Annotated in this window: 54 protein-coding genes (2 of these 54 only partly in view); 34 read left to right on the forward strand and 20 right to left on the reverse strand. The window is 71.3% G+C overall.

The window, feature by feature from the left end:
- The 5 genes in view from allB to FHS08_RS07135 are tightly spaced (at most 55 nt apart) and all read left to right on the forward strand, a layout consistent with a single transcriptional unit that may run on beyond the window.
- Positions 1–920: the 3' portion of an allantoinase AllB gene (gene allB / locus FHS08_RS07115; protein ID WP_167037194.1), read on the forward strand. 496 nt of this gene lie to the left of the window's left edge; only the last 920 of its 1,416 coding nucleotides appear in the window; the start codon falls outside the window, past its left edge; it ends in the stop codon at positions 918–920.
- Positions 917–2,014, forward strand: a complete 1,098-nt coding sequence (locus FHS08_RS07120; protein WP_167037197.1) for an acetamidase/formamidase family protein — start codon at positions 917–919, stop codon at positions 2,012–2,014. The genes allB and FHS08_RS07120 overlap by 4 nt, the downstream gene beginning before the upstream one ends.
- Positions 2,011–3,621 carry an AtzH-like domain-containing protein gene (locus tag FHS08_RS07125; RefSeq protein ID WP_167037200.1) on the forward strand — a complete coding sequence of 537 codons (1,611 nt, stop codon included), beginning with the start codon at positions 2,011–2,013 and terminating at the stop codon, positions 3,619–3,621. The genes FHS08_RS07120 and FHS08_RS07125 overlap by 4 nt, the downstream gene beginning before the upstream one ends.
- On the forward strand, positions 3,618–4,880 hold the full coding sequence (locus FHS08_RS07130) for a pyridoxal-phosphate-dependent aminotransferase family protein (protein WP_167037201.1): 1,263 nt from the start codon (positions 3,618–3,620) through the stop codon (positions 4,878–4,880). Before FHS08_RS07125 ends, FHS08_RS07130 begins: the two co-directional genes overlap by 4 nt.
- Before the next feature lie 55 nt (positions 4,881–4,935).
- Positions 4,936–6,171 (forward strand): M20 family metallo-hydrolase, encoded by a 1,236-nt coding sequence (locus FHS08_RS07135; RefSeq protein ID WP_167039724.1) that lies wholly within the window; start codon positions 4,936–4,938, stop codon positions 6,169–6,171.
- Here the strand turns inward: FHS08_RS07135 and FHS08_RS07140 are convergent.
- The 7 genes from FHS08_RS07140 to FHS08_RS07170 form a co-directional block, all read right to left on the reverse strand.
- A complete protein-coding gene (locus FHS08_RS07140) occupies positions 6,168–7,073 on the reverse strand; it encodes an ABC transporter permease (RefSeq protein WP_167037204.1) in 906 nt (301 codons plus the stop codon). The genes FHS08_RS07135 and FHS08_RS07140 overlap by 4 nt on opposite strands.
- A complete protein-coding gene (locus tag FHS08_RS07145; RefSeq protein WP_167037207.1) occupies positions 7,070–7,876 on the reverse strand; it encodes an ABC transporter permease in 807 nt (268 codons plus the stop codon). Before FHS08_RS07145 ends, FHS08_RS07140 begins: the two co-directional genes overlap by 4 nt.
- A complete protein-coding gene (locus tag FHS08_RS07150; protein WP_170283202.1) occupies positions 7,877–8,698 on the reverse strand; it encodes an ABC transporter ATP-binding protein in 822 nt (273 codons plus the stop codon).
- Positions 8,699–8,703: 5 nt separating this feature from the next.
- Positions 8,704–9,819, reverse strand: coding sequence for an ABC transporter substrate-binding protein (locus FHS08_RS07155; protein WP_167037210.1), 1,116 nt, complete (start codon positions 9,817–9,819; stop codon positions 8,704–8,706).
- A 102-nt stretch (positions 9,820–9,921) separates the two neighbouring features.
- Positions 9,922–12,681 (reverse strand): molybdopterin cofactor-binding domain-containing protein, encoded by a 2,760-nt coding sequence (locus FHS08_RS07160; protein ID WP_167037213.1) that lies wholly within the window; start codon positions 12,679–12,681, stop codon positions 9,922–9,924.
- Positions 12,678–13,511, reverse strand: a complete 834-nt coding sequence (locus tag FHS08_RS07165) for an FAD binding domain-containing protein (RefSeq protein WP_167037216.1) — start codon at positions 13,509–13,511, stop codon at positions 12,678–12,680. Before FHS08_RS07165 ends, FHS08_RS07160 begins: the two co-directional genes overlap by 4 nt.
- A gap of 58 nt (positions 13,512–13,569) precedes the next feature.
- Complete coding sequence (locus tag FHS08_RS07170) at positions 13,570–14,658, reverse strand: XdhC family protein (RefSeq protein WP_167037218.1); 1,089 nt, start codon at positions 14,656–14,658, stop codon at positions 13,570–13,572.
- 50 nt (positions 14,659–14,708) lie between these two features.
- Here FHS08_RS07170 and FHS08_RS07175 point away from each other — a divergent pair, with 50 nt between their 5' ends.
- The gene (locus tag FHS08_RS07175; RefSeq protein WP_167037221.1) at positions 14,709–15,278 is read left to right on the forward strand and encodes a nucleotidyltransferase family protein; all 570 of its coding nucleotides are present in this window, start codon (positions 14,709–14,711) and stop codon (positions 15,276–15,278) included.
- A gap of 15 nt (positions 15,279–15,293) precedes the next feature.
- Here FHS08_RS07175 and FHS08_RS07180 read toward each other — a convergent pair whose 3' ends face one another.
- Positions 15,294–16,784: a DUF222 domain-containing protein gene (locus FHS08_RS07180; protein WP_167037224.1), complete on the reverse strand. Its 1,491-nt coding sequence runs from the start codon at positions 16,782–16,784 to the stop codon at positions 15,294–15,296.
- A 308-nt stretch (positions 16,785–17,092) separates the two neighbouring features.
- Positions 17,093–18,016 carry a 2-hydroxyacid dehydrogenase gene (locus tag FHS08_RS07185; protein WP_167037227.1) on the reverse strand — a complete coding sequence of 308 codons (924 nt, stop codon included), beginning with the start codon at positions 18,014–18,016 and terminating at the stop codon, positions 17,093–17,095.
- An 81-nt stretch (positions 18,017–18,097) separates the two neighbouring features.
- Between FHS08_RS07185 and FHS08_RS07190 the strand changes: the two genes are divergently transcribed.
- Complete coding sequence (locus FHS08_RS07190; protein WP_167037230.1) at positions 18,098–18,529, forward strand: DUF1761 family protein; 432 nt, start codon at positions 18,098–18,100, stop codon at positions 18,527–18,529.
- A gap of 15 nt (positions 18,530–18,544) precedes the next feature.
- On the opposite strand, the gene purQ is transcribed toward FHS08_RS07190, so the two are convergent.
- Together purQ and purS are read right to left on the reverse strand one after the other, a co-directional pair.
- Positions 18,545–19,252, reverse strand: coding sequence for a phosphoribosylformylglycinamidine synthase subunit PurQ (gene purQ / locus FHS08_RS07195; RefSeq protein WP_167037233.1), 708 nt, complete (start codon positions 19,250–19,252; stop codon positions 18,545–18,547).
- A complete protein-coding gene (purS, locus tag FHS08_RS07200) occupies positions 19,249–19,497 on the reverse strand; it encodes a phosphoribosylformylglycinamidine synthase subunit PurS (protein ID WP_167037236.1) in 249 nt (82 codons plus the stop codon). Before purS ends, purQ begins: the two co-directional genes overlap by 4 nt.
- Before the next feature lie 214 nt (positions 19,498–19,711).
- Between purS and FHS08_RS07205 the strand changes: the two genes are divergently transcribed.
- The 7 genes from FHS08_RS07205 to FHS08_RS17100 all read left to right on the forward strand — a co-directional run bounded on the left by FHS08_RS07205 (position 19,712) and on the right by FHS08_RS17100 (position 27,943).
- Positions 19,712–20,974 carry an extracellular solute-binding protein gene (locus tag FHS08_RS07205; RefSeq protein WP_167037239.1) on the forward strand — a complete coding sequence of 421 codons (1,263 nt, stop codon included), beginning with the start codon at positions 19,712–19,714 and terminating at the stop codon, positions 20,972–20,974.
- 87 nt (positions 20,975–21,061) lie between these two features.
- Positions 21,062–22,114, forward strand: coding sequence for a carbohydrate ABC transporter permease (locus tag FHS08_RS07210; protein ID WP_341800346.1), 1,053 nt, complete (start codon positions 21,062–21,064; stop codon positions 22,112–22,114).
- Complete coding sequence (locus tag FHS08_RS07215; protein WP_167037245.1) at positions 22,111–23,028, forward strand: carbohydrate ABC transporter permease; 918 nt, start codon at positions 22,111–22,113, stop codon at positions 23,026–23,028. Before FHS08_RS07210 ends, FHS08_RS07215 begins: the two co-directional genes overlap by 4 nt.
- 40 nt (positions 23,029–23,068) lie before the next feature.
- Positions 23,069–24,538 (forward strand): glycoside hydrolase family 1 protein, encoded by a 1,470-nt coding sequence (locus tag FHS08_RS07220; RefSeq protein WP_167037248.1) that lies wholly within the window; start codon positions 23,069–23,071, stop codon positions 24,536–24,538.
- A 20-nt stretch (positions 24,539–24,558) separates the two neighbouring features.
- Positions 24,559–25,572, forward strand: a complete 1,014-nt coding sequence (locus FHS08_RS07225) for a LacI family DNA-binding transcriptional regulator (RefSeq protein WP_167037251.1) — start codon at positions 24,559–24,561, stop codon at positions 25,570–25,572.
- A gap of 67 nt (positions 25,573–25,639) precedes the next feature.
- Positions 25,640–26,335, forward strand: coding sequence for an SDR family oxidoreductase (locus FHS08_RS07230; RefSeq protein WP_167037254.1), 696 nt, complete (start codon positions 25,640–25,642; stop codon positions 26,333–26,335).
- 222 nt (positions 26,336–26,557) lie between these two features.
- Positions 26,558–27,943, forward strand: coding sequence for a glycoside hydrolase family 11 protein (locus FHS08_RS17100; RefSeq protein ID WP_167037257.1), 1,386 nt, complete (start codon positions 26,558–26,560; stop codon positions 27,941–27,943).
- A 62-nt stretch (positions 27,944–28,005) separates the two neighbouring features.
- On the opposite strand, the gene FHS08_RS07240 is transcribed toward FHS08_RS17100, so the two are convergent.
- A complete protein-coding gene (locus FHS08_RS07240; RefSeq protein WP_167037259.1) occupies positions 28,006–28,887 on the reverse strand; it encodes a VOC family protein in 882 nt (293 codons plus the stop codon).
- Positions 28,888–29,003: 116 nt separating this feature from the next.
- Entirely contained in the window at positions 29,004–30,344 is a 1,341-nt protein-coding gene (locus FHS08_RS07245; RefSeq protein WP_167037262.1) for a uracil-xanthine permease family protein, read from the reverse strand.
- Positions 30,345–30,515: 171 nt separating this feature from the next.
- On the opposite strand from FHS08_RS07245, the gene FHS08_RS07250 reads away from it, so the two are divergent.
- From FHS08_RS07250 to FHS08_RS07260, 3 genes are all read left to right on the forward strand, one after another.
- Complete coding sequence (locus tag FHS08_RS07250; RefSeq protein WP_170283201.1) at positions 30,516–31,403, forward strand: TIGR03560 family F420-dependent LLM class oxidoreductase; 888 nt, start codon at positions 30,516–30,518, stop codon at positions 31,401–31,403.
- Positions 31,404–31,504: 101 nt separating this feature from the next.
- Complete coding sequence (locus FHS08_RS07255) at positions 31,505–32,371, forward strand: ABC transporter ATP-binding protein (protein WP_167037267.1); 867 nt, start codon at positions 31,505–31,507, stop codon at positions 32,369–32,371.
- Entirely contained in the window at positions 32,353–33,930 is a 1,578-nt protein-coding gene (locus tag FHS08_RS07260; protein ID WP_167037270.1) for a hypothetical protein, read from the forward strand. The genes FHS08_RS07255 and FHS08_RS07260 overlap by 19 nt, the downstream gene beginning before the upstream one ends.
- Before the next feature lie 16 nt (positions 33,931–33,946).
- On the opposite strand, the gene FHS08_RS07265 is transcribed toward FHS08_RS07260, so the two are convergent.
- Positions 33,947–34,888, reverse strand: coding sequence for a phosphoribosylaminoimidazolesuccinocarboxamide synthase (locus FHS08_RS07265; RefSeq protein WP_424960790.1), 942 nt, complete (start codon positions 34,886–34,888; stop codon positions 33,947–33,949).
- A 126-nt stretch (positions 34,889–35,014) separates the two neighbouring features.
- Here FHS08_RS07265 and FHS08_RS07270 point away from each other — a divergent pair, with 126 nt between their 5' ends.
- Together FHS08_RS07270 and FHS08_RS07275 are read left to right on the forward strand one after the other, a co-directional pair.
- Positions 35,015–35,644, forward strand: a complete 630-nt coding sequence (locus FHS08_RS07270) for a PadR family transcriptional regulator (protein ID WP_167037276.1) — start codon at positions 35,015–35,017, stop codon at positions 35,642–35,644.
- Entirely contained in the window at positions 35,641–37,206 is a 1,566-nt protein-coding gene (locus FHS08_RS07275) for a DHA2 family efflux MFS transporter permease subunit (protein WP_167037279.1), read from the forward strand. The genes FHS08_RS07270 and FHS08_RS07275 overlap by 4 nt, the downstream gene beginning before the upstream one ends.
- 54 nt (positions 37,207–37,260) lie before the next feature.
- Here FHS08_RS07275 and purD read toward each other — a convergent pair whose 3' ends face one another.
- Positions 37,261–38,532 (reverse strand): phosphoribosylamine--glycine ligase, encoded by a 1,272-nt coding sequence (gene purD / locus FHS08_RS07280; protein WP_167037282.1) that lies wholly within the window; start codon positions 38,530–38,532, stop codon positions 37,261–37,263.
- A 56-nt stretch (positions 38,533–38,588) separates the two neighbouring features.
- On the opposite strand from purD, the gene FHS08_RS07285 reads away from it, so the two are divergent.
- Positions 38,589–38,948, forward strand: a complete 360-nt coding sequence (locus FHS08_RS07285; RefSeq protein ID WP_167037285.1) for a sterol carrier family protein — start codon at positions 38,589–38,591, stop codon at positions 38,946–38,948.
- On the opposite strand, the gene FHS08_RS07290 is transcribed toward FHS08_RS07285, so the two are convergent.
- Positions 38,949–39,959, reverse strand: a complete 1,011-nt coding sequence (locus tag FHS08_RS07290) for a WxL protein peptidoglycan domain-containing protein (RefSeq protein WP_167037288.1) — start codon at positions 39,957–39,959, stop codon at positions 38,949–38,951. It lies immediately after the preceding gene.
- Between the two features lie 65 nt (positions 39,960–40,024).
- On the reverse strand, positions 40,025–41,407 hold the full coding sequence (locus tag FHS08_RS07295; RefSeq protein ID WP_167037291.1) for a hypothetical protein: 1,383 nt from the start codon (positions 41,405–41,407) through the stop codon (positions 40,025–40,027).
- A 199-nt stretch (positions 41,408–41,606) separates the two neighbouring features.
- On the opposite strand from FHS08_RS07295, the gene FHS08_RS07300 reads away from it, so the two are divergent.
- The 6 genes from FHS08_RS07300 to FHS08_RS07325 are packed head-to-tail and all read left to right on the forward strand — an operon-like array spanning position 41,607 to position 47,478.
- Positions 41,607–42,704, forward strand: a complete 1,098-nt coding sequence (locus FHS08_RS07300; RefSeq protein ID WP_341800349.1) for a heme/hemin ABC transporter substrate-binding protein — start codon at positions 41,607–41,609, stop codon at positions 42,702–42,704.
- Positions 42,705–42,742: 38 nt separating this feature from the next.
- Positions 42,743–43,837 carry a FecCD family ABC transporter permease gene (locus FHS08_RS07305; protein WP_424960806.1) on the forward strand — a complete coding sequence of 365 codons (1,095 nt, stop codon included), beginning with the start codon at positions 42,743–42,745 and terminating at the stop codon, positions 43,835–43,837.
- Entirely contained in the window at positions 43,834–44,637 is an 804-nt protein-coding gene (locus FHS08_RS07310) for a heme ABC transporter ATP-binding protein (RefSeq protein ID WP_167037299.1), read from the forward strand. Before FHS08_RS07305 ends, FHS08_RS07310 begins: the two co-directional genes overlap by 4 nt.
- Positions 44,634–45,833, forward strand: coding sequence for a hypothetical protein (locus tag FHS08_RS07315; RefSeq protein ID WP_167037302.1), 1,200 nt, complete (start codon positions 44,634–44,636; stop codon positions 45,831–45,833). Before FHS08_RS07310 ends, FHS08_RS07315 begins: the two co-directional genes overlap by 4 nt.
- Positions 45,830–47,059: a hypothetical protein gene (locus FHS08_RS07320; RefSeq protein ID WP_167037306.1), complete on the forward strand. Its 1,230-nt coding sequence runs from the start codon at positions 45,830–45,832 to the stop codon at positions 47,057–47,059. Before FHS08_RS07315 ends, FHS08_RS07320 begins: the two co-directional genes overlap by 4 nt.
- Before the next feature lie 53 nt (positions 47,060–47,112).
- Positions 47,113–47,478: a potassium transporter Trk gene (locus FHS08_RS07325; protein WP_167037309.1), complete on the forward strand. Its 366-nt coding sequence runs from the start codon at positions 47,113–47,115 to the stop codon at positions 47,476–47,478.
- Between the two features lie 23 nt (positions 47,479–47,501).
- Here the strand turns inward: FHS08_RS07325 and FHS08_RS07330 are convergent, their stop codons facing one another.
- On the reverse strand, positions 47,502–48,113 hold the full coding sequence (locus tag FHS08_RS07330; protein ID WP_167037312.1) for a zinc-binding alcohol dehydrogenase: 612 nt from the start codon (positions 48,111–48,113) through the stop codon (positions 47,502–47,504).
- 101 nt (positions 48,114–48,214) lie between these two features.
- Here FHS08_RS07330 and FHS08_RS07335 point away from each other — a divergent pair, with 101 nt between their 5' ends.
- The 4 genes from FHS08_RS07335 (at position 48,215) to purF (ending at position 52,657) form a co-directional block, all read left to right on the forward strand.
- On the forward strand, positions 48,215–49,054 hold the full coding sequence (locus tag FHS08_RS07335; protein WP_167037315.1) for an alpha/beta hydrolase: 840 nt from the start codon (positions 48,215–48,217) through the stop codon (positions 49,052–49,054).
- Positions 49,051–49,917 carry an RNA polymerase subunit sigma-70 gene (locus FHS08_RS07340; RefSeq protein ID WP_208382230.1) on the forward strand — a complete coding sequence of 289 codons (867 nt, stop codon included), beginning with the start codon at positions 49,051–49,053 and terminating at the stop codon, positions 49,915–49,917. The genes FHS08_RS07335 and FHS08_RS07340 overlap by 4 nt, the downstream gene beginning before the upstream one ends.
- Positions 49,918–50,020: 103 nt before the next feature.
- Positions 50,021–51,187: a phosphoribosylformylglycinamidine cyclo-ligase gene (purM, locus tag FHS08_RS07345; RefSeq protein ID WP_341800351.1), complete on the forward strand. Its 1,167-nt coding sequence runs from the start codon at positions 50,021–50,023 to the stop codon at positions 51,185–51,187.
- A 6-nt stretch (positions 51,188–51,193) separates the two neighbouring features.
- Positions 51,194–52,657, forward strand: coding sequence for an amidophosphoribosyltransferase (purF, locus tag FHS08_RS07350; RefSeq protein ID WP_167037321.1), 1,464 nt, complete (start codon positions 51,194–51,196; stop codon positions 52,655–52,657).
- 31 nt (positions 52,658–52,688) lie between these two features.
- Here the strand turns inward: purF and FHS08_RS07355 are convergent, their stop codons facing one another.
- Positions 52,689–53,255, reverse strand: a complete 567-nt coding sequence (locus FHS08_RS07355) for a DJ-1/PfpI family protein (protein ID WP_167037324.1) — start codon at positions 53,253–53,255, stop codon at positions 52,689–52,691.
- Positions 53,256–53,391: 136 nt separating this feature from the next.
- Between FHS08_RS07355 and FHS08_RS07360 the strand changes: the two genes are divergently transcribed.
- From FHS08_RS07360 to FHS08_RS07370, 3 genes are all read left to right on the forward strand, one after another.
- The gene (locus FHS08_RS07360) at positions 53,392–54,162 is read left to right on the forward strand and encodes an IclR family transcriptional regulator (RefSeq protein ID WP_167037327.1); all 771 of its coding nucleotides are present in this window, start codon (positions 53,392–53,394) and stop codon (positions 54,160–54,162) included.
- Between the two features lie 52 nt (positions 54,163–54,214).
- Positions 54,215–55,447, forward strand: a complete 1,233-nt coding sequence (locus FHS08_RS07365) for an MFS transporter (RefSeq protein ID WP_167037330.1) — start codon at positions 54,215–54,217, stop codon at positions 55,445–55,447.
- Between the two features lie 113 nt (positions 55,448–55,560).
- Positions 55,561–55,971 (forward strand): TIGR02611 family protein, encoded by a 411-nt coding sequence (locus tag FHS08_RS07370; protein ID WP_167037334.1) that lies wholly within the window; start codon positions 55,561–55,563, stop codon positions 55,969–55,971.
- Here the strand turns inward: FHS08_RS07370 and FHS08_RS07375 are convergent.
- The gene (locus FHS08_RS07375) at positions 55,911–56,111 is read right to left on the reverse strand and encodes a DUF3073 family protein (protein WP_167037337.1); all 201 of its coding nucleotides are present in this window, start codon (positions 56,109–56,111) and stop codon (positions 55,911–55,913) included. The genes FHS08_RS07370 and FHS08_RS07375 overlap by 61 nt on opposite strands.
- A gap of 161 nt (positions 56,112–56,272) precedes the next feature.
- On the opposite strand from FHS08_RS07375, the gene FHS08_RS07380 reads away from it, so the two are divergent.
- Positions 56,273–56,315: the beginning of a universal stress protein gene (locus FHS08_RS07380; RefSeq protein ID WP_167037339.1), read on the forward strand. It continues 494 nt past the right edge of the window; 43 of the gene's 537 nt are visible here — the first part of the coding sequence; it begins with the start codon at positions 56,273–56,275; the stop codon falls past the right edge of the window.

A 56,315-nucleotide genomic window follows, 5' to 3' on the forward strand; every position in this document is an offset into this window, starting at 1 on the left:
TCGATCCGGCGCAGCTGGAGGCCGCGCTCGCGGAGCTCGCCGCGTTCGACGGACTGCTCATCGTCCACGCGGAAGATCCCGCGCACCTGCATGCCGACGGGCCGCTCGGCCGGAGCTACGGCGACTTCCTCGCCTCGCGACCTCCGGTGAGCGAGGAGTCGGCGATCCGGCAGGTGATCGAGGCATCCCGTCGCACGGGCGCCCGCGCGCACATCGTGCACGTCTCCGACGGCGCGGCGCTCGACTCGGTGCGCGAGGCGAAGGCGGACGGCGTTCGCCTGACGGTCGAGACGTGCCCGCACTACCTCACCCTCCGCGCCGAGGACGTGCCCGACGGCGCCGCGGCGTTCAAGTGCTGCCCGCCCATCCGCGACGCCTCGAATCAGGATCTCCTGTGGGCCGGCCTGCTCGACGGGACGATCGACGCGATCGTGAGCGACCACTCTCCCTCGACGCGCGAGCTCAAGGAGCAGGGCGACGGCGATTTCGGGCTTGCGTGGGGCGGAATCTCGGGGCTCCAGACGGGCCTCTCGGCCGTGTGGACCGAGGCGCGGGGCCGCGGCATCCCGCTCGAGGCGATCCTGCCGCTGTTCACGACGGGACCCGCGCGCATCGCGGGGCTCACGCGCCTCGGGCGCATCGAGGAGCGCGCGCCGGCGCACTTCGCCGTCTTCGCGCCCGACCGCACGTGGACCGTCGACGCGCGCACCCTCGCCTATCGCAACAAGCTGTCGCCGTGGGACGGACGCACCCTGACGGGCGTCATCGAGGCGACGTACCTGCGCGGCGAACGTGTGTTCGGGCGCGACAACGGCGTGCTGTCACGGCAGGGAGGCGACATCCTGGTCAGACGAGTGTCGGCGCAGGCGTCGACGGCACCTGCGCACGCGACGATCGGACGGAGGGACGCGGCGTCATGACGATCGACATCCTCCAGCCCGCCGACGGCGACGTGCTGGGCGACCACTACCTGCCCGCGACGCCGTCGACCGTGCTGTGGGGGCGCCTGCCGTGCGCCGCCGACGCTCCCGTGCTCACGGTCGCGTCGGGCGACACCGTGACGTTCGACACCGTCAGCCACGAAGGCGTCCTGGAAGACCAGGGCAAGGATCCGCTCGCCTACTTCGGCGCGCACGGCGTCGCGCCCGAGGCCGTGCTGACCGACGCCGTCGAGATCGCCGCGAACCTGTCGCGCGACCCAGCGAACGACGGCCCGCACGTCATCACGGGTCCCGTCTTCGTGACGGATGCCGCCCCCGGCGACCTCCTGAAGATCACCGTCGTGCGCCTCGAGCCGCGCGTGCCGTACGGCGTCATCTCGAACCGTCACGGCAAGGGCGCCCTCGCCGGCGAGCTGCCGCGCGGTCCCGGGAGCGTCAGCGTCTTCGCGCCCGTCGAGGAGCGCGACGGCGCCCTCGTCGGCCTCCTGCCGCTCGTCGAGGGCGGAGAGCGTGTCGTCGAGTTCCCCCTCGCGCCCTTCCTCGGCACGATGGGCGTCGCCGTCGCGGGCGACGAGAGGCCGCACTCCGTTCCCCCGGGGGCGCACGGCGGCAACATCGACATCAACCTCCTCGTCGAGGGCGCTTCGCTGTACCTGCCCGTCCAGGTTCCTGGAGCGCTCGCGTACGTCGGCGACCCGCACTTCGCACAGGGCGACGGCGAGGTCGCGCTGACGGCGCTGGAGGCATCCCTCCGCGCGACCGTGCGGTTCGACGTCGTGCCGCGCGCCGAGGCGCTCGCCGAGTTCGGCGAGGTGCAGGGGCCCCTCGTGCGCACCGACGAGTACCTCGTGCCGACGGGCCTCGACCCCGACCTCGACGAGGCGATGCGCAAGGCCGTCCGCGCGTCTCTTTCCCTGTTGCGCGCGCGGTACGGCATGGACGAGCACCTCGCCTACGCGTACCTGTCGGCCGCGACCGACTTCGACATCTCTCAGGTCGTCGACATCGTCTGCGGCGTTCACGCGCGCATCCGCGAGGCCGACTTCGCCGGCGTCGGGCGGTCGCGCTCATGACCGGCGAGAGCATCCCCGACGAGCTCCCCGCCGACCTGCTGACGGCGTTCGACGACTACGAGCGCGCGATCCTCTCCAACGACCTCGAGGCGCTGGATGCCGCGTTCGCACCGGGCCCCGACACGCTGCGCGGCGACGCGGCCGGCCTGCTCGTCGGGCACGACGTCATCAGCGCCTTCCGCGGTGTGCGAGGAGGCGTTCCGCCCCGCACGATCGAGCGCGTCGAGTACCGTCCGCTCGGCGACGGCGTCGCGCTGCTCGTGTCGATCTCGCGCTACGTGGGCGGTGGGACCGGGCTGCAGACCCAGGTCTGGCAGCGCATCGGCGGCCGCTGGCTCATCACGGCGGCCCATGTCACCCCGAGGGCCGCGGCCATCGACCGCTCGGTCTGGCGGACGGTCGGCGACCCGCTGTGGCAGGGCGCGTGGGACGGGCCGCTCGCGGGCCTCACGGTCGCGGTCAAGGACCTGTTCGCGATCAAGGGCTATCGCATCGGCGCGGGGAACCCGGCATACCTCGACTCCGCACGCCCCGAGACCACGACGGCGGCCGCCGTCTCCGATCTCCTCCGCGGGGGAGCGTCGCTGCGCGGCATCGCCCGCACCGACGAGTTCGCGTACTCGATCGCGGGCGACAACGCGCACTACGGCACTCCGCCCAACGGGGCGCTGCCGGGCGCCCTGCCCGGGGGCTCGTCGAGCGGTCCGGCATCCGCCGTGGCGACGGGACAGGCAGACATCGGGCTGGCGACCGACACGGCCGGGTCCGTGCGCGTGCCCGCGTCGTACCAGGGGCTGTGGGGTCTGCGCACGACCCACGGGCTCGTTCCACGGCAGGGTCTTCTGCCCCTCGCGCAGTCGTTCGACAGCGTGGGGTGGCTCACGCGCGACGGCGCGACGCTGCAGCGCGTCGTCGACTGGTGCCTGAGCTACGACGGGTCGGAGTCGACCGAGCACGTGCTCGGCGAGTCGGGCGACGACCTGCCGTGGCGCCTCTTCGTCCCGGACGAGATCGTCGCGGCCGTCGAGCCCGACACGCGGGTCGCGTTCGACGCGTTCCTCGCACGGCTCGCGGCATCCGACGACGCGCCGCGCCTCGCGCGCATGCCGATCGGGCCGCTCGACGACTACTTCGAGCCCTTCCGCACGGTGCAGGGGGCCGAGGCGTGGCGCAACGACGGCGAGTGGCTCCGCGCGCATCCCGGCGCGGTCGGCGCGGCCGTCGCCGAGCGGTTCCGCATCGCGTCCCAGATCACGCCCGGCGCAGAGGCATCCGCTCGCGCAGCCCTCGCGCCTCTGCGCGAGCGTCTCGATCACCTCGTGCGCGACGCCGTGCTCGTCTTCCCGACCGTGCCGGGGCCCGCGCCCATGCGCACGTCGCAGGGGGAGAGAGTGGATGCCGTGCGCCAGGCCACGCTGCGGATGACGACGCCCGCCGCGATCGGGGGACTGCCCGCCGTCTCGGTGCCGCTGCTGACCGTCGAGTCGCAGCTCGGACCCGCGCCGGTCGGCGTGTGCCTCGTGTCGCGCGCGGGCACCGACATCGCCCTCGTGCGCCTCGCACGCCGCCTCGCAGCCCTCACCGCCGACGACCCGGAGGACACATGACGCCCGACCCGCGCGCAGACCCCGCTTCTCCCGGCCCGGCGCTCCCCGGCCCCATCGACCCGCCCGCCCGGCTGCTCATGGGCCCCGGTCCCATCTCCGCGTACCCTTCGGTGCTGCGCGCGATGTCGGCGCCGCTCGTGGGCCAGTACGACCCGTTCATGACCGCGACGATGACCGAGACGCAGGCGCTGTACCGAGGCGTCTGGGCGACGCGCAACGAGGCAACCCTGCTCGTCGACGGCACGAGCCGCGCAGGCATCGAGGCCGCCATGGTGTCGCTCATCCGCCCGGGCGATCGCGTGCTCGTCCCCGTGTTCGGCAGGTTCGGGCACCTGCTCGCCGAGATCGCAGAGCGCGCCATGGCGCAGGTGCACACGATCGAGACGGCGTGGGGCCAGGTGTTCCCCGTCTCGGCGATCGAAGAGGCGATCGTGCGCGTGCGCCCCGCGCTCCTCGCGCTCGTGCAGGGCGACACGTCGACGACGATGAACCAGCCGCTCGATGAGATCGGGGCCGTCTGCGAGAAGCACGGGGTGCTCTTCTACACCGACGCGACGGCATCCCTCGGCGGCAACGACTTCGAGGCCGACGCATGGGGAGTGGATGCCGCGACCGCCGGACTGCAGAAGTGCCTCGGCGGTCCGTCGGGGTCGTCCCCGCTCACGCTGAGCGACCGCGCCGTCGAGGTCGTGCAGGCGCGCAAGAAGGTCGAGGCCGGCATCCGCGAGCCGGACGACCCGTCGGCGCCCGACTTCGTGCGCTCGAACTACTTCGATCTCGGCATGATCCTCGACTACTGGGGTCCTCGCAGGCTCAACCACCACACCGAGGCGACGTCGATGCTCTACGCGGCGCGGGAGTGCGCGCGCCTGATCCTCCTCGAGGGGCGACAGGCGGTCATCGCGCGGCACCGGCTCGCGGGCGACGCCATGCTCGCGGGCGTGCGCGGGCTGGGGCTGGCCGTGTTCGGAGACCTCGCTCACAGGATGAGCAACGTCGTCGCCGTCGAGATCCCGGACGGCGTCCCGGGGGATGCCGCCCGTGCCGCGTTGCTGAACGACTTCGGCATCGAGATCGGCACGTCGTTCGGACCACTCCACGGACGCGTGTGGCGCATCGGGACGATGGGCTACAACGCGCGCAAAGACGCGGTGCTCACGACCCTCGCGGCCCTCGAGGCCGTGCTGCGCCGCTTCGGCGTCTCGGTCGCAGCCGGCGGCGGCGTCGAAGCGGCGGCAGACGTGTACGCGGGGGCCTGACGTGCCCCTCCTCGACGCGACCCCCGAGGCCATCGCCGCGGCGGCGCGGCGCGTCATGGCCCGCTGCGACGAGCTCGCTCGCGTCAGTGCGACGCCGGGCGCGATCCAGCGCGTGTACCTCTCGCCCGAGCACGCCCGCGTCAACCGTCTCGCGGCGGAGTGGATGCGCGAGGTCGGCCTCACGACGAGACAGGATGCCGCGGGCAACCAGCTCGGCCGGCTCGACGTCGCGCGTGCCCCCGACTCCCGCTCCCTCCTGCTCGGCTCGCACCTGGACACCGTTCCCGACGCGGGTCGCTTCGACGGGATCGTCGGCGTGCTCATGGCCCTCGAGGTCGTGCGGCTGCTGCGCGTGCCGGTCGGCGACGGGTTCGCGTCGCCCTTTCCGTTCGCGCTCGAGGTGCTGGCCTTCTCCGACGAGGAGGGGACGCGGTTCGGCAAGGCCCTGCTCGGCTCGTCGGCCGTCGCCGGCACGTGGAACGACGAGTGGTGGGCGCTGGCCGATGCCGACGGCACGACGCTGCGCGAGGCGTTCCTCGACTTCGGCCTCGACCCGTCGCGCATCGGCGAGGCCGCGCGCCGGCCCGACGAGCTCGTCGGCTATCTCGAAGCGCACATCGAGCAAGGGCCCGAGCTCGACCGCGGCGGCGAGCCCCTCGCCGTCGTGTCGTCGATCGCGAGCGCGCGCCGATTCCAGCTCGTCGTCGAGGGCGAGGCGCGCCACGCGGGCGGCACGCCCTACGACATGCGCCGCGATGCGCTCCTCGGCGCGGCCGAGGCCGCCCTCGCGGTCGAGCGGATCAGCCGCGCCGAGCACCACATCGTCGGCACGGTCGGTCAGCTGGAGGCGTTCCCCGGCGCCGTCAACATCGTGCCGGGCGAGGCACGGTTCAGCCTCGACCTCCGGGGCGAGTTCGACGGCGAGCGCGACCGCGTGTGGGATGCCATCTCGCTGGAGCTCGATGCCGTCATGGGCCGCCGGGGCCTGCGCTGGAGCGCGCGCGAGGTGCACAGCGCCCCCGCCGTCATGTGCGCGCCGCTCCTGCGCGACGTCGTCGGAGAGGGCATCCGGTCGACCGCTCCCGGATCCGACGATCCGCCCGTCATCTTCAGCCGCGCGGGGCACGACGGCATGGCGATCGGGTCGATCACCGGCATCGGGATGCTGTTCCTGCGCAATCCCGACGGCATCAGCCATCACCCCGACGAGTTGGTGTCGACGGAAGACGTCGGCCTCGGCATCCGGGCCCTCGCGGAAGCCGTGCTGCAGCTCGCAGCCGACCGCGGTTAGCGCTGCGCCGTCGACATCCCCATCCGCACGAGCACGGCGTTCTCGACGACCTGCACGATGTTGTACAGCAGCAGCGTGATGAGGGTGATGAGGGCGATCGACGTCCACAGCTGCGCGAACTGCGCCTGCGCGTTGAACTTCAGGATCGATCCGCCGATGCCCTGACCCGTCGAGAGCCACTCCGCCAGCAGGGCGCCCGTGACGGCGCCGGGCACAGAGACGCGCGCCGCGGCGAACAGCGACGGACCGGCGCCGGGGATGCTGACCTTCCGCAGCGCCGTGAACCGGCCGCCGCCGAAGACGTGGACGACGTCGATGCTCTGCCTGCTCGCACGGCTCAGGCCGAACAGGATGCTCGCCAGCGCCGGGAACAGCACGACGATCGTTCCGATGACGGCGACCGAGGCGAGCGTGCCGCGACCCGTGATGAGGATGATGACGGGTGCGATCGAGACGAGCGGGATCGTGCGCAACAGGAGCACGAGGGGCATGACGCCGGCCTCGACCGCCTTGGAGAGGCTGAACAGCACAGCCAGGATCATCGCCGTGATCATGCCGAACACGAAGCCGATCGACGAGTCGAGCAGCGTCTGGGCGACGAGCGGCGCCATCTGCGCGCGGTGGGATGCGGCATCCGCTCCGGCGAACAGGTGGTTCCAGACGTCGACGGGCCCCTTCGCGACGTACGGCGAGATCCCGGTGAAGCTGACGATCGCCTGCCACAGCAGCAGCACGATCGCGAACGTGATGGCGGCGTTCCCGAGCGATCGTCGGAGGCTGCGGCCGAGCGCTCGACGGCGATCGGCCGTGAGCCGGGCCTGTGCGGCGGGATCGGCGGAGAGCGCGAGCCTGCCCGTGGCGGGCGCCGGGGGATTGGCGGTGTCGACGAGCTTCGCGGTCATGAGGCGCTCCCCGACACCCACGGGGTCACGAACCGCACGACGAGGCCGACGAGGCCGTACGCGACGAGCGCGAAGACGGCGCACAGCAGGAACACCGACCAGACGCCCGCGGCGTCGAGCTGGCCCTGGAGACGGATGAGGGTGGGACCGATGCCGGCCGTGATGGCCCCCAGGTACTCGCCGAGCACAGCGCCGAGGAAGGCCGTCGGCACGGCGATCTGCAGGGCGTTGAGGATGGCCGGCAGGGCCGCGATGAGACGCACCTTGCGCAGCTGCGTCCACGAGCTGCCGCCGAAGACCGTCACGACGTCCAGCGACGAGGCGTCGGCCGACTTGAGACCGAGGATCGCCCCGACGACGGTCGTGAAGACGCAGACGAGCGCCGCGAGGAAGATAGCGGTCGCCGACGGGTCTCCCGGGCTCTTGGCGCCTCCGAGCACGACGACCGAGATGCCTCCGACCGCCACGATCGGCAGGCAGTAGCTGACGACGGCGATCTGCGTCACGACGGTCTCGGTCTTCGGGAACACGAGCACGAAGGCGGCGAGCAGCAGCGCGATGCCGTTGCCCCAGAGGTAGCCGATGCCTGCCGCGGTGACGGTGGGCTGGAAGACGCCCCACGCGCCGGCGATGTTGCCGTCGACGAACAGCCACTGGAAGACGGCCCACGGGGAGGGCACGGGGGTGAAGGTCGTCCCGGCCTGCACCTGGAACGCGGTGAGGGAGAAGATCCACCACGCGAGGACGAGGGCGATGGCTCCGATGAACCCCGCCGCCCACGTGGGGATCCGCACGCGGCGCATCTACGCCTCCGCCTCTGCGCGGCCGTCCGACCCGAACAGCAGCTCGGACGCGCGGTCGACGTAGGCGTGGAACTCGGGGGTGCGCATGAGGTCGGGGGTGCGGGGACGTGGGAGGTCGATCTCGATGATCTCCTTGACGCGACCGGGTCTGGGCGACATGACCGCGACGCGATCGGCGAGGAAGATCGCCTCGCTGATGCCGTGCGTGACCAGCAGCGTCGTCGCGGGCTTCTCGGTCCAGATGCGCAGGAGCTCGAGGTTGAGGTTCTGCCGCGTCATGTCGTCGAGTGCGCCGAAGGGCTCGTCCAGGAGCAGGACGGAGGGCTTGAGCACGAGCGCGCGGGCGATCGAGGCACGCTGTCGCATGCCTCCCGACAGCTGCGAGGGCTTGGCGCCCGCGAAGTCCTTGAGCCCGACGAGCGCGATCAGCTCGTCGACGTAGTCCTTGTCGACGGGTCTGCGCGCCACCTCGAACGGCAGCTCGATGTTCTTGCGGACGCTCCGCCACGGCAGGAGCGCGTGGTCCTGGAAGGCGATGCCGAGCTCGCTGGCCGCGCGCAGCTGATCGGGCGACTCGCCGTCGACGAGGGCCGTCCCGGTGGTCGGGTGGTCGAGGGCGGCCAGGATGCGCAGGATCGTGGACTTGCCGCACCCCGACGGTCCGAGGAGTGCGAGGAACGAGCCCTTCTCGGTGTGCAGGTCGGTGTCCTCGAGGGCGAGCAGCGACTTGCCGCCGCGCAGCGCGAACGACTTCGATACTCCGGTGATCTGGATGCCGGTGCCCGTGCGGGCACCGGCATCCACGTTCGTCGAGGTGGTCATGATCCCTACGGGAGGTACGCCTTGAGCTCGGGGAACTCGTCGTAGATCTCGTCGATGATCGTCGTGTCGAACAGCTCGTCGGCCGTCAGATCCCAGCCCGACGCCTTGAGCGACGCGAGCGTCTGCTTCTTGAGGTCGTCCGAGATCGTGAACAGGCCGTCCGACTCCGTCTCCTCGGTCGAGATGAGCAGCGCCTGCGCCGAGATCCCGGCAGCGACCTTGGCCGGATCGAGCTCGCCGAAGGTGAGGTCGCCCGCAGCGGCCGAGTCGTTGTAGTGCTTCGTCACGAGCGAGACGGTGTCGTCGATCGGCTTCGTGAAGGTGTCGGTCCACCCCTTGATCTCGGCGATCAGGAACGCCTTGACGAGCTCGGGGTTCTCGGCGAGGAACTGGTCGGTCACGGTGTACGTCTCGGCGACGTACGGCAGGCCGTTCTCCGCGTAGGCGAGGTTCGTGACGTCGAAGCCCGACATCTCGACCGTGATGGCCTCGTTCGTGAGGTAGGCCATGAAGCCGTCGACCTCGCCGTTGATGAGGGGGGTCGGGTCGAAGTCGACCGGCACGATCTCGAGCGAGCTCGGGTCGATGTCGTTGGCGGCCAGCAGCGCCGCGAACACCGACGCGTTCGAGTCCTGCACGCCGATGCGCTTGCCGATCAGGTCTTGCGGCGTCTTGATGTCGGCACCGTCGGCGAGCGAGAGGATCGTGAAGGGGTTCTTCTGGAACGTCGCGCCGATGATCTTGAGGGGCGCGTCCTGCTCGGCGACCGCGGCGCCGACGGATGCCGCGTCGCTCAGCGCGACCTGCACGCTCCCCGAGAGGAGCTTGGCGACTCCCGTGTCGGGGCCGGCGACGCCGACGACGTTGCTGAACCCGGCCTCGTCGTAGTAGCCGTTCTCGTAGGCGTAGAACTCGCCCGCGAACTCCTCGTTCTTGATCCAGGAGTACTGCACGCTGATCTCGCCGAACGATGCCGCATCGCCGTCGGAAGCCCCGTCCGAAGCGGCGTCACCGCCTGACGAGCAGGCCGAGAGCGCGAGAGCGGCGGCGACGGCCAGGCCGGCGACTGCGAGAGATCGGGTGCGGCGCCGCGTGCGCGCCGGAGTGCTGTGTGATGCCATCGGGTCCCCTTCAGATGGTTGTGATCGCACCGACGCTAGTCCGCACGCATTTCGCCGACGCGGTCGGCGTGTTTCGAGGACGTGACAGGCCGGCGCAAGGCGTCAGCCGAGGCCTCGCGCGAGGCGCCACACACGCTCACGGGTGAAGGGCTGCTCGTAGGGACGAACCCCCAGGGCGCGCGCGATCGCGTTGCCGATCGCGGGTGCGACGGGATTGTAGGGCGACTCGCTCATCGACTTCGCTCCGAACGGTCCGAGCGAGTCGGATGTCTCGGCGAAGAGCACCTCGGTGTCGGGCACGTCCGCGAACTGCGGCACGCGGTACTGCCGGAAGACGGGGTTCGCGATGCTCCCGTCCTCTGCGGCGAGCACTTCTTCGTACAGCGCACTGCCGATGCCCTGCGCCGCCCCTCCCTCGACCTGCCCGCGGCACTGCGCGGGGTTGAGCACGACGCCCGCGTCGGCCGCCTGGACCGACTGGAGGATCCGCACGGTCCCCGTCTCGGGATCGACCGCGACTCGCACGGCGTGGACGTTGAAGGCGAGCGAGCGCTGATCTCCGAACTCGCTGCCGTCGGTCGTGAGTCCCTCGGGCGAGAGCTCGTCCGGATCTGCGGCCGCCACGATCTCCCGCCACGACACCGTGCGCACAGGCGTCTGGACTCCGCCGCCGGCGAGCTCACCGGCATCCGGATCCGTCTGCGTCACGGCGGCCGCGATCTGCCGCATGCGGCGATGCAGGGCCAGGCAGGCCGCGTGCAGCGCCTTGCCCGCGACCGTGATGCCCGCCGAGGCGAAGGCGCCCGTGTCGTGCGACACGGCGTCCGTGTCGCCGTGTCGCAGCTCGAGCCGATCGAACCCCGCATCGAAGACGGATGCCGCGATCTGACGCAGCACCGTCGTCGTCCCGTTGCCGAACTCGGCCGTGCCCGCGTGCAGGAGGAAGGTCCCGTCGGGGCGCAGCGTCGCCGTCGTGTGGGCGATGTGGCCGAAGGGCGCCATCGTCGCGATCATGGCCGCGGCCATCCCCTCGCCGACGAGCCAGCCCTCCGGCGCGGTCGCCCCGTTCCCGCGACGCAGAGCGCCCTCGGCGAGATCGAGGCACTGATCGAACCCGTAGCTGCCCCACACCAGGTCGTGGTGGCCGGGGTCGTCGCCCACCACGACGGCGTTGCGGCGTCGCAGCTCGAACGGGTCCATGCCGAGCCGCTCGGCGAGGAGGTCCATCGCAGACTCGACACCGAGGATCACCTGCCCGAGCCCGTAGCCGCGGAACGCGCCGGAGGGCACGTTGTTCGTGTAGACCGCCTCCGCGTCGATCCGCTTCGCGGGGAAGCGGTAGATCGCGGTCGACTCGGCGAGGGAGTGGAACAGGACGCCGCGCGAGTGGTTGCCGTACGCGCCCGCGTCGCTCAGCAGATCGATCTCCAGCGCCGTGAGGATGCCATCGTCCGTCGCGCCGAGCGTGACCGAGACCCGCATGGGATGCCTCACGGCCGCGCGCTGGAACTCGTCCGTGCGCGAGAACTCGTACGCGACGGGTCTGCCCGTTCGCAGCACGGCGAGGGCGACGAGATCCTCCGTGAACATCTCCTGCTTGCCCCCGAAGCCCCCTCCGAGCCGCGCCGCGTGCACGCGGACACGATCGCGGGGGAGGTCGAACAGCCGTGCGAGCTCGTCGCGCGTGAGGAACGGGACCTGCGTCGACGAGCGGATGACGAGCCGTCCGTCGTCGTCGAGCCAGCCGATCGAGCCGTGCGTCTCGAGCTGGGCGTGCGTCACGCGCTGCGTCTGCCACGTGCCGTGCACCCTGACGGGGCTCGCCGCGAGGGCGGCGTCGACGTCGCCCGTCTCGGTGTGCACCGCCGCGACGACGTTGCGATGCGCCTCGTGGACCCGGTCGGCGGGGGTGCGCTCGGCGTGCAGCAGCGGCGCCCCGGGGCGCCGCGCCGCCTCGGGGTCGAAGACGGCGGGGAGCGGCTCGTAGTCGACCCGCACGAGTCGCCGAGCCGCGTCGGCGGCCTCCGTCGACTCGGCGACGACGGCGGCGACGCGCTGGCCGACGTGGCGGACGACGTCGTCGAGCAGGCGCGTGTCGTCCGGATCGTCCTCACGGTGCTCGTGCCGGCCGGTCGAGTACCGGCCGCGCGGCGCGTCGAGGTGCGTGTAGACCGCGACGACGCCCGGCACGGCCTCCGCCTCGGCCGTGTCGATGCCGACAATCCGAGCGTGCGCGTGCGGGCTCGTGACGACGCGCAGCACGAGAGCGCGGGCGGCGGGGTGGTCCGGCGGGAGGTCGAACGTGAAGGGCTCGCGTCCCTGCACGATCCGGCTCGCGGCCTCCGGTGCGACCGACCGGCCCACGCCGTGCGCGTTTCCGGTCGTCGGCTCCTGAGCGGGCCGCAGGGTCGGCCCCGTCTCCCGCACGGGGCCGAGCACCGACGCCGTGATCGCCTCGCGGATGGGGCGGTAGCCCGTGCAGCGGCACAGGTTGCCCTTCATCCGCCTGTCGAGGTCGGGCAGATCGCTCTCGCACAGCGTCGAGGCCGTCACGCTCATGCCGGGTGTGCAGAAGCCGCACTGGAAGCCGAAGCCCCCGGCGAGCGCCTCCTGCACGGGGTGGAGCTCGTCGCCGGGAGCGAGGCCCGCCGCCGTCGTGACGGATCGCCCGTCCGCGCGCACGGCCGGAACGATGCACGAGTGCACGGGGGTGCCGTCGAGCAGGACGCTGCACGCTCCGCAGTCGCCGGCGTCGCAGCCCTTCTTGACCGCCGTGTGCCCCGTCTCGCGCAGAAGCGTCCGCAGGCACTGGCCGGGACGCGGCTGCGCGTGCACGTCCGAGCCGTCGACGACGAACCTCACGGCCCCTCCCCCTCGAGGTCTGCGCGGATCCGCTCCGCGAGCACGATGCTGACCCCGCGACGCCAGTCGGACGAGCCGAGCGGGTCGGTGTAGTAGCCGGATGCCGCGCCCACCGCGCCGGAGAGGGTCGCGGCGTCGGGCAGCGCGGGGAAGCGCAGCACGGTCGGGGTGAGGGTCGCCGCCGTCACGGTGAACACCGCCGCGCCGTCGTCGTCGACGCGTCCCGTCACGACAGACCCCGACCGACCGTGCTCTGCGAGGGCGATCCTGGCCAGGCGCGCCCGCGAGCGGAGGGCGTGCGCGGGCAGCTCGACGGCCCGCAGCACGTCTCCCGCGGCGAGACTGTTCGTGCCGTTGCCCGTGATGAGGTCGGCGACGGGCACGCGGCACGCGCCTCCGCCTGCGAACCACACGTCCGCGACACCATCGAGCGCGGCGCACAGCGACACCATGGCGGCGGCAGCGAACGAGCGGCAGACGTTGCCGCCCACGGTGGCGGTGTTCCAGATCTTGAACGAGGCGAGCAGTGCGTTCGCAGCCTGCGGGATGAGCGTCGTCGCCGTCCAGCGACGCGGGACCGCGGCATCCCCTCGCCCCTGTGCCCATGCCACGAGCTCGGCGATCGTGCACGTCGCGGCGATGCGCACTCCCGCGGCGCTCACCTCGATCGGGGGCCAGCCGAGGCCTGTCAGGTCGACGAATCCCGTCGTGTGCGGCTGCGGCTCGCTCATGAGCCACGTGCCGCCCGCGAGGAGCGCCTCGCCCGGTGCGAGGGCGAGGTCGTCGCGCGTGCGCGCGACCCGATACGACGTGATGGTGGTGATGTCCACGGCGCTGCCTAGAGCTGGACCGCCGGGCACGCCCGGAGGCGCCTGATGCGGTTCGCGCTCACGGCGTCCTCGCAAGCACGCATGCTGCGTCGGTGCGCGCGGGGTGGATGCGACCGGAGAGGTCGCGCAGCGCGAGCCCCGTGCCGCCGTGACGGGCCCCGACGATCTCCGCGAGCACCGACAGGGCGGTCTCCTCGGGGGACGAGCCGCCGAGGTCGAGGCCGACCGGAGAGTGCAGTCGCGCGAGGGCCTCATCCGTCACACCGGACTGGCGGAGCAGGGCCGCGCGGCGCGCGACGGTGGAGCGGGCGCCCATCGCTCCGACGAAGCCGACAGGAAGGCCGAGCGCGACGCGCAGCGCCGGGACGTCGAGCCGTTCGTCGTGAGTCAGGACGCAGACGGCGGTGCGCGCGTCGAGCTCGTCGACGGGGATGCCGCCGAGCCAGCGGTCGGGGTAGTCCTCGACGAGCTCGGCGGCAGCGGGGAAGCGCTCGGGCGTCACGAGACGGGCCCACGGATCGCACACCGTGACGCGGAAGCCCACCGCCGAGCCGACCCGGCAGAGTGCGGCCGCATGCTCCCCCGCACCGATCACGATGAGCCACGGCGCGGGCGCGCTCGAGACGACGAGGAGATCCTCCCCGGCATATGCCGCGGGGAGCATGAGAGCTCCTTCGGGGCTTTCCTGTCGCTCCTGTCGCTCCTGTCGTTCCTGCCGTTCCTGTCTTTCGGGGACCGGAACGATCCGCCCGGCCTCGGTGCCCGTCGCGACGATCGCGATGCGCGCGCGCCCTCGCACGGCCGCGTGCGCGAGCGTCGCGTGCGCGAGGGAGCGGGGGGAGACGACCGAGACGACGACCTCGACCGACCCGCCGCACGCGAGCCCGGCGGCATGCGCCTGCGCATCGGTGAAGCCGAACGCCGCGGTCGCGCCGACGCCCGTCGCGAGAGCGTGGGTCGCGAGCAGCACGGCATCGCCCTCGACGCAGCCGCCCGAGATCGATCCGATGACGCGACCGGATGCCGTGACCGCCATCGCCGCCCCTGCACCGCGCGGTGCGCTGCGGGCGACGCGGGAGACCGTCACGACCGCGACGGTCTCTCCGCGATCGAGCAGCGGGAGCAGGTCGCGGGCGAGCTCGAGCATCTTCACACGCTAGGAGGCGGGTGTTTCGTCGTTGCTACGCTGTCGTGACCATGAGTGACCGGTTCTGCGGCTTCGTGCTCGCGGCGGGCGCGGGCACGCGGTTCGGCGGCCCCAAGGCTCTCGTCCGCACGGCCGACGGCACCCCCTGGATCCACCGCGCCGTCGCCGCGCTCCGTGACGGCGGGTGCGACGACGTGCTCGTCGGGGTCGGAGCAGACGCGGACCGCGCCGAGGTGCTCGTGCCGGCCGACGCCCTGCCGGTGCGGGTTTCCGAGTGGCGCGAGGGGGTGGCGGCGACCTTGCGCGCAGGCCTGACGGCAGCAGCCCACACGGGGGCGGATGCCGTCGTCGTCGTCACGGTCGACACGCCCGACCTTCCGAGCGCCGCCGTCGGTCGCCTCATCGCGTCCTCGGGGGCGGAGGCTTCACGCGTGCTCCTGCAGGCGACGTACGACGGGGTCCCGGGGCATCCCGTCGTCATCGGCCGCGACCATTGGTCAGCCGTAGCCGCCACCGTCGCGGGCGATGCAGGGGCCCGGACATACCTGCGCGCGCACGGCGCGGGCGTCGTCGAGTGCGGCGACCTGTGGTCGGGCGACGACATCGACGTGCCCGAGTGACATGCTCGCCGGGGGTCAGGTGGGAGCGGACTCGCCGAATGCCACGGCCGGCCTGAGTCGAGGTCTCTCTCGACGTCTCTCCCGACGGTCGACGTGGCGCATGGTGGACGGTGCGCGGTCGTCGTAGATGCGGCCCGTCGGGCTCGTCCAGCGGAAGACCCCGGCTCCGACCTGTTCCACCGTCCAGGGCGAGGCGTGCTTGAGGGTATGGTGCCTCCGGCAGAACTGCCCGAGATTGCATGCGCTCGTCGCGCCGCCGAACGCGGCGTCTACGGTGTGGTCGACATCGCAGCTCGCGGCGGGGCGACGGCATCCCGGGAATCGGCAGCGCTCGTCGCGCGCGGCGAGGAACCGCCTCAACTCCGCCGATGGGCGGTAGCGGTCGACCGCGACCGGGAGACCCGTCGCCGCGTCCGTGAAGACGCGATCCCACCCCGGTGCCGCCGCTGCCAGCGCGCGCACGAGATCAGGATCGACGGGGCCCGACCCGGCGAGAAGCACCGGGTCATCGGACACCCCCGCCAGTGTCGCGAGGGGGATCGTGACCTGGATGGCGCCGCGGATGGCGCCGACCCCCGCGACGTCGCCTCCCGCGTGGGCCGAGGACCCCGCAGTCAGGAGAGTGTCTGCGAGCACGTCCGCCCGGACCTGATCGAGCGTCCGGCCGTCGGCGGTCCGGCAGGCGCTCGTGTCAGCGCCTCTAGCGGTGTGCCCGCTGCCGAGCCCGTCCGCGCCTCCGCGGGCGTTCGGATGGGCGGCCGTGTCGGCACACGAGCCGCTGTCTGCATCGGGATCCGCCGAGGTCTGCCGATGCGAGGCAGCCTTCGAGACGCCCTGCGAGGGGTCGCGCACGAGGCGCGCCTGCTGCGTCAGACGATCTGCGATCGCGTGGGCGAGCGGCGCGGGCAGGTCGGCGAGGAGACGTGCCAGACCGTCGCCCAGGTCGTACACGCGCACGCGTCGCTCGCTTGCGGCGATCGCGCGCTGCTCACGAACGGAGTCGGGGTCGATGCGCGCGGCGATCGCACGGGCGATCTCGCGCAGCCTCGCCGCGGACTCGACCTTCGCCACCGCGAGGACCAGCTGCTCGTACTCGGCCCGTGCGCCGTCGTCGACGACGACGACACCCTCCTCCGCGATGATCGCGGCGTGCGCCCGCTCGATCTCGCCGCGGCGCCACGACTCGTGCGTCGAGACGAAGCGCGTCACGATCGTGTGGGCGTCGTTGATGCGCCGCTGCACCGTGCGATCGCCGACGCGCATCGCGGCGCCGAGCTCGGCCGACACCTCGCGCAGCGGCAGGTCGTCGGCGGTCTGCAGGCCTCGCGCGGTGCGTTCGGCCGTGCGGGCCGCGACGAGGTCGACGGCGCGCGCGAGCAAGGAAGCCTCGAGCGCCTGCGCCTCGGCAATGCGAGCCCTGGCCGCCTCGACCTCGGAGACGAGCGCGTCGAGCTCGCACCACATTCCCGGCCGTGTCGGCTCGCTGTCGTCGTGCACGTACCCCACGGCATCCCTCGATCGGAATCGATGCGCTCCGTCGATGCGGGCGACTTCAGGTGCTGCGCGCTAAGTGGGTACGTTGCGCGACTTCTTCACGCCAGACTAGCACATAACTTCGACGCAGGAGTGGTATGCCATAGAACATTAGTAGCCACCAGCCACCGGCCACCGGGCATCCTCGGCCCCATCGCACACGCTCGGCGCGGGCACGTGCTGCTCGCCGCACATCGCCCGCATGCCCAGCTCCCCGGCTGCGGCGACGATCCCCAAGGGCATGAGCGCGTCGCCCCTCGCATCGAGGCGACGAGCCATGCTCAGCGCTTGTCGAGCACGACGTTGAGAGGCTCCTCGCCCGCGAGCATGCGCTCGACCTGCGTGCGCACGAGCGTCGCGATGCGCGGACGCATGGCGCTCGACGCGCCTCCGACGTGGGGCACGATGAGCACGCCGGGCACCGACCAGAGCGGATGATGGGCGGGCAGCGGCTCGGGGTCGGTGACGTCGAGCGCCGCGCGGATGCGACCCGCCGAGGCGTGCCGCACGAGGGCGTCGGTGTCGATGAGCCCGCCGCGCCCGACGTTGACGACGAGCGCGCCATCGGGCAGGGCGGCCAGGAACGCGTCGTCGACGATGTGCCACGTGGCGTCCCCGCCGGGCAGCGACGCCACGACGATGTCGGTCTCGGGCAGCAGCGCGGGAAGTTCGTCGAGCGCGTGCACCGGCATCCCCTCTTCTTCGCGAGCCCGCGACGCGACGGCGGCGAGCGAGACCTCGAAGGGCCGCAGGCGCGCCGCGATCGCCTTGCCGACGCCGCCGTAGCCGAGGAGCAGCACGCGACGGTCGGCGAGGCTCTCGGAGAGGACGGGCTCCCATGCACCGCGGTCCTGCGAGTGCACGAACTCCGGCAGATGCCGCTGCGATGCCAGCGTGAGAGCCACTGCGAGCTCGGCCGTCGACGTCTCGTGCACACTCGAGGCATTGGCGAAGACGTGCCCGTCCGGCAACAGGTCGGCGACGCCCTCGTATCCGATCGACTGGCTCTGGATGAGCCCTGCGTCCACTCCCTCCAGCTGCGCGAGCACCTCGGACTTCGACGAGTAGGGGGGCACGACGATGTCGATGCGCTTGCGGGGCGCTGGAACGGTCATGTCCCACACGGTGACCTCGACGTCGCCTGGGAGGTCGGAGAGGTCGTCGGCGAGCTGGCGAGTCGGCACTGACAGCACATAGGTCACCATTCGACACTACTCCCGGCCCGGCTCCTCGCGGCCCGGCGCGGGCGGGAGTAGCCTCACGCTGAAGACGGTCGGGAGGCCATCGTGATTCCTGAGATCAACTACTGGGCTGTGCTGCTGGCGACCGTCGCGTCGATGGTCATCGGGTCTGTCTGGTACACGCCGAAGGTCTTCGGCAACAGGTGGATGAAGCTCGCGAAGGTCACGCCGGCAGACACGAACGTCGGCGCGTGGCTGCCGATCATCGTGTCGATCGTGCTGTCGTTCCTGCTCGCGTGGGTGCTCGCCGGCGCCGTCACGATCGCATGGCACTTCTACGAGGGCTCCTATTTCTCGGCGGCGCTCGTGACGGGTCTCACGCTGTGGGCCGGCTTCACGGCGAGCCGCATCATCGTGCACGACATCTTCGAGGGCCGGCCCTCGAGCCTCACGGTGCTCACCATCGCGCACGAGCTCGCGACGGTGCTCGCGATGTCGATCATCATCGGCGTCTGGCCGCCCGAAGGCACCGTCTGACGCGATCGCGTCCCGTCAGGCCGCGGCGGCGACGACGGCGGAGACCGCCGACGTGAAGAAGCCGAGGCCGTCGACGCCCGAGCGCATCGCGGCCGGCGTGTTCGGGCCGAAGCCCTCCTCGACGGCGTGCTCGGGGTGCGGCATGAGCCCCACGACGTTGCCGCGCTCGTTCGTGAGCCCCGCGATGTCGTCGATCGAGCCGTTGGGGTTCACGCCGACGTAGCGGAACGCGACGAGCCCGTCTCCCTCGATCTGCTCGAGCGTCTCGGCGCTGCAGATGTAGCCGCCGTCGGCGTTCTTGAGCGGGATGACGATCTCCTGCCCCTGCTCGAACTCCGACGTCCACGCGGTCGAGGCGTTCTCGACGCGCAGGCGCTGGTCGCGGCGGATGAACTGCTGGTGCGCGTTGCGGATGAGCCCGCCGGGCAGGAGGTGGGCCTCGACGAGCATCTGGAAGCCGTTGCAGATGCCGAGGACGGGCATGCCCTTGGCCGCGGCATCCTTCACTTCCGACATGATCGGCGCGAGGGCTGCGATGGCGCCCGCCCGCAGGTAGTCGCCGTAGCTGAAGCCGCCGGGGAGGATGAGCGCGTCGACGCCCCCGAGGTCGTGCGAGCCGTGCCACAGGGGGACGGCCTCGGCGCCCGCGACGCGCACGGCGCGCTGCGCGTCGACGTCGTCGAGCGAGCCGGGGAAGGTGATGACGCCGATGCGGACGGTCACTCGACGACCTCGATGCCCACGACGTCCTCGATCACCGCGTTCGAGAGGATCTCGTCCGCGAGGGTGCGCGCCTGCGCGAGCAGGGCGTCGTCGACGGGACCGTCGACGGTGAGCTCGAAGCGCTTGCCGATGCGCACGCCCGTGAAGGAGTCGACGCCGAGGCGGGAGAGTGCGCCCGAGACGGCCTTCCCCTGCGGGTCCAGCAGCTCGGCCTTGGGCATGACGTCGACGACGATGGTGGGCATTCGAGGCTCCGGATGTCGCGGGAAGGGATGCGTCAAGTCTAGACGCCGGATGCCGTGACCCAACCGTGACCACGCTCGTGGGAGCGCTCCCTTGACATCGTGGGAGCGATCCCATAGGTTCGGGGAGCGTCCGGTGAGAGCGCTCCCATCCAACCCAGGCAAGGGAAAGCGGCCCACCCACCTGCACGACCCCACCACCACAAAGGAGTGACACGTGAAATCACGCGCACTGCGGCGCATCGGCCTCGTGGCCGGCGTCGCGACCACCTCCGCGATCGTCCTCGCCGGCTGTTCCGGCGGCGGCGGAGCGGCCCCCACAGACGGAGACGAGGTCACCCTCACCCTCGCCACGTTCAACGACTTCGGCTACACCGACGAGCTCCTCGCCGAGTTCACGGCCGAGACCGGCATCAAGGTCGTCCACAACAAGGCGGCGACGTCGAACGACGCCCGCGCGAACTTCTTCCAGAAGCTCGGCAAGGAGGGTCTCGCGGATGTCGAGGCCGTCGAGGTCGACTGGTTCCAGGAGGCGATGCAGTACTCCGACCTGCTCGCCCCCGTCGACGACAGCCTCAAGGGCCGCTGGCTCGACTGGAAGGAAGCCGCGGCGACGGATGCGGACGGCAACCTCGTCGGCTACGGCACCGACATCGGCCCGCAGGCCGTCTGCTACCGCTCCGACCTGTTCGCCGCGGCGGGCCTGCCGACCGATCGCGAAGAGGTCGCGGGTCTCTTCCCGACGTGGGACGCCTTCTTCGACGTCGCAGACCAGTACAAGGCCGCGACGGGCCAGCCGTTCATCGATTCCGCGAACTCCGTCCTGCAGGGTCTCGTGAACCAGCTCGAGGTCGCCTACGAGGAGCCGGACGGCACCATCGTCGCGACGGAGAACCCCGACATCAAGGCGGCGTACGAGACCGTCGTCGACCGCGCCATCCCCGTCTCGGCCTACGCCGGTCAGTGGAGCGACGACTGGAACGCCTCGATGGCCAGCGGCGAGTTCGCCGCGATGCTGTGCCCGCCGTGGATGCTCGGCATCATCTCGGGCAACGCGCCCGACGTGACCGGCTGGGATGTCGCGGACGCCTTCCCCGAGGGCGGCGGCAACTGGGGCGGCTCGTACCTCGTCGTCCCGGCGAACGGCAAGAACGTCGAGGCGGCGTCGACGCTCGCCGACTGGCTGACCGCTCCCGAGCAGCAGGTGAAGACGTTCGGCAACGCCGGCCAGTTCCCCAGCGCGATCGAGGCGCAGAAGAGCTCCGACATCCTCGACTCGACGAACGAGTACTTCAACAACGCCCCGACCGGCCAGATCGGCGCGAACCGCGCCGCCGCGATCACGGTCTCGACGTTCAAGGGTCCGGACTTCTTCAAGTACCACGACGCTCTGCAGAACGCCGTGACCCGTGTCTTCGACGGCCTCGAAGACAAGGACACGAGCTGGAACACCTGGGTCACCGAGGTCTCGGCCTTCTAGCCCGACCTCGACCGGAGTGCGGGCGGGCGAGCCCCGCCCGCACTCCGGCATCCTCCTCACTCCCGAAGGCATCCCCGAAGGACGATCGTGACCGCCACAGACTCGCGCCCCGCAACGCGCTCCGAGGCCCCTCGGCCCGAGCGTCCTGCCCGCGTGATCTCGTTCTCCCACCGCATGAGCAAGTGGGACCTCAAGATCTCGCCCTACCTCTACATCTCGCCGTTCTTCATCATGTTCATCGTGGTGGGGCTCTTCCCCATCGCGTACACGGCGGTCATCTCGTTCATGGACTGGGACCTCGTGCGCAACCGGGGCGAGTTCATCGGCTTCGACCAGTACATCTGGATCCTCACGCAACCCCACTTCTGGACGGCGCTGCGCAACACCTTCAGCATCTTCCTGCTCTCGAGCATCCCGCAGCTGATCCTCGCGCTCTTCATCGCGGCGGTGCTCGACCGCAACATCCGCTCCAAGACGTTCTGGCGCATGAGCGTCCTGGTCCCCTTCGTCGTCGCGCCCGTCGCCGTCGGCCTCATCTTCACGGCGATCTTCGCCGACAACTTCGGTCTCGTGAACACGTGGCTCGGCAACCTGGGGCTCCCCGGCATCCCGTGGCACAAGGACGTGTTCTGGAGTCACGTCGCCATCGCGACGATGGTCAACTACCGCTGGACCGGCTACAACGCGCTGATCCTGCTCGCGGCGATGCAGGCGGTCAACCGCGAGTACTACGAGGCGGCGACCGTCGACGGCGCCGGCCCCGTCCGCCAGTTCTTCAGCATCACGATGCCGTCGCTGCGGCCGACTCTCATCTTCGTCATCATCACCTCGACGATCGGGGGCCTGCAGATCTTCGACGAACCCCGGGTCTTCGACCAGTTCGGCCGCGGAGGCGCGGGCCAGCAGTGGCTCACGATCACCCTCTACCTGTACGACATCGGCTGGGGCCAGTGGAACTTCGGACGCGCGGCGGCGATGGCGTGGATCCTGTTCGTCATCATCCTCGGCATCGGGCTCATCAATCTGCTCATCACGCGCACCCTCGTCCGCGACGAGGGCATGCGCAGGGAGATCACGAAACGGCAGGCGCGCGAGCTCGCGAAACAGGCCAGGCAAGGGATCAAGGAGGGCTCGCGATGAGCACGCTCGGCACACCCGTCTCCCTCGCGATCGTCGAGGAGGAGATCCCGAACGCCAGGAAGCGCCGTCGCGGTGAGAGGACGACGAGGATCCGCGGGTCCCGCCCCGGCTGGGTCGTCTACGGCATCCTGACCGTCGTCTTCCTCACGGGCGTCTTCCCGCTGTACTGGTCGTTCATCATCGGATCGGGGGATGCCTCGTCCCTGCGTCGTCCGTTCTCCTGGATCCCCGGCGGCAACTTCTGGGCCAACGCGGCATCCGTCGTCAACAACGAGGCCGTCAACTTCTGGCCCGCGCTGTGGAACTCGATCTACAGCTCGTTCCTCATCGCGGCCGCCGTCGTCATCACCTCGACGCTCGCGGGCTGGGCCTTCGCGAAGCTGCGGTTCCATGGCGGACCGGCCCTGCTCGTGTTCGTCGTCGCGACGCTCGCGGTGCCGCAGCAGCTCGGGGTCGTGCCGCTCTACATCCTGTTCTCCGAGCTCGGCTGGACGGGACAGATCGGAGCGATCATCATCCCGGCGCTCACGAGCGCGTTCGGAGTGTTCTGGATGACGCAGTACCTGCGTCAGGCCGTGCCCGACGAGCTCATCGAGGCGGCCAGGGTGGACGGCGCATCCATGATCCGCACGTTCTGGACCATCGGCGTGACCGCCGCACGCCCTGCGGCCGCGATGCTGTTCCTGTTCACCTTCGTGGGGGCGTGGAACAACTTCTTCTGGCCGTTCATCGTCCTCGACCGCCAGAACCCGACCCTGCCCGTCGCGCTGTCGCTCCTGCAGTCGAACTACTTCGTCGACTACTCGATCGTCCTGGCGGGCGTCGTCCTCGCGACCATCCCGCTGCTGCTCCTGTTCATCTTCGCGGGCAAGCAGCTCGTGAGCGGCATCATGGCCGGCGCCGTCAAGGGCTGAGCCGCACGTGACCATCCTTCACAGACAGGAGTCTGCCCGCATGTCGGAGAGCACCACACGAGCCTTCCCCGAGAGCTTCCTGTTCGGGGCGGCCACGGCGGCCTTCCAGATCGAGGGGGCCGCGCACGAGGACGGCAGGGGGCCGTCCATCTGGGACGCGTTCTGCCGCGTGCCCGGCGCCGTCATCAACGCCGACAACGGCGACGTCGCATGCGACCACTACCACCGCTACCGCGACGACGTCGCGCTCATGAAGGCGATGGGGCTGCAGACGTACCGCTTCTCGACGTCGTGGGCGCGTGTGCGGCCCGACGGCGGACCCGTCAACCCGAAGGGCGTCGACTTCTACAGCCGTCTCGTCGACGAGCTGCTCGAGGCCGGCATCCTGCCCTGGCTCACGCTGTATCACTGGGACCTCCCGCAGGCACTGCAGGACAAGGGCGGCTGGACCGACCGGGCGACGGCGGATCTGTTCACGGAGTACGCCCTCGACATGCACGACGCGCTCGGCGACCGGGTCGACGTGTGGACGACCCTCAACGAGCCGTGGTGCTCGTCGTTCCTCAGCTACACCGCCGGGCTGCACGCTCCAGGTCACTACAGCACGGCGGAGGGGCTGCTCGCGGCCCACCACCTGCTCCTCGGGCACGGCCAGGCCGTTCGCGAGCTCCGCGCCCGCGATGCCGCGCTCGACCTCGGCATCACGCTGAACCTCACGGTGGCGGATGCCGCAGACCCGGCGAAGCCGGAGGACGTGAACGCCGCCAGGCTCGTCGACGGGCAGTTCAACCGCTGGTTCCTCGACCCGGTCTTCCGCGGCTCCTACCCCGCGGACATCGTCGAGGACATCCGCCGCGCAGACCCTGCGGCGGTCGCGACGCTCGAGCAGGCGATCCGGCCCGGCGACCTCGAGACCATCTCCACGCACATCGACGCGCTGGGGGTGAACTACTACCACGGCGAGTTCGTGGGCGGCTCGGCCTCCCCGAACCCGCCCGACGGCGGAGACGCCCCGACCGACCGACCGGGGGCGTCGCCCTTCCCCGTGTCGGAGGGCATCCACTGGTACGAGCGCGGGCTGCCCCGCACGTCGATGCAGTGGGAGGTGCAGCCGGAGGGCCTCACACGACTGCTCGCGCGCGTCTCGGACGAGTACGCGGCCCCCGCGGGCACCGTGCTCTACGTCACCGAGAACGGCGCCGCCTACGACGACGAGCCCGTCCGCGAGGAGGGCGTCGTGCGCGTGCACGACGCGGAGCGGGCAGACTTCCTGCGCGGGCACCTCGCGGCGACCCTCGACGCGGCCGAGCAGGGCGTGGACGTGCGCGGCTACTTCTACTGGTCGCTGCTCGACAACTTCGAGTGGGCGTGGGGGTACGAGAAGCGCTTCGGCATCGTGCGCGTGGACTACGACACGCAGGAGCGCACGATCAAGGACAGCGGCCGCGAATACGGGCGCATCATCGCGCAGCGCTCGCTCGACCTCGCGCCGGTCGGCGCGGCATCCTGAACACGGGGAGAATCGTCGCCATGACCACTGACACGGTGCGCGGCACCGTCACGATCGAGGAGGTCGCCGCGGCCGCGGGGGTCTCGCGGTCCACCGTGTCGCGCGTCGTGAACGGGTCGACGGCCGTCAGCCCCGCAGCGCTCGAGGCCGTGCAGCGCGCGATCGCCGACCTCAACTACGTGCCCAACCGCGCTGCGCGCTCTCTCGCGAGCCGGCAGACGCACGCGCTCGCGCTCATCGTGCCCGAGGACACGACGCGCTTCTTCGGCGACCCGTTCTTCGCGTCGATCGTGTCCGGCATCAACGCGCGGCTGAGCCGGTCGGACTACGTGCTCAACCTCTTCATCGCGAGCGACGACCCGGGCGACAAGACCACGAGCTATGTGCGCAGCGGAGCGGTCGACGGCGCGATCATCGTGTCGCACCACACGAGCGACTCGTTCATCGATCGCATCGCGGCGGCCGTCCCCGTCGTCTACGGAGGTCGTCCCGTGCGCGAGCGCGAGCGCGACTACTACGTCGACGTCGACAACGTGCGGGGCGGGCGGGATGCCACGACCTACCTGATCGAGCGCGGGCACCACCGCATCGCGACGATCTCCGGTCCCCTCACGATGCCCGCAGGGGTAGACCGCCTGCAGGGGTATCGCGACGCGCTCGCGACGTACGGGCTGCCCGAGGGCGTCATCGAGGACGGCGACTTCACGGCGAACGGCGGTGCGGCCGCGATGAGGCGAATCCTGGAGCGCGTCGACCGCCCCGACGCCATCTTCGTCGCGAGCGACCTCATGGCCCGCGGCGCGCTGACGGTGCTCGCGCGGGAGGGCATCCGCGTTCCCCACGACATCGCGATCATCGGCTTCGACGACTCTCCCGTCGCGACGACCGTGACACCGCAGCTGACGACGATGCGTCAGCCCTCGTTCGCGCAGGGCGAGCGCATGGCGAGCGTCCTGCTCGACCTGCTCGCAGGGCGGCATCCGCGCCACGTGACGATCCTGGAGACGGAGCTGGTCGTGCGCGACTCGGTCTGACCGGGCCGGAGCCGACTCACGCCGGCACCGGCCCAGGGCCGGCTCACGCCGGTGACAGGATGGCAGGATGACGCAGACGCACGTCCTGACCGGCGCAGGCTCGGGCATCGGCCTCGCCGTCGCCCACCGGCTCAGCGAGCGCGGCGACCGGCTCGTCCTCGTCGCCCGCGACGCCGCCCGGGCGCGCGAGCTCACGACGGCCCGCCCCGGCTCGAGCGCGATCGTCGCAGACCTCCGGCATCCCGAGTCGCTCGCAGCGGCCGTGCGTGACGCAGGGGTTCCCGACGCGATCGACTCGATCGTCCATGCCGCCGGCGTCGTCGACCTCGGTCCCGTCGCCGAACTGCCGATCGAGGCCTGGGTCTCGCAGCTGACGGTCAACCTCATCGCCGCTGCCGAGCTGACGCGGCTGCTGCTTCCGGCTGTCCGGGCAGCGCGCGGGCATGTGCTGTTCGTGAACTCGGGCGCGGGGCTGTCGGCGCATCCCGACTGGTCGGCGTACGCGGCATCCAAGCACGGGCTCAAAGCGCTCGCCGACGCGCTGCGCGGCGAGGAGGCGCCCCACGGCGTCCGCGTCACGACGGTGTACCCCGGTCGCACGGCGACGCCGATGCAGGAGCGCGTGCACGAGCAGGAGGGTCGGGGCTACGACGCCGGTGCGTTCATCGACCCGGAGTCGGCCGCGACCGCGATCGTGACGGCCCTCGATCTGCCCCGCGACGCCGTCATGAGCGATGTCACGGTGCGGCCCGGCCCGCGCTGAAGCGACGGCTCCGGGCTTCCGGCGCTGACCGTGCGAGATTCCTGCACGGAGTCCATCAATTGTGTCGTCACATGATGAATACGTTTGCTGAAATCGTTGACATGCTCTGGCGCCGAGGTGCAGACTCGGCACCGCCGTCAGATGGAGGCGGCACCGGAGCGTCGTCGCTCCCGCGGAGGCGCGGCCGGTTCATCCACCGCTATCAGCACGAAGGAGTGCAGAATGCCTTACCGTACAGTTCTCGAATCGCGACCCTCGGGCGGCAGGAGCAGGCGAATACGTTCGCTGCTGGGCCTCGCCGCCGCCGGCGTGCTGGTGATGGCCGGGGCTCTGCCCGCAAGCGCGGCAGTGACCTCGAACCAGACAGGCAACAACGGAGGCTACTTCTACTCGTTCTGGACGGATTCCCCCGGGACCGTCTCGATGGAGCTCGGCGCCGACGGGAACTACTCCACGTCGTGGAGCAACACGGGCAACTTCGTCGCAGGCAAGGGATGGTCGACGGGCGCTCGCCGCACCGTGACCTACTCCGGCACGTTCAACCCGTCGGGCAACGCGTATCTGACTCTGTACGGCTGGACCACGAGCCCGCTCATCGAGTACTACATCGTCGACAACTGGGGCACGTACCGCCCCACGGGCACCTTCAAGGGCACCGTGACGAGCGACGGCGGCACGTACGACATCTACGAGACGACGAGGACCAACCAGCCCTCGATCCAGGGGACCGCGACGTTCAAGCAGTTCTGGAGCGTTCGGCAGTCCAAGCGCACGGGTGGCACGATCACGACGGGCAACCACTTCGACGCATGGGCCAGCAAGGGGATGAACCTCGGATCGCACGACTACCAGATCCTCGCGACGGAGGGCTACCAGAGCAGCGGCAACTCGAACATCACGATCGGGTCGTCGTCGACGGGCGGCGGCTCGACGGGCGGCGGGTCGACGGGCGGCGGCTCGACGGGCGGCGGGTCCACCGGCGGTGGATCGACGGGCGGCGGGACCAGCAGCGGCTGCACCGTGACGGTCACGAAGGGCGACGACTGGAGCGACCGCTTCAACGCGAACTTCACCGTGTCGGGGTCGAGCAGCTGGACGGTCACCGTCAACCTGCAGGGGGGCCAGACCGTGCAGAACAGCTGGAACGCGAACGTGACCGGCAGCGGAGCGACGCGCACCGTGACGCCGAACGGGTCGGGCAACAGCTTCGGGCTGACGCTGTACAAGAACGGCAACAGCAACCTCCCGACGGCCACGTGCAACGCGTCCGGCGGGACGGGCGGCGGGACCGGCGGTGGCGGAACGGGCGGCGGGACGGGCGGCGGGACCGGCGGCGGCACGACCGGCAGCTGCAGCGTCACCGTCACGAAGGGTCAGGACTGGAGCGACCGGTTCAACACGACCTTCGCCGTGTCGGGGTCGAGCAGCTGGACCGTGACGATCACTCTGCAGGGCGGCCAGACCGTGCAGAGCAGCTGGAACGCGACGATCAGCGGGAGCGGGTCGACGCGGACCGCGACCCCGAACGGGTCGGGCAACAGCTTCGGGCTGACGCTGTACAAGAACGGCAACAGCAACACGCCGACAGCCACCTGCCGGGCCGGCTGACGGATTCCGGCTGACTGAGCGGGGGGGGCGGGATGCTGCGGCATCCCGCCCCCCTCGTCCGATCAGGATGCCGCGGTCGCCAGGATCGCGTTGTTCCAGGGGTCGTCGAAGCTCAGCGTGCGGCCGTCGTCGCGCACCTCGAACCCGTGGTGGCGAAGGCGCTCGCCGAGCTCTCCGAGGGCGTCGCCGTCGGGCAGGGCCAGGTCGACGCGGCCGAGTCCGAGCGCCGGCATGCGGGGCCCCGCTCCGCGCGAGTTCCACACGTTCATCGCCATGTGGTGGTGGTATCCGCCGACGCTCACGAACAGCGCCGAGCTGCCGAGCGCGTGCGTCGCGTCGAAGCCGAGAGCGTCGACGTAGAAGGCCCGGGCGGTCGCGACATCCCCCACGGAGAGGTGCACGTGTCCGACCGCCGCGGCCTCGGCCGCCGTCGCGCCGAGGGTCGCCTCTTCTGTGAGGTGCTGGCCGAGGAAGGCGTTGGGGTCGAGGTAGAGCGTGTCCATCTCGACCTGGCCGTGCGTCCACGACCACTCGGAGCGGGCGCGGTCCCAGTACAGCTCGACGCCGTTGCCCTCGGGATCGGTGAAGTAGAACGCCTGGCTCACGAGGTGGTCGGCGCTGCCGGTGAACGTGCCCGGCGCGCGGCGCGCGACCGAGTACAGCGCGGCGGCGAGGGCCGTCTGCGTCTCGAACAGGATCGCGGTGTGGAACAGCCCGGCCGAGCCGGGGGCCGCGTGCCTCAGAGCGGGCTCCTGCCGCAGGATCACGATGGGCCGTCCGGCGCGACCGAGGGTCACGGCGTCGCCGTCCGCCGACAGCACCTCGAGCGTCACGGCGTCGCGGTAGTACGCGGTCATGCCGTCGAGATCGCCGACGAGCAGCGTCACGGCGCCCATCGCGGTGTCGGCGGCGAGGCGGTCGGATGCCGAGAGCTTCTCATCCATGTGAATGCACAACCCCCGGCATCCGTCGCTTCATTCCCCCATGGTGCTCCGCCTCGGTGCCCCGCACCGTCGTGGACGGACGGGCCCGTGCGCGGGCGGCCGGGCTGAGCGGTGGGCTACTGCGGGTCGCCCCCGAGCTGACCGATCGGAACGATGGGCCCGCCGTCGTCGGCGCCGGTCCGGCGCCAGCGGGCGATCGCGTTGCCGCCGTGGTAGATCGTGAGCGCCGCGAACGTGCCGAGCACGATCCCGCCGAACTGCAGTTGGCCCCACGTCAGCGAGAAGCCTGCGATCGCGATGACGAAGGCGACGGCGGCCGTGTACTGATTCACAGGGCGGGAGAAGTCGACCTGGTTGTCGACCCAGATCTTGATGCCGATGACGCCGATGAGACCGTAGAGCGCCGTCGTCACGCCGCCGAGCACGCCCGGCGGGATGGAGAAGAAGAGCTGTCCGATCTTGGGGGAGAACGAGAGCAGGATCGCGATCGTTCCTGCGACCCAGTATGCGGCCGTGGAGTAGACGCGCGTCGCGGCCATGACGCCGATGTTCTCGCCGTACGTCGTGGTGCCCGAGCCGCCGAACAGACCGGCGAGCGTCGTCGCGACGCCGTCGGCGAGAAGGGCGCGGCCCGTGCGCCGGTTGATCGTCGGGTCGCCCGTCATGGTCGCGACCCCGCGGACGTGCCCGACGTTCTCGGCGATGAGCACGAGGACGACGGGGATGAACATCGGCAGCAGACCCCACGCCGTGGCGTCGGCGAACGACGGCAGGTGGAAGTCGGGCAGCCCGAACCACGCCGCCTGCTCGACCGAGGCGAAGTCGATCTGGTTCGTGACCGCCGCGACGAGATAGCCGACGATGACGCCGAGGAAGATCGAGACGCGCCCCAGGAATCCGCGGAAGAGGACCGCGAACAGGATGCTGGCGACGAGCGTGACGGTGCCGAGCACGGGCTGCACCTGGAAGTTCTGCCACGCGACGGGGGCGAGGTTGAGCCCGATGAGAGCGACGATGGCGCCCGAGACGACGGGAGGCATGAGCTTCTCGATCCAGCCCGTGCCCACCGCCTGGACGAGGAAGCCGACCCCCGCGAGCAGGACGCCCGCGACGAACACGCCGACGAGCGCCTGCCCGATCTGCTCGGACGTCTCGAGCGTCTTGCCGCCGTTGAACGCCTGGATCGGTGCGATGAAGGCGAACGACGACCCCAGGTAGCTGGGCAGGCGGTTGCGGGTGAGCAGCAGGAAGAGCAGCGTGCCGACGCCCGAGAAGAGGAGGGTCGTCGTGACGGGGAACCCGGTCAGGATCGGCACGAGGAAGGTCGCACCGAACATCGCGACGACGTGCTGTGCGCCGATCGCGATGGTCGCGGGCCAGGCGAGCCGCTCGTCGGGCTTGACGACCTCCCCCGGACCGACGTTGCGACCGTTTCCGTGAAGGGACCAGACAGGCATGCGAGCTCCTCGGGTGGGGGGGTGTTGACGTCACCCTATCTGGGAGTTCGCTGTGAGCGGGAGAAGTGGACGCGGGATCTTGCGGACGTCACCTGCCGGTGGGTGAGGGCACCGCCCTCGACATCGACGGTCTGCTCCGGACGGCATCCCCGCGGGAGTAGCGTGGCCGTCGTGCGCTTCGGACTGCATTTCATGGACTTCACCCTCCCCGGCGAGCCCGCGAGCATCGCCCCGACGATCGCCGCGACGGCGAAGGCGACCGAGGATGCCGGCGGCTCGTGGTTCACCGCGATGGACCACTACTTCCAGATGGAGCGGTTCCGCACCGCCTACGACCCCATGCTCGAGGGCTACACGCTGCTCGGCTTCGCGGCTGCCCACACGTCGCGGGTGAGGCTGGGCACTCTCGTGACGGGCGTCACCTACCGGCATCCGGGCCTGCTCTCGAAGATCGTGACGACCCTCGACGTCCTCTCGTCGGGGCGCGGGATGCTGGGGCTCGGCGCCGCATGGTACGAGCGCGAGCACGACGCCCTCGGTGTGCCCTACCCGCCGCTCGCCGAGCGGTTCGAGCGGCTCGAGGAGACGCTCCGGATCGCACTGCAGATGTGGGACCCCGCTCAGGAAGGACCGTACGTGGGGAGGCACTATCACCTGGCGGAGACGATCTCGCACCCCGCTCCCGTGTCGACCCCGCGCCCCCCGATCATGATCGGCGGCAACGGCGAGCAGAAGACGCTTCGGCTCGTCGCGCAATACGCCGACATCACGAACCTGACGGTCAACGACCCCGCAGAGGTCGCGCACAAGCTCGATGTCCTGCGCCGGCACTGCGACCGGCTCGGCCGTGACTACGACGCGATCGAGAAGACCGTTCAGGGCGGCACGCTCGACCCGCTCGTCGACACCGACGCGTTCCTCTCGCGCATGGCCGAGCTCGCGGCGCTCGGCATCGAGCACGTGCAGCTGCGCAACGTCGCGCCCGACCCGGCGGGCTGGATCACGGAGTTCGGCGAGAAGGTCGCGCCGCGCCTGGCCGAGATCGAGCCTGCGGCCTAGCCCGCCGCCGGCCGCGATCGCGACCGCAGCGGCCCGCGATCGCGACTTGCATCCCGCCCCTCCGTTCGAGAGGCTGTGCGGGTGTCCGCAATGCCGTGCGGATGCCGTGCAGCCCTGCGCGAGCAGGTGACGGAGTGTCAGTGACCGATCGAGTCCCCCCATCCCTGTCCGCCGATGCCCCCGAGTCGGCCGTAGCCCCCGTCCCGCCGAGCGCCGGCTTCGCACTCGTGCTCGACGGCCTCTACAAGCGCTTCGGCGACAAGGTCGCAGTCGACGGGATCAGCCTCACGGTGCCGACCGGCTCGTTCTACGGCCTCGTGGGCCCCAACGGGGCCGGCAAGACGACGACGCTCTCGATGGCGACGGGACTGCTCCTGCCCGACGCGGGCCGGGCGTTCGTCCACGGCGTCGACGTGTGGAAGGACCCCGTCGCCGCCAAGGCGATGCTCGGCAACCTCGCCGACGGCGTGAAGCTGTTCGACCGGCTCACCGGCGAGCAGCTCGTGACCTACCACGGCCTGCTGTTCGGCCTGTCGCACGCAGAGATCGCCTCGCGCGTGCGCGACCTCCTCGCCCTCCTCGACATGACGGATGCCGCGGGCACCCTCGTCGTGGACTACTCGGCCGGCATGACGAAGAAGATCGCGCTCGCCTGCGCGCTCGTGCACGCGCCGCGGCTGCTCGTGCTCGACGAGCCGTTCGAGTCCGTCGATCCCGTCTCGGCGGCGAACATCCAGGACATCCTCGCGGGCTACGTCCGAAGCGGCGGCACCGTCATCGTCTCGAGCCACTCGATGGACCTCGTGCAGCGGATGTGCGACCACGTCGCGATCATCGCCGCGGGGCGCGTTCTCGTCGCCGGGACGGTCGACGCCGTGCGCGCCGGCGAGTCGCTGCAGGACCGATTCGTCGAGCTCGTCGGAGGTCGTCGGCACACGGAGGGACCCGAGTGGTTGCGACACTCCTGAGGCTGCGCTATCGCGTCCTCGGCAACCAGCTCGCGCGCAGCCCATGGCAGCTCGTCGGGTTCCTCTTCGGCGCCCTCTACGGGCTGGGCGTGCTGTTCTCGGCTCTCGCCGGGCTCGTGTTCCTCGGGTTCGGCGACGCGGCGACGGCAGGATCGGTCATCGTCGGCGTCGGCTCGCTCGTGACGCTGGGGTGGGTGCTCGGCCCTCTCATCGCGTTCGGCGTCGACACGACGCTCGACCCCGCACGGCTCGTCGTCTTCCCGATCCCGCTGAACCGGCTCCTCATCGCGCTCGCGCTCGCCGGCGTGTGCGGAGTGCCCGGGCTCGTGACGACAGTGGCCGCTCTCGGCACCCTCGCGACCTGGGTGCACTGGCCCGCCGCGGCCGTCGCCGCACTTCTCGGCATCCCGCTCGCCGTTCTGACGGCGGTCGTCGCCTCGCGCGCCGTCGCATCGCTCGCGTCGGGTCTCGGCGGCGGGCGGCGCCTGCGCGAGGCGTCCGGCGTGCTGATCTTCATTCCGCTCATCCTCGCGGGCCCGATCGTCGCAGGTGTCGCGACGGGCTTCGCCGTCAACCTCGACACGATCCTCGTGGTCGTGCGCATCCTCGCGTGGACACCGGTCGGCGCGGCATGGGCCTTCCCCGCCGATCTCGCGACGGGAGCGTGGCCCGCTGCCGCCGCGAAGCTCGCGATCGCCGTCGCGACGCTCGCGATCGTGTGGATGCTGTGGCGCCGGTCGCTCGCCGACTCGCTCGTGCGCCCACGGCAGACCGCGGCGGCTCGCGTCGAGTCCGGCAGGATCGGATGGTTCGGGCGCGTGCCCTCCGCGCCCGCAGGCGCGGTCTTCGCACGCTCGCTCACGTACTGGGTGCGTGACCCGCGGTACCTCCGCCAGCTGATCGTCGTGCCCTTGCTCCCCGCGGTGCTCTGGTTCTACGCGCGCGACGGCGACGTCGGCTCGGCGCTCGGCTGGGCGGCTCCGCTCGTCGCCTTCGTCATCGGCATCTCGCTCTACGCGGACATCTCGTACGACGGCACGGCGTTCGCGGCTCAGCTCGCGACGGGTGTGCGCGGCTGGGCGGACCGCGTCGGACGCACGCTCGCCGCAGCGGCGATCGCCGCGCCGATCGTGCTGATCGTCGCGATCGCGCCGTTCGCGATCTGGGGAGGGTGGAGTCGTCTCCCCGGCATCCTCGGGATCTCGTTCGGCGTCCTGCTCGCCTCGTACGGAGTGTGCGCCGTCACGTCGGCATCGTTCGTGATCCCTGTGCCGGATGCGGGCGCGAACCCGTTCGCGCGGGTTCCGGGGACGACGTTCCTGCAGGGGCTCGCGTTCTTCGGCATCTGGCTCGTCGCCCTCGTGCTGTCGTCGCCGGCGATCGTCGTCGGCGCGATCGCCTACTTCACCGACGACGCCGTGCTGAGCTGGATCGCCCTCGCCGTCGGGCTCGTCGTGGGCGGCGCGGTGCTCGTCGGGGGCATCCTCGTCGGCGGACGCAGACTCGATCGCACGGGCCCCGCGCTGCTGTCGCGCCTCAAGGCGATGAAGAGCGCCTGACCGGCCGCTCGGGCGGTCAGTCGCCCGTGAGCCTCTCCAGGAGCTCGCGGTAGCGGGCCGCAGTGCGCTCGACGATCTCGACGGGCAGCTCGGGCGGCGTCCCGCGCCTGTCCCAGTTCGCGGCGAGCCAGTCGCGCACGATCTGCTTGTCGAAGCTCGCCATGCGCTCGTCGGGGGTCGTGCCCGCCTGCCAGGCCGCGGCATCCCAGTACCGCGACGAGTCGCTCGTGAGCACTTCGTCCGCGAGCGTCATGACGCCGTTCTCGTCCACGCCGAACTCGAACTTCGTGTCGGCGAGGATGAGCCCTCGCGTCTCCGCCGTGCGGGCGGCCCGCCCGTAGATCTCGAGCGAGAGAGCGCGCAGCTCCTCCGCGCGCGCGGCCCCGACGAGCTCGACGGTCTGCTCGAACGAGATGTTCTCGTCGTGCTCGCCCAGGGGCGCCTTGTACGCGGGCGTGAAGATCGGCTCGGGGAGCCGGTCGCCGTTCGACAGGCCTTCGGGCAGCGGGATGCCGCACACCGTCGCGCTCTCGCGGTACTCGGCCCACCCCGACCCCGTGAGGTAGCCGCGCACGACGCACTCGATCGGCTGCATGTCGAGGCTTCTCACGACCATCGCGCGGCCGGCCACGGCATCCGGAATCAGGCTCTGCAGGTCGTCGCGCGTGTTCGCGACGCCGTCGGCTCCGTTTGTCAGCACCTTCGCGGGTGCGAGATGGCTCGGGATGCCGCGCCCGCCGTCCGCGCCTGCGAGGCGGTCGAACCACCACAGGCTCAGGGTCGTCAGCAGCGTCCCCTTTCCCGGGATGCCGGGCGAGAGCACGTGGTCGAACGCGCTCACGCGGTCGCTCGCGACGACGAGCATGCGTCCCTCGGCTCCGTCGGCGGGCACATACAGGTCGCGCACCTTGCCGGAGTAGACGTGGCGCCAGCCGGCGAGGTCGAGGGGGGAGGTCACGCAGACCATTATCCGCGGACCGGGCGTGCGATTGCGGCGAGGACGACGCGATCCTTCGCAGGGCGGTTGCGCCGGAGCATCCGAGGAGCGTATAGTCCACATGGACTAATCGGAATGGAGCACCGGATGTCGGATGCCGCGGCCTCGCTGACCCCCCTCGGGGTCATCGTGCTCGGCCTCCTCGCCGAGATGGACCTGCATCCGTACGAGATGATGCGGCTCATCCGCCAGCGCGGCGAGGATCAGGTCGTCAAGGTCACCAACGGCACCTTCTACCACACGGTGTCGCGGCTCGAACGGGACGGGCTGATCGCCGAGGTCGGCGTCGACCGCGCGGGCAACCGCCCCGAGCGCACGACGTACGCGCTGACACCGGCGGGCCGCGCCGCCGCCCAGGAATGGGTGCGCCGCGAGCTGCCGCGCTTCGATCGCCCCGAGCCGTTCCGCGTCGCGCTCGCCGAGGCGCACACGCTCGCGCGCGCAGAGGTCGTCGAGCTGCTGTCGCAGCGTCGCGTCGCGCTCGCGGCCTCCGTCGACGAGCATCGCGAGCGTCTCGCGAACGTCGTCGGACGCGGCGTCCCCCTCCAGTTCCTCGTCGAGCTCGACCGCCGCACGGCGATCCTCGGCGCCGACCTGACCTGGCTCGACGGCCTGCTCACACGCCTTGCCGACACCACGCTCGCGTGGGGCGTGGACGAGCTGCCCGACGAGGTCCTCTCCCGTCTCGCCGCCTACCGAAAGGCCCACCTCTCATGACCGAACAGACCGCTCGCGCCGCGGCATCCGCCCCCGAGGGCACCGCGCGCAGCCCGTGGCCCGCCCTGTGGGCGCTCGTCATCGGGTTCTTCATGATCCTCGTCGACACGACGATCGTCTCGGTCGCGAACCCCGCCATCAAGGCGGCGCTCGACCCCGACACCAGCAACCTCGACAACGTCGTGTGGGTCACATCGGCCTATCTGCTCGCCTACGCGGTGCCGCTTCTGATCACGGGACGTCTCGGCGACCGGTTCGGTCCGAAGCGGATCTACCTCATCGGTCTCGCGGTGTTCACCGTCGCATCGCTCGCGTGCGGCTTCTCCACGACACTCGTCGCCCTCATCGCCTGGCGCGCGGTCCAGGGCCTCGGCGCGGCCCTCATGACGCCGCAGACGATGGCCGTCATCACGCGCACGTTCCCCGCGAACAAGCGCGGCGCGGCGATGGGCCTGTGGGGCGCGACGGCCGGCGTCGCGACGCTCGTCGGCCCCCTCGCGGGCGGCCTGCTCGTCGACGGCTTCGGGTGGGAGTGGATCTTCTTCGTCAACATCCCCGTCGGCGTCATCGGCTTCGTCCTGGCATGGATCCTCGTCCCGGACCTCGAGACCCACCACCACAAGTTCGACATCCTCGGGGTGCTGCTCAGCGCGCTCGCGCTGTTCCTGATCGTCTTCGGTCTGCAGGAGGGCGAGAAGTACGACTGGGGCGCGATCTGGGGGCCGATCACGGTGTGGGGGCTCATCGCGGCGGGGGTCGTCGTGCTCGGGCTGTTCATCTGGCAGCAGGCCCGCACGAAGAGCGAGCCGCTCGTGCCGATGCAGCTGTTCCGCGACCGCAACTTCTCCATCGCGAACATCGGCATCGCGACGGTCGGGTTCACCGTGACGAGCATGTCGCTGCCGATCGCGTTCTTCATCCAGATCGCGCGCGGACTCACCCCGACGCAGTCGGCGCTGCTGCTGATCCCGCTCGCCGTGTTCTCCGGCGTGCTCGCGCCGCTCGCCGGCAAGCTCCTCGACCGGGTGGATCCGCGCGTCCTCCTCGTGCCCGGCCTCCTGCTGACCTCGCTCGCGCTGTTCTGGTACGCCGCGCTCACGAACATGGACACCCCGATCTGGATGTTCCTGCTGCCGGCCGCTCTCATCGGCATCGGCAACGCGGGGATGTGGGGTCCGCTCGCGACCACCGCGACCCGCAACCTTCCGCCGCGCCAGGCGGGTGCGGGATCGGGCATCTACAACACGACGCGCACGATCGGCTCCGTCATCGGCTCCGCGGCGATCGCGGCGTTCATGCAGGCCCGGCTAGAGGCGAACCTCCCGGGGGCGTCCGAGCACGCGGGCGGGTTCGGCGGCGGCACGCTCCCCGACTTCGTCGCCGACGGCTTCGCGACCGCGATGTCGCAGGCGCTCCTCCTTCCCGCGTCGGTGCTGCTGCTCGGCGTCGTCGCCGTGCTGTTCATGCAGCGCCCGGCCCACCTCGGCGTGCGCGGGGCCGCAGAGACCGTGGACGTGCCCGCGGCGGAGGTGCGTCCGGCGCAGGCGCCTGCCGCGGAGTGACTCGCGCGTGACGACCGGCGCGGCATCCGTCCTCGCGTCGCGGGTGCGAGCGGGTCAGCGCTCGACGACGCCCGCCGCGATGTCGGTGCGGTACTGGCCCCCCTCGAGGCCGATCTCGCCGAGTGCCGCATACGTCCGAGAGCGCGCCTGCGCGAACGTCGTACCCAGGCCGACGACGTTGAGCACGCGGCCGCCCGTCGCGACGAGCCCGCCCTCGGACGAGGCGGTGGCCGCGTGCACGAGGTGGACGCCCTCGACGGCGGAGGCGGCATCCAGCCCCGTCAGCGCACGTCCGGTGACGGGCGACGCAGGGTAGCCCTCGCTCGCGAGCACGACGGTGACGGCGACCGCATCGGCGAAGGCGGGACGGGGCTGGTCCTCGAGATGACCGGATGCCGCGGCCAGCAGCAGCTCGGACAGGGGGTCGACGAGCCGCGGGAGCACGACCTGCGTCTCGGGGTCGCCGAAGCGCGCGTTGAACTCGATGACCTTGACGCCCTGGTCGGTGAGGATGAGGCCGGCGTAGAGGAGTCCGATGAACGGGGTGCCCTCGGCATCCAGCTGACGGATGACCGGCTCGGCCACGTCCTTCGTCACGAGGTCGACGAACGCGTCCTCGCCGCCGAAGTGCTCGAGCAGCCACGGCAGCGGCGAGTAGGCGCCCATGCCGCCCGTGTTGGGGCCGGCGTCGCCGTCGCCGAGACGCTTGAAGTCCTGCGCGGGGCTGAGCGGCAGCACGTGGTCGCCGTCGCTCAGGAAGAAGAGCGACACCTCCGGCCCTGAGAGGAACTCCTCGACCAGCACCGATCCGCTCGGAAGGTACGTGTCGGCGTGCGCGAGCGCCTCCGCGCGGTCGGCCGTGACGACGACCCCCTTGCCCGCGGCGAGTCCGTCGGCCTTGACGACGTGCGGCGCACCGAGCTCGTCGAGCGCCGCCTCGACCTCGGCCCGCGTGAACGCCCGCACGGCGCGGCCCGTCGGGACGCCCGCGGCGTCCATGATCCGCTTCGCGAACGCCTTCGACCCCTCGAGCTGCGCGGCCGCCCTCCCGGGGCCGAAGACGGGGATGCCGCGCTCGCGCAGCGCGTCGGCGACACCCGCGACGAGGGGCGCCTCGGGGCCGATCACGACGAGGTCGATGTGCTGTGCGTTCGCGAAGACCGTGACGGCGCCTGGATCGTTCGGGTCGAGGGCGACGATGGTCGCATCCTGCGCGATCCCCGCGTTGCCGGGGGCCGCGAAGACCTCGTGGCCGGCCTCTTCCGAGAGCAGCGACAGGATGATGGCGTGCTCGCGCGCGCCCGAGCCGAGGACGAGGATTCTCACCCGCTCAGCCTAGCCGCGAGGCCCTCCCGGCCGCGGGCAGCGCCTACCGTGGAGCCATGCCGAAGAAGATAGGGACCGGCGAGGGCCGCGCGGCCCTGGCCGCAGTGGCCGCGGCATCCGGCGCACCGGCCCGCGCCGAGCTCGCGACGGCCGTGCGGTATCTGCTTCAGCTGCTGGCCGAGAAGGCGCCCGGCAGCTCCGTCGAGGTGCGGGTCCCCCCGTTCGGGGCGGTGCAGGTCGTCGAGGGCCCTCGGCACACGCGCGGCACGCCGCCCAATGTCGTCGAGACCGACCCGCTCACGTGGATCGCGGTCGCGACGGGCGCCGAGCGGTGGACGGATGCCGCGGCCGCAGGCCGCATCCTCGCCTCCGGCGTGCGATCCGACCTGTCGGACCTGCTGCCGCTGCGGCCCTGACTACGCGGCGCCCGCAGGCGACTCGTGCGTCGCCGCGACGGCGTCGACGGACCGCCGCCGCACGAGGAGGATCGCGATCGCCGCGACCACGAGCACCGCCGCGAGCACGACGAGCAGGGTCCACGGCATGGCGAGGACTCCGAACTCGTGGATCGTGGGCTCGAGCAGCTGCGCACCGAGACCGACGGCCTCCGGCGAGACGGAGATCGCGCCCGTGATCCAGCCGAGCGGCGGGAGGGCGAGCTCGCGATGCACGTCGATCGTCGATCCGGGGATCACCTCGGGCAGGGCGGTCGCCGGAGACGCCCTGCCGAACAGGCCGAAGGGGCCTGCCGCGTCGACGACGTCCGAAGCCGTCACGAGGGTGTTGCCCGTGTTGGTGAGCCGGTAGTCGATCCGCGCGACGCCCGGCTCGAAAGGGTTCCAGGAGGGCGCATACGACGCCGTGAAGTCCTGGATCTGAGCCGACGGGGCGAGCTCGCCGTTGACGCGGACGGTCACGCGGGTCGCGAGGCGCCTGTCGACGGCGAGCACGTCGCCTTCTCCGCTCACGTGCGACGTCACGATGCCGGCGGCGTGGTCGCCGGGTGGTGCGTCCGTGGGGACCGCGATCGTGAAGTCGACCTGCGCCTGCTGTCCGGGAGCCAGCGTGAGGAGTGTCGTGCCGACGGTCGTCCACAGGCCCGCGTCGACCGGGGGAGTCGTCCCGGCCTGAAGGTCGATCTGACCCGTGGGGGTCGTGAACGCGTCCGCGGCGTACACCGCGAGGTCGAGCGGGGACGCGCCGACGTTCGTGACGCGGAGCGCGTCGTGGATCGTCGCTCCGGCGTCGACCGTGTAGACGAAGTTTCGCCGTCCCGCGCCGTTGTCGTTGTCGACGGTCTCGAGCGTCCACCCGAGCGCCGGGGGCGTGTCGGCCGAGGCGGGGGAGGCGAGGGCGGGGGTCGCCGAGGCGAGCAGGACGGCGGTGAGGCCCGCGAGCAGGCGGGCGGGGCGGACTCGGAGTCTCATGGTGCGTCTTTCGTGCGAAGGCGGGGGTCCGATGCGCGATCGCACCGGACCCCCGCGGGAGCGCGTCAGCTGACGGCGGTGATCGTCAGCGTCGCGGTGTAGTCGCCCGCGGGCGTCGTGCCCGGGATGACGAGGGACAGGTCGGCTCCGACGGTCGCGCCGGCTGCGGCGCCGGCCGACGCGAGCGTGCTCGGGGTCGCGAGGCCCACGCCGCCCAGCTGCGTCGAGGTGACGGCCGCGCCGGCGGTGACGCCCGAGCCGCTGACGACCTTCGGCGTCCAGCCGAGGTAGCCGCCGCTGAAGCTGTCGGCGCCGGACGTGAACTCGCCGACCTGACCGGACAGGCTCCAGGCGTGCTGACCCGAGCCGCCGGAACGGGTGTCGGTGACGACGACGTCGTTCAGGATGCCGTTCGCGACGAAGTTCGCGCCGTCCTGCGTCGCCGTGCCGAGGTCGACGGCCGAGCTCGACGCCCAGGTCCAGCCGAACGATCCCGTCTCGGGGGTCTGGGCCTCGGGCACCTCGACGACGATGTCGCCCTCGCCGGGCTCGGGCTGCGGCTCGGCGGCCTCGACGGCGTACGAGACCGTCAGAGGCGTCGTGGGCTTGCGGACGTCAGCCGCGCCACCCGAGGAGTACCAGTAGCTCGACTGACCCGAGAGCACCTGGAAGTCGACGAACGACTGCGGGAACGAGCCCCAGTTCGCGCCGGTGCGCACCTGCGGCGACTGCGTGCTCGTCACCTCGATGCCCAGATAGTCGGGCGTCACGGTGAAGCCGGAGTCGCCCACCTGTGCAGCCGTGATGTCGGCGAGGACGATCTGCGTGGGAGCGAGCGGCACCCACTGCGTCATGTCCTCCATCGAGGTGCCGTACCCGCTCGCCGTCGCCGTCACCTGGCCGTTGCCGTCGGCGTCGAGCGTCAGGACGGGGTTCGTCGCGGTCCAGTACGTGTACCCGCTGTAGTACACGACCGAGAACGAGCCGTCCCACGCGATCTCGACCGATCCGTCGGCCGCGACGGTGCCCTCGCCGCCCGTGATCTCGACGATGTTCCCCGACGGGGCCGTGAATGTGGTGGTGGCGCCGCTGGGCTGCTGGCACTTCGTGGCCCAGCTCGTCTGGACGAGCTCGCCCGCGGCATCCGGCTTCTTGATCGTGACGTTGCCCGCGCTCGACGCGTAGAGCCCCTCCGCCTCCGACCAGACGTGCGACGAGCCGGCGTCGCCGGCGACTCCCGCGCTGAGGAAGTTGCACGTGCCCGGGGCGAAGCCGGGGCTCCCCGTCTCGGCGTTGAATCCCCACTGGAAGACGGCGTCGGAGATCGTCCCCTGGTCGGCCGCGTTCGCGGGCGCCGCGAACGCGAGACTGCCGGCCGCGAGCGCGGCGATCGCCGCTGCGGCCGCCAGCCGGGAGCGGCGGGGCGGGGTACTGGTGCGTGAGGGCACGATGAATTCCTTTCGGAGTATGTGTCGGGTCGACCCTGGCGTGATGAGCGCGAAGAGTATTCGCGCAAGCTCAAAGCTAGGTTAGGATCACCTTATTCACAGATCGGGAATTAAGGCAAGGCAACCCTAATTAACCTCCGGGTTCGGTTGCCGCCCGCTGCACCCGCCCACCACGATGCACACCGGGAGAGAGATCAGCGTGCGCCGAAAGCTCCAACGACGACTCGCACTCGTCGCCATCGTCTGCGTCGTCTCGCTCGGCCTCGCGGGGTGCCAGGGGCTGGGCTTCCACGGCGGGGATGCCGCGACCGCGGCGACTCCACCGCTGCACGACGTGACGCCCATCGCCGATCCCGCCGCGTGGGAGGGGCCGAGCACCGCGGTGCCGGCGTCCTCACCGCTCGAGCCGATCACGACCGGCGAGCAGGTCCTGCCCGCGACCGTCGTGGACTCCCAGGACACGACGGTGACCGTCACCGACACGTCGCGCATCCTGGCGCTCGACATCTACGGCTCGCTGTCCCGCATCGTGTTCGAGCTCGGCCTGGGCGGCTCCGTCGTCGGACGCGATGTGTCCACGGGCTTCCCCGAGGCCGCCGGTCTTCCCCTGGTCACCCAGAACGGCCACGATCTCAACGCCGAGGCGATCCTCGACCTCGCCCCGACCGTCATCCTGACCGACACGAGTCTCGGACCGTGGGACACGATCCTGCAGATGCGCGACATCGGCATCCCGGTCGTGGTCGTCGACTCGCACCGCGCGATCGACACGATCGACGACCTCACGCGTCAGGTCGCCACGGCTCTGGGCGTGCCGCAGCGCGGCGACGAGCTGGCCGCGCGCACGTCCGCCGCCGTCGACGCGAAGCTGGCCGAGATCGCCGCGATCGCGCCTGCGGACGGCGATCGCCTGCGCATGGTCTTCCTGTACGTGCGGGGCCAGTCGGGCGTCTACTACCTGTTCGGCGACGAGTCGGGGGCCGACAGCCTCATCGAGGCGCTCGGCGGCATCGACGTCGCGGGAGAGAACGGCTGGGTCGGCATGCGACCCGTGACGGACGAGGCGCTCATCGCGGCCAACCCTGACGTGATCCTCATGATGACGAAGGGGCTCGAGTCGGTCGACGGCGTCGACGGGCTCCTGGAGCACCTCCCTGCGGTCGCTCAGACGACGGCGGGGAGGAACCGCCGGATCGTCGACATGTCCGACACGCAGATCCTCAGCTTCGGGCCGGAGGCCGCCGACGTGCTCGACGCGCTCGCCGTCGCGATCTATGCACCGGATGCCCTGAAGTGACCACCGTGACGGCGCAGCGGCCGGACGCGGCGGTCGCCATCGTGCACCCGGCCGCGAGACGGGCGCGCCTGCGCGTCTGGACGACCTTCGGCATCCTCACGGCTCTGCTGTGCGTGCTCATCGTCGTGTCGGCCGGAACCGGCCAGCTGCACATCCCCGCCGAGCAGGTGATCGGAGCACTCTCGCGCGGCTGGAACGCCGTCGTCTCCGACATCGGCCTGACGTGGCTCCGGGTGCCGGAGGGAGCCGCCGTCGAACACGTCAACGGCGAGGCCACTCTGTGGCTCGTCCGCTTCCCCCGCATCGTCATGGCGCTCCTGGTCGGCGCGGCGCTCGCGACGGCCGGCGCGGTGATGCAGGGCGTCTTCCGCAACCCGCTCGCCGAGCCCGGCGTCATCGGGGTCTCTTCCGGGGCCGCCGTCGGCGCGTGCGCCGCCATCGTCTTCGGCCTCGGCTTCGCCGGCCCGCTGACGCTCCCGGCCATGGCCTTCCTCGGCGGGCTGCTCGCGACCGTCGTCGTGTACGGGTCGGCGCGGGCCGACGGCCGCACCGAGGTCGTGACGCTCGTGCTGACGGGCATCGCGATCAACGCGATCGCGGGCGCCGCGATCGCGCTGCTCACCTTCCTCGGCACGACTCAGGAGCGCGAGCAGATCGTGTTCTGGCAGCTCGGCTCGCTCAACGGCTCGCGCTGGCAGGACGTGCTCATCGTGCTGCCCCTCACGGTCGTCGGAGTCGTCGGCTGCGTGCTGCTGTCTCGCTCCCTCGACCTGCTCTCGCTCGGCGAGCGCCAGGCGACGCACCTCGGTCTGAACGTCGAGCGGCTGCACGTCGTCGCGATCGTGCTCATCGCCCTCTTGACGAGCGGGGCCGTCGCCCTGTGCGGGATCATCTCGTTCGTCGGGCTCGTCGTGCCGCACCTCGTGCGCATGATCCTGGGCCCGGGCCATCGTCTGCTCGTGCCGGCGAGCGCCTTCGCGGGGGCCGTCCTGCTGATGGGCGCAGACCTCGTCGCCCGCACGGCGGTGCCCTATGCGGAGCTTCCCATCGGCATGCTGACGGCGCTCATCGGCGGCCCGTTCTTCTTCTGGCTGCTGCGCCGAACGCGCCGCCGGGCGGGAGGCTGGGGATGACGCGGCCGGTCATGAGCGTGCAGGGCGTCGCCGTCGACCTCGGCGGCGCCGCGATCCTGACGGATGTGACCCTCGAGCTTCTCGAGGGCGAGCTGCTGGCCCTCGTGGGCCCCAACGGCGCGGGCAAGTCGACGCTGCTGTCCGTGCTCGCCGGCGACCGCTCGCCGTCGCGGGGGACCGTGCTGATCGACGGGGCTCCCCTGGATGCCGCGCCCGTCGCCGACCTCGCGAGACGCCGCTCGGTGCTGACGCAGTCGAACGAGATCTCGTTCCCGTTCCCCGTGATCGATGTCGTGCGGATGGGACGCGCGCCGTGGCGGAGCCGTCCGGAGGCGGACCGGGACGAGGAGATGGTCGAGCTCGCGATGCACGCGGGCGAGGTGAAGGCACTCGCCGACCACCCCGTCACAACGCTGTCCGGCGGCGAGCGGGCACGCGTCGCCTTCGCCCGATCCCGCGCGCAGTCGTGCGCGATCGTCCTGCTCGACGAGCCCACCGCGAGCCTCGACATCCGCCATCAGCACCGCGTGCTGGCCGAGACGCGAGCGCATGCGCGAGCAGGCGGCTCCGCGGTCGTGGTGCTGCACGATCTCGGCCTCGCGGCGGCCTACGCCGACCGCATCGCGATCCTCGCGGGCGGCGAGATCGTGTCGGTGGGCCCTCCGCGCGAGGTGCTCGACCCGGATGTCCTGACCAGGGTCTATCGCCACCCGGTCGGCGTCTTCGACGGACCGGATGGCGAGATCATCGTGGCCGCACGCGCGACGGGCGTGGCGGCAGCCGAGGAGGTAACCGCATGAACCGCGCGATCCCGCGCTCCACGCTCGCCCTCGCACTGTCGGGTGCGCTTCTGGCCGCCCTGCTGGCCGTCGCCGTTCCGCTGCCTGCGTGGGCCGCCTCGTCCGTGACGGTCGAGGGCCCGGACGGCACCTCGACGGTCGACCCCGACTACGCCACCGAGGTGACCGTGCGCGGATCCGGGTTCCAGTCGATCAAGAAGGGGTTCGGCGGCGTCTACGTGCTGTTCGGCTGGGTCGACGGATCGTGGCGCCCGAGTCAGGGCGGGGTCGTCGGCGCGGACTACCGCTACGTGCCCGACAGCGAGTCGAGGGACAACGCGGGATTCCAGCGGTTCGTCGCGTTCCCCGGCAGCGAGACCGAGGCAGCCGCGCACGCCGTCATGTCGGACGACGGCTCGTGGAGCGTGTCCATGACGATTCCGGGGGCGAGGTTCGAGAGCCGCGACCGCTCCGGCGACGTCAGCGGCGTCGACTGTCTCAAGGTCACGTGCGGCGTGATCACGATCGGTGCGCACGGCGTCAAGAACGCCAACAACGAGACCTTCACGCCCGTGAGCTTCGCCTCGGGCGGGGGATCGGCGCCTGCGGCCGCGGGCGGCACGCTCCCGGATGCCGCGCCCGGCCTCGCCGCGCCCGGCGAGGTCCGTCTCGGGCTGGCCTCCGCGCGCGTCGACGCCGGCACCTCGATCGCGTTCACGGGTCAGGGCTTCGCCCCCGGCGAGCAGGTCGTCGCGACCCTCGACAGAGGCCTCGTCTCCGTCGGACCGCTGTCGGCCGGCGCTCAGGGCGAGGTCGCCGGCGTCATGTCGGTGCCGCGCGACGTGCGTGGCGGGACTCATCTCGTGACCCTGACGGGGGCGGCATCCGGCGCCGTCGCCGAGTCGCCCGTCGAGATCGTCGCCGGCGCCTCGCCCCTCGTGGCGGCCGCTGCTGCGGAGACGCCGATGTGGCTGTTCGTCCTGCTCGTCTCGTGCATCGGGATCGCTCTGGTGCTCATCGTCACGAGCGTCGTCGTGTCGATCCGTCGATCGCTCGCGGCCCGCAGGGCGCGCGCCCAGGCGGCGTCCGCGGCGGCGTCCGCGTCCTCCGCGCCGCCGCCCCCCGCTGCTCCGACGGCGGTGATCCCGGCTCCGCGCGAGGCGGGGCCCGACGCCGTCACCGAGCGACTCGCCGTCGGGGCGGGGGAGCACGCGTGAGACGGCGTTCGGTCGTGGCGGCCGCGGCGCTCGTCATCGCGCTCGCCGCCCTGGCGGGCGCACCGGCGTCGGCCGCGGAGACGGATGCCGGACCGGGCGACATCACCGTCACGGTCCCCGAGTCGGATGCGGGCAGGCCGATCACGAACGCCCAGTTCCGCTGGGGGCTCAACGCCGAGTCCGGCGCGGGCGCCTTCGCGGGCGGATGCAACTTCCTCAGCGCCGGCAGGGCGGGGAACGCGGGGTCCGCGCGCGTGTGGACGGCCGCGGACGGCCTCTACTCGGCCACGAGCGCAGCAGTGCGCATCGAGAAGCCGGCCGCCGGCGGCGAGTACCGCCTCGCGAGCTTCGAGAGCCGCTGCCTCGACGCGAGCGGCCGTGCCGTCTCGGTGTCGTCCCTGACGAGCACGACCGCGAACCAGGTCGTGATCGATCAGGGTCGTGGTCGACTCGTGCCGGGTGCGGGGCTCGAGATCCGGTGGACGGGCTCGTTCACCGTCGTCTTCTACGGCGGCATGACCTACTGGACCGTCACCGATCCCGTGCTGACGCTCGACCCTGCAGGCGATGGGCGGGTCACGGCGACCGCGAGCGGGTTCGGCACATCGATGGACGACCTCTCCAAGTGGGTGCCCCTTCCCGAGCAGTCCATCGTGCTCGCCGAGCTGCGCGGCGTCGACCCCGCGTCCGACGGGGGCTTCGCGATCGTCCCGGAGTACGTCGGGGTCTCCGTCCCGGATGCAGGGCAGATCGAGCGGACCTCCGAGAACGCCGCGTACTGGGGATCGTTCCCTGCGAGCTTCGTCGAGTACCAGAAGCTGACCGGTCAGGCCGGGTACTGGCTCACGACGGGCGGCCAGCGCGATCGGGCCAAGCCCGCGACGACTCTGTACGTCAGCTACGACGCGGCGGCCCCCATCGCGGTCACGCCTCCCGCGGTCGCGGGGTCGGCGGACGAGCCGAGCAACCCGATCCGCGTGCGGCCGGGGCAACCGGTGCAGCTCCCGGCAGACGTCGCCACGAGGCTGCCGATCGGCATCCCGCTCGCGGCCGCCACATCGCTTCCGCAGGGGCCTGGCCTCGTGCCCGCGTCGGCGGCAGCGGCGCTGAGCGCCCTGGCAGGGCCCCTGCTCGCGTCGGCGCTCGCTCTCGCTCTCGCCGTCGTCGCCGTGCTCAACATCATGGGGCGGCTGCCGTGGCAGCGCGCGCTTCGCGCGGGGCGCTGATCCTCGCCGGCCGGAACGGGTCGATAGTCGGCCTGCGGTGAGACAATGGAGGCATGGCCGACCAGGCGAACACCCCCGAGACCCCGAAGCCCGTCACACACCACGAGCTCATCGAGGACCGCATCGAGACGGTCAGGATCAGGCGGTCCCCGAAGTACTCGGTGTTCCTCGTCGCAGGGGCGGCGCTCGGCATCATCGTCGCGATGATCCTCACGTTCTCCTTCACCGGCACGACCGACGAGAGCCCGAACACGGGGATGATCTACTCGCAGGGGCAGGTCTTCGGATTCCTCGCCCTCATCTGCATCGCGGGGGGCGTCGCGCTCGCCGGCGCCGTCGCACTCGTCTTCGACCGCACGGTCGGGCGACGCACGCGGGATGTCGAGGTCGACCGCGAGACGGTCCACGTCGTCGACTGACCCTTCGAGGGCTCAGCGACCGCTCACGCCAGTTCGGCGATGATGGGGTGGATCGCGGCGTCGAAGGCCGCGACATCCCCGCGCAGTCCGTCGGTGACGGCGATCGTGAGCGATCCGATCCACCACACGCCGCGCTGCACGAGCGGCAGCACCTGGACGTTGAGCTCGAAGGAGTGCGCGCGCCGGCCGACCTGCCGCTCATGCTCGGCGATCGCGCTCGCGTAGGCCCGGTACGAGACGCCGGGCTTGCCCGACGAGTCCTTGCGGTACCGCTCGTGCCACGACTTCCCGTACTCGACCGCCTCGGCGGCGTGGGGCGTGATCGCTGAGCGCAGCTCGTCAGAGCCCTTCGTCGGCAGCGCCACGAGCGTCTCGAACCCGTCGACGAGATCGAGCGGCACGGGCGACGGATGCGCCGTCGGCTCGACCGTCATGGCCCAGAACTCGCGCCACTGACGTTCGAGCAGAGCCTGCGCCTCGTCCGCGCGGTCGTTCGCCCTGGGCGGGATGCCGCGCAGATGCGGCAGCTCGTCGGGCGAGCGGATGCCGAGCACCTGCCGAAGGTAGAGCGCGATGAGCACCGGCTGACCCGCATCCTCGCGGATCACCCACTCGGGAGCGCCTGTGCCGGTCATGTCGCCATTCTAGGACTCGGCATCCCGCGCGGGCCCGGCCCGCACCCGCGATCTCGGTGGGAGGCCGATTCCTTTCGCGGGCCGCGAGGGTCTATCCCTGCATGACGACCGATCCGAATCGCCGGCACTGGGAGCTCGTGGCACGCTCGCCGGACGCGACCGACTGGGGAGAGCTCGCGCGCGAGCCGGCACAGCTGCGCACGGAGCGGGTGGAGCGGCCGGCGGGTGCGTGGCTGCGCCCGCCCCGGCCCGTCTCCGACGCGGCGCTGCTCTGCATCCACGGCGGCGGCTTCGTCAGCGGATCGGTCGCGACGCACCGACGGATGTTCGGACATCTGGCGGATGCGTCGCGCCTGCCCGCCTTCGCCGTCGAGTACGGGCTCGTCCCCCAGCATGTGCATCCCGATCAGCTCGAGACGGTCGTCGCCGCACACCGGTGGCTCGTCGGCCAGGGCTTCGCCCGGATCGCCGTCCTGGGCGACTCGTGCGGCGCCCTGCTCGCAATCTGGCTCGCGCAGCGCATGCGCGGGATCGGGTTCGCACCGCCGATCGCGCTCGTGCTCCTGTCGGCCTGGGTCGACCTCGAAGCCGACGGGGGGTCGTACGACAGCGCCCCCGATCCGTTCTTCACGCGTGACATCGTGCGCTCCCTCGCAGCCGCCTACCTCGCCGGAGCCGACCCTCGAGACCCCCGCATCGCGGTGCTGCGCGCCGACCTGTCGGGACTGCCGCCCGTGCTCCTCCAGGTCGGCGGCGACGAGGCGCTGCGCGACGACAGCATCCGGCTCGCGGAGCGGCTGCGCGTGTACGACGTGCCCGTGCGGCTCGAGGAGTTCGAGGGTCAGCTCCACACGTTTCAGATGGCTGCGGGGCGCAGCGCCGCCGCCGATGACGCGATCGGGAGGGCAGGGCGATGGCTGCGGTCGATACTAGGATCGTGACGGGCTTCGAGCAGGATGCAGTGCCCCTTCGGGGCGAGTTGCGCGCTCACTGCTACCGGATGCTCGCCTCGTGGGACGACGCCGACGACGCCCTGCAGGAGACGTATCTGCGGGCCTGGCGTGCCTGGGAGGGGTTCGAGGGCCGCGCCTCGGTGCGCACGTGGCTCTACCGCATCGCGACCCGCGTCTGCCTCGATGCCGCCGCGGGCCGCGCGGCGCGGGCGCTGCCCGCGGACGTCGACGCGCTCGGGCCCGACCTCCCCGGTTCCTCCCGGCCCGTGCGATGGATCGGCCCCTTCCCCGGCGACAGCGACGATCTCAGGCTCGCGTTCATCGCCGTGCTGCAGTCCCTTCCGCCGTCACAGCGGGCGGTCCTGCTCCTGAGGGACGTGCTCGGCTTCTCGGCCGCCGAGTCCGCCGAGCTGCTCGAGACCTCCGTGCCCGCCGTCAAGAGCACCCTCCAGCGGGCGCGCCGACGCGTGGCGCGCGAGGCGCCGGTCGCCGCGGACGTCGTCGAGCCCCGCGACCCCGCAGTGCGTCGGCTGGTCGAGGCCTACATCGGCGCGTTCGCGCGAGGCGACGTCGACCTGCTCCTCTCTGTGCTGCGGGCGGATGCCGTGCTCGAGCTCGTCCCGGAGGGCTTCGCGCGAGCCGGCAAGGCGGCGTGCGCACCCGTGCTCGCCGATGCCGTCGCGCACTCCGGCACGTGGGAGATGACCCCCGCGACGGTCAACGGGGCACCCGGGGCCGTCGTCCGCCTCGACGGATCGCCGTACGGCGCGACAGTGCTGGACGTCCGCCCGGACGGCATCGCGAGGATCACGGTGTTCCGCGATCCCTCGCTCCCTCGCCGACTCGCATGAGCGTTCAGCGGCAGGGGCCCAGGACCGCAGCGACGTCGGGCCGGCCGCTCGACAGCTCAGGCCTCCGGCATCCGCTCAGGAAAGGCGCCGGTAGGCTGGAGCCGTGGCCTCCCCCTCGCGCGACGTGACGTCCAACCCGTACACGGAAGCCGGCGTCGACACGGCGGCAGGCGATCTCGCAGTCGAGCTCATGAAGTCGGCCGTCCGCAGGACGCACGGCCCCGAGGTCCTCGGCGGCGTCGGCGGCTTCGCCGGTCTCTTCGATGCGTCGACCCTGAGGAGCTACGGGCGCCCGCTCCTCGCGACGAGCACCGACGGCGTCGGCACCAAGGTCGCGATCGCCCAGGCGATCGACAAGCACGACACGATCGGCCTCGACCTCGTCGGCATGGTCGTCGACGACATCGTCGTGGTGGGCGCGAAGCCCCTCTTCATGACCGACTACATCGCGTGCGGCAAGGTCTACCCCGAGCGCATCGCCGACATCGTCCGGGGCATCGCGCGCGGCTGCGCCGAGACGGGCACGGCGCTCGTCGGCGGCGAGACGGCAGAGCACCCCGGGCTCCTCGGGCTCAACGACTATGACGTCGCGGGCGCAGCGACCGGCGTCGTGGAGGCCTCTCGCATCCTTGGCGCGGAGCGTGTCGGCGACGGCGACGTCGTCCTCGCCCTCGCATCCAGCGGCCTGCACTCGAACGGCTACTCGCTCGTCCGGCACATCGTCGCGCGCGGGGGCATCCAGTACGCGCACACGGCCGAGGACTTCGGCACGACGTGGGGCGAGACGCTCCTCGAGCCGACCCGCCTGTACACGAGCCCGCTGCTGCGCCTGATCGCGCAGCTCGGCGACAGCGCCCGCGGCCCCTTCAGCGCGGTCCACTCGCTCAGCCATGTGACCGGCGGCGGCATCGCGGCGAACCTCGCGCGCGTGCTCCCGCAGGGCTCGTGGGTCGAGGTCGAGCGGTCGACGTGGTCGCCGCCCCCCGTCTTCCGCGTGCTCGCCGACCTCGGCGACCTCTCGCTCGAGAGCACGGAGGGCACCTGGAACCTCGGCATCGGCTTCCTCGCGGTCGTCGACGCGCAGAAGGCGGATGCCGCGATCTCGGCCCTCGCGCAGGACGGCATCGCCGCCTGGCAGGTCGGCGTCGTCCACACGGGAACGCGCCCTGCGGGCGAGTTCGAACAGGGCGCCAAGGGCGTCGACGGCGGGGCGGTCCGCCTCGTCGGAACCTACGGCGACAGCGCCGCACCCGATCACGGAGCGAAGTAACACCCCATGTGCGGAATCGTCGGGATGGTGGGCCGCGGGCCCGTCAACCAGGAGATCTACGACTCTCTTCTCCTGCTGCAGCACCGCGGCCAGGACTCCACCGGCATCGCGACGGCGGAGCGCAGCGGCGTCTTCCACCTGGCGAAGGCACGCGGTCAGGTGCGCGAGGCGTTCCGCACGCGTGACATGCGGTCGCTGCTCGGCGAGATCGGCCTCGGTCACGTCCGGTATGCGACCAAGGGCACGGCATCCAGCGAAGAGGAGGCGCAGCCCTTCTACGTCAACGCCCCGTACGGCATCGTGCTCGTGCACAACGGCAACCTCACGAACACGCGCGAGCTGACCGACGAGCTCTTCCACACCGACCGCCGCCACCTCAACACGAGCTCCGACACGGAGCTGCTCGTCAACATCCTCGCCAATGAGCTGCAGGCCGTCATCTCGGGCCTCCAGCTCGATCCCGAGCAGGTCTTCCAGGCCGTCTCGCGCGTTCACGACAGGGCCGAGGGCTCGTACGCCGCGATCGCGCTGATCGCGGGCTACGGACTGCTCGCCTTCCGCGACCCGTTCGGCATCCGTCCGCTCATCATCGGCACGCGCAAGGCGAAGGAGGGCGGCTACGAGTGGGTCGTCGCGTCCGAGTCGCTCGTGCTCGAGAACGCGGGCTTCGAGGTGGTGCGGGATGTCGAGCCCGGCGAGGCCGTCTTCATCGACCTCGAAGGGCGTCTGCACACGAAGCAGTGCGCGAAGGACCCCAAGCTCGTGCCGTGCTCGTTCGAGTACGTCTACCTCGCCCGGCCAGACTCCGTCATGAACGGCATCTCGGTGTACGAGGCGCGGCTGCGGCTCGGCGACCGCCTCGCCGACACGATCGCGAAGTACACGCCCAAGGACGCGATCGACGTCGTCATGCCGATCCCGGACTCGTCGCGCCCCGCCGCGATGCAGGTCGCGCGCAAGCTCGGCATCGAGTACCGCGAGGGCTTCTACAAGAACCGCTACGTCGGCCGGACGTTCATCATGCCCGGTCAGGCCATCCGCAAGAAGAGCGTCCGGCAGAAGCTCAACGCGATGTCGACGGAGTTCAAGGGCAAGAACGTGCTCCTCATCGACGACTCGATCGTGCGCGGCACGACGTCGAAGGAGATCATCCAGATGGCGCGGGATGCCGGCGCCAAGACCGTGACGTTCGCCTCTGCCGCTCCGCCCGTGCGCTACCCGCACGTGTACGGCATCAACATGCCGTCGCGTCACGAGCTCGTCGCGCACGGCAGGACGATCCCCGAGATCGCGGAAGAGCTCGGCGCCGACTACATGGTGTTCCAGGAGGTGGAAGACCTCAAGGCCGCGATCCTCGAGGGCTCGCCCGACGTCGAAGACCTCGACATGAGCTGCTTCGACGGCCGCTACATCACGGGCACGGTCTCCGAGGAGTACCTCGCCTGGGTCGAGGGCTCGCAGGAGAGCTGACCGCGGGCCCCGACCCGGCGGGTCGCGCCGCTCAGGCGCTGACGCGGGCCCCCTCGAGCACCTCGAGGAACGCCTTCATCCACGTGCCGTTGTCGGGCCACGCGCGGGCGGTCACGAGGTTGCCGTCGACGACGCCGCCGCCGTTCTCGAACACGCCGCCCGCCGTCTCGACGTCGATCGCGAGCTCGGGATACGCCGACGACGTGCGGCCCTGCAGGACTCCCGCGGCGGCGAGCAGGAGCGGGCCGTGGCACGTCGCCGCGACGGGCTCGTTCTTCTCGAAGAAGTGCCGCACGATGCGCTGGGCGTCGGCGTTGTTGCGGATGTACTCGGGTGCGCGGCCGCCGGGCACGACGATCGCGACGTAGTCGTCGGGGTCGACATCCTCGAAGGCGACGTCGGCGTCCCACGTGTGGCCGAGCTTCTCGGTGTACGTGTCGAAGCCGTCGACGAAGTCGTGCACGACGAACTGCAGCTTCCGCTTCTCGGGCGCGCCGATGTGCACGTCGTAGCCGGCCTCCTGCAGGCGGTGGTAGGGGTAGAACACCTCGAGGGTCTCGGCGGCGTCGCCGGTAAGGATCAGGATCTTCTCGGTCATGGGGTGGTTCCTCTCGGGAGACGTCGATGTCTGTCCCCCCAGCGTGCGCTCGGATGGCGCAACCCGCGAGCCCGGTTCTCACGATGTGCGAATCCCGTCCGGATCCGCGCCCCGCGAGCGGATCTACACTGTCGGCATGGGCGCACCTTCCCGCGACGCCGCGGGCATCCGCTCCGCGGAGCGCGTGCTGCAGATCCTCGGCGAGGTCGGCGAGAGCACCGACGGGCTCACCGCTGCCGAGCTCTCGGCCCGTCTCGCGCTGTCTGCGGCCACGACGTACCGCCTGCTCGCGACGCTCCTCTCCCGCGACTACCTCGTGCGCGGCGACGACGCGCGCTACTCGCTGGGCCGCGCCGTCGACGGGCTCGGCCGCGCCGTGCGGTCGCAGCTCGTGGCCACGCCGTCGGTGCGCGGCATCCTGGCCGACATGCGCGATGCGGCGCACGCGCCCGCGTACCTCACGGTGTTCCGCGGCGACGACATCGCCGTCGCCCATGTCGCCGACTCGACGGCCCACCCTCGGATCGGCCAGCTTCACGTGGGCTTCGCGGAGGCCGCGCACGTGACGGCGTTCGGCAAGCTCATGCTCGCCGCCCGAGACGACGACGGCGTGCGGCGCTATCTCGAGCGGCACGGCGCGGCATCCGTCGCCCCGAAGTCCGTCACGAGCGAGCGTCAGCTCCTCGATCAGCTGGAGGACGTACGCGCCCTGCAGATCGCCGTCGAGATCGAGGAGTACATGCCGAAGCTGGCATGCATCGCGGCTCCCGTGCGCTCCCGCAGCGGCCGCACGGTGGGAGCCGTCTCGCTCTCGACCTCCGCGGAGGAGTTCCGCTCGCGCGCGCACGAGCTCGAGCGGATCGTCCGCCGCGGCGCGTGGCACGTGTCCAGCAGCCTGCACGCCTGACGCGTCGGGCCTCGCCCGGACAGCACGGGATGCCGCGCCCTAGGGTTGTCGCATGAGCTCCACGGCGCCGTCGCCTCTGTGGCGCGGCCGCGCGCTCGCCCTCGCCGGGATCGTGCTGTTCGCCTTCTCGCTGCGCTCGGCGGTCGCGTCGCTCTCGCCGGTCATCGACCACATCGAGCGGGACTTCGCGCTCTCGCCCGTCGTGGTGGGCCTCATCGGCACGGCCCCGCCGGTCTGCTTCGCGGTCTTCGGACTGCTCACACCCCAGCTGGAGCGCCGGCTCGGGCTCGAGCGGCTCGCGATCGTCGCGATGGCCGTCGCCGCGACGGGCCTCGTGACGCGCGGCCTCGCCGTCGACGGCGTGACGCTCCTGCTCGCGACGGCCCTCGCGTTCGCGGCGGTCGGCGTCGGGAACGTGCTGCTTCCACCGCTCGCCAAGAAGTACTTCCCCGATCGCATCGGGCTCGTCACGACCGTCTACTCGACCATGATGGCCGTCTCCACCTTCCTGCCTCCCCTCATCGCGGTTCCCGTGGCGGATGCCGTCGGCTGGCGCTTCTCCCTGGCCCTGTGGGCGGTCTTCGCGCTGTCGGCGATGATCCCGTGGATCGCCCAGCTCGTGCGCACGCGCGGCGACGACGTCGAGGCGCTGGAAGGGGCCAATCCCGCGGTCTTCGAACGCATGTGGCGCATCCCGCTCGCGTGGGCGCTGCTGGCGGGCTTCACCGTGTCGGGCATCCTCGCGTACTCGGCGTTCGCGTGGCTGCCGCAGATCCTCGTCGACATCGCGGGCGTCTCGCACGCGCAGGCCGGCGCGCTCCTGTCGCTGTTCGCCGCGATGGGCCTGCCGGCATCCCTCCTCGTGCCGATCCTGGTCGCCCGCTTCCACGCGACGAAGGCGCTGTTCGCCGTCTCGATCGTGACCGGTCTCACCGGGATCGCGGGACTCCTGTTCGCGCCGGCGGCCGCGACATGGCTGTGGGTCGTGCTGCTCGGCATCGCGCCGCTGCTGTTCCCGCTGACTCTCGTGCTGCTCGGGCTCCGAGCCCGCACGCACGAGGGCGCCGTCGCGCTGAGCGGATTCGTGCAGAGCATCGGGTACGCGATCGCGGCCGTGTTCCCCTTCGGGCTCGGGGTGCTGTACGAGGCCACCGGCTCATGGACGGGGCCGCTGATCGTGCTCGCGGTCGTCGTCCTCTTCGCGATTCCGACGGGTTTCGTCGCCTCGCGGCGGCACACCGTCGAAGACGAGTGGGAGCAGCGCCAGGGCGCGTGGAGCGCCTGACGCGGAACGGGTCGGCCGAGCGGCCGGGCGAGCGCGGCATCCCAGCCGTGCCGCGCCCCGGGCGCGAGGCGGATTCCCAGCAGTGACGCGATATATCGTGTTAGCGTCGAGGCATGGCCGCCACGGAACTCGAGCGCACCGTCCGAAGCGAGATCGCTGCGGCCGAACGACGCGATCGACCCCTGCTCCGGATGCTGCGCGCCGCGCGCGCGTGGGTGTCCCGGCATCCGCGACTCGACGTCGCCTACCGAGCGGCGATCGGCGTCTTCGGCGGCGCGCTCGCGATCGCCGGCCTGCTGCTCGTGCCGCTGCCCGGTCCTGGCTGGCTCGTCGTCTTCCTCGGGCTCGCGGTGCTCGGCACTGAGTTCCACTGGGCTCGCCGCAGCTCTCGCTGGCTGAAGCGTCAGCTCGACCGCTTCTGGGCGTGGTGGCGCGCTCGCCGGGCGGCACGCGCCTCACGGGTTCAGCGGGCCGACTCGACCTCGGGCGCGCGCTCGTCCTCGTCCTCGCCGTCGTCGTACTGATCGGCCCACTTGTCGACGTATTCGTCGTCGGAGTGGTGACCGAGCTCACGTTCCAGCGCGGCATAGTTCACGCTGTACGTGTCGTACTTGAGTTCGCGGGCGATCTTGGTGTGCTTCGCCTTCTGACGGCCACGCCCCATGCGAGACCCCCTCATTTCTGAGTTGCGGGCTGAATGCGGGCATTCCGCGTCCGAAGCCCGGGCATTCACGATCCGGCGGCTGGCCGGGTAAGAGTAGCATTCAGAATAACACGGAGCCCCGTGGCGCCGGCGGCTCCGCACAGGTGCGGAAGGGGCGTTTCATGGCGGAAGAGGCATCCGACATCGCAGACGACGGCAGGCAGG

The organism is Microbacterium ulmi (genome assembly GCF_011759705.1).
Taxonomy (GTDB): Bacteria; Actinomycetota; Actinomycetes; order Actinomycetales; family Microbacteriaceae; genus Microbacterium; species Microbacterium ulmi.

Bases quoted from the DNA above. Each gene is read 5' to 3' on its own strand.
- FHS08_RS07120 (WP_167037197.1), top strand. From the start codon at position 917: ATGACGATCGACATCCTCCAGCCCGCCGACGGCGACGTGCTGGGCGAC.
- FHS08_RS07125 (WP_167037200.1), top strand. From the start codon at position 2,011: ATGACCGGCGAGAGCATCCCCGACGAGCTCCCCGCCGACCTGCTGACG.
- FHS08_RS07130 (WP_167037201.1), top strand. From the start codon at position 3,618: ATGACGCCCGACCCGCGCGCAGACCCCGCTTCTCCCGGCCCGGCGCTC.
- FHS08_RS07135 (WP_167039724.1), top strand. From the start codon at position 4,936: ATGGCCCGCTGCGACGAGCTCGCTCGCGTCAGTGCGACGCCGGGCGCG.
- FHS08_RS07140 (WP_167037204.1), bottom strand. From the start codon at position 7,073: ATGACCGCGAAGCTCGTCGACACCGCCAATCCCCCGGCGCCCGCCACG.
- FHS08_RS07145 (WP_167037207.1), bottom strand. From the start codon at position 7,876: ATGCGCCGCGTGCGGATCCCCACGTGGGCGGCGGGGTTCATCGGAGCC.
- FHS08_RS07150 (WP_170283202.1), bottom strand. From the start codon at position 8,698: ATGACCACCTCGACGAACGTGGATGCCGGTGCCCGCACGGGCACCGGC.
- FHS08_RS07155 (WP_167037210.1), bottom strand. From the start codon at position 9,819: ATGGCATCACACAGCACTCCGGCGCGCACGCGGCGCCGCACCCGATCT.
- FHS08_RS07170 (WP_167037218.1), bottom strand. From the start codon at position 14,658: ATGCTCGAGCTCGCCCGCGACCTGCTCCCGCTGCTCGATCGCGGAGAG.
- FHS08_RS07175 (WP_167037221.1), top strand. From the start codon at position 14,709: ATGAGTGACCGGTTCTGCGGCTTCGTGCTCGCGGCGGGCGCGGGCACG.
- FHS08_RS07185 (WP_167037227.1), bottom strand. From the start codon at position 18,016: ATGGTGACCTATGTGCTGTCAGTGCCGACTCGCCAGCTCGCCGACGAC.
- purS (WP_167037236.1), bottom strand. From the start codon at position 19,497: ATGCCCACCATCGTCGTCGACGTCATGCCCAAGGCCGAGCTGCTGGAC.
- FHS08_RS07215 (WP_167037245.1), top strand. From the start codon at position 22,111: ATGAGCACGCTCGGCACACCCGTCTCCCTCGCGATCGTCGAGGAGGAG.
- FHS08_RS07220 (WP_167037248.1), top strand. From the start codon at position 23,069: ATGTCGGAGAGCACCACACGAGCCTTCCCCGAGAGCTTCCTGTTCGGG.
- FHS08_RS07225 (WP_167037251.1), top strand. From the start codon at position 24,559: ATGACCACTGACACGGTGCGCGGCACCGTCACGATCGAGGAGGTCGCC.
- FHS08_RS07230 (WP_167037254.1), top strand. From the start codon at position 25,640: ATGACGCAGACGCACGTCCTGACCGGCGCAGGCTCGGGCATCGGCCTC.
- FHS08_RS17100 (WP_167037257.1), top strand. From the start codon at position 26,558: ATGCCTTACCGTACAGTTCTCGAATCGCGACCCTCGGGCGGCAGGAGC.
- FHS08_RS07240 (WP_167037259.1), bottom strand. From the start codon at position 28,887: ATGGATGAGAAGCTCTCGGCATCCGACCGCCTCGCCGCCGACACCGCG.
- FHS08_RS07245 (WP_167037262.1), bottom strand. From the start codon at position 30,344: ATGCCTGTCTGGTCCCTTCACGGAAACGGTCGCAACGTCGGTCCGGGG.
- FHS08_RS07255 (WP_167037267.1), top strand. From the start codon at position 31,505: ATGCCGTGCAGCCCTGCGCGAGCAGGTGACGGAGTGTCAGTGACCGAT.
- FHS08_RS07270 (WP_167037276.1), top strand. From the start codon at position 35,015: ATGTCGGATGCCGCGGCCTCGCTGACCCCCCTCGGGGTCATCGTGCTC.
- FHS08_RS07275 (WP_167037279.1), top strand. From the start codon at position 35,641: ATGACCGAACAGACCGCTCGCGCCGCGGCATCCGCCCCCGAGGGCACC.
- FHS08_RS07285 (WP_167037285.1), top strand. From the start codon at position 38,589: ATGCCGAAGAAGATAGGGACCGGCGAGGGCCGCGCGGCCCTGGCCGCA.
- FHS08_RS07290 (WP_167037288.1), bottom strand. From the start codon at position 39,959: ATGAGACTCCGAGTCCGCCCCGCCCGCCTGCTCGCGGGCCTCACCGCC.
- FHS08_RS07310 (WP_167037299.1), top strand. From the start codon at position 43,834: ATGACGCGGCCGGTCATGAGCGTGCAGGGCGTCGCCGTCGACCTCGGC.
- FHS08_RS07315 (WP_167037302.1), top strand. From the start codon at position 44,634: ATGAACCGCGCGATCCCGCGCTCCACGCTCGCCCTCGCACTGTCGGGT.
- FHS08_RS07325 (WP_167037309.1), top strand. From the start codon at position 47,113: ATGGCCGACCAGGCGAACACCCCCGAGACCCCGAAGCCCGTCACACAC.
- FHS08_RS07330 (WP_167037312.1), bottom strand. From the start codon at position 48,113: ATGACCGGCACAGGCGCTCCCGAGTGGGTGATCCGCGAGGATGCGGGT.
- FHS08_RS07335 (WP_167037315.1), top strand. From the start codon at position 48,215: ATGACGACCGATCCGAATCGCCGGCACTGGGAGCTCGTGGCACGCTCG.
- purF (WP_167037321.1), top strand. From the start codon at position 51,194: ATGTGCGGAATCGTCGGGATGGTGGGCCGCGGGCCCGTCAACCAGGAG.
- FHS08_RS07355 (WP_167037324.1), bottom strand. From the start codon at position 53,255: ATGACCGAGAAGATCCTGATCCTTACCGGCGACGCCGCCGAGACCCTC.
- FHS08_RS07360 (WP_167037327.1), top strand. From the start codon at position 53,392: ATGGGCGCACCTTCCCGCGACGCCGCGGGCATCCGCTCCGCGGAGCGC.
- FHS08_RS07365 (WP_167037330.1), top strand. From the start codon at position 54,215: ATGAGCTCCACGGCGCCGTCGCCTCTGTGGCGCGGCCGCGCGCTCGCC.
- FHS08_RS07370 (WP_167037334.1), top strand. From the start codon at position 55,561: ATGGCCGCCACGGAACTCGAGCGCACCGTCCGAAGCGAGATCGCTGCG.
- FHS08_RS07375 (WP_167037337.1), bottom strand. From the start codon at position 56,111: ATGGGGCGTGGCCGTCAGAAGGCGAAGCACACCAAGATCGCCCGCGAA.